This is a genomic window from Pseudoalteromonas sp. A41-2 (assembly GCF_015767615.1).
GTDB lineage: Bacteria > Pseudomonadota > Gammaproteobacteria > Enterobacterales > Alteromonadaceae > Pseudoalteromonas > Pseudoalteromonas lipolytica.
This window is the reverse complement of sequence record NZ_CP065231.1, coordinates 395172-452558: the sequence shown is the minus strand read 5'-3', so window position 1 is coordinate 452558 and position 57387 is coordinate 395172. Positions and strand designations below refer to the sequence as shown.

Sequence of the window (57387 nt, the reverse complement as noted above, 5' to 3'; positions counted from 1 at the left end):
ATTAGCTCTGATCGCCAAGAAGGTCAGCTAAAAAATGGCATTGGTATCTTCGAAGATAATGTCGAGATCATACATGGTAACCGTCGTATTACAGCGGATCGACTCGAAGCACATGCAGGTGAAGTTGAAGGCACGGTTGAATTAATTATTGCCACAGGAAAGCCCGCTTACTTTGAAGAAAAACAAGCTGACGGCACTATTATGAGCGCCAGTGCTGAAGAAGTTCGATACGATGTTGCTAAACGCTTATTAACACTCGTTGGCAATGCACAAGTGACTCAAGCAGGCCAAAAAGTCAGTGCCAAGAGCATTACATACGATATGGAACAGCAACTGATAAGTGCCGAGAAAGATGAAAACTCGACCGATCGTGTACACACTATTTTAGTGCCTGTTGATAACAAAAAGAACGATGAAGGCCAGCCATGAGCACACTAAAAGCAGAGCTATTAGCTAAAAGCTATAAGGGTCGCCAAGTTGTAAAAAATGTAGGCCTTGAGGTAGAAGCTGGCAGCATTGTCGGTTTACTTGGGCCAAATGGCGCAGGTAAAACAACCACCTTTTACATGATTGTGGGATTAGTGCCCAGTGACAAAGGTAAAATAAGCATTGATGATAACGACATCACCTTATTGCCAATGCACAGCCGCGCTCGCTTAGGTATTGGCTATTTGCCACAAGAATCATCGATTTTTAGAAAACTGACTGTTTATCAAAACTTAATGGCCATTTTAGAGACCCGTAAAGATCTCAATAAACAAGGCCGCGAAGAAACACTTAACAGTTTACTTGATGAATTTAGCATTCAACACATTCGTGACAGCCAAGGTATGGCATTGTCAGGGGGTGAACGCCGTCGTGTTGAAATAGCACGTGCACTGGCCGCTGACCCTAAATTTATTTTGCTCGATGAGCCTTTTGCTGGTGTTGATCCTATTTCAGTGTTAGATATAAAGAAAATTATTGAGCACTTAAAAAATCGTGGTATTGGTGTATTAATTACTGACCACAATGTGAGAGAAACCCTTGATGTTTGTGAAAAAGCCTACATTGTTTCTCATGGGGAGCTAATTGCATCAGGTACACCTGAACATGTGTTAGCCGACCAAACTGTACGCGATGTGTATCTAGGCGAGCAATTCAGGCTTTAAATACGCCACCGACTAGAGCATCTGCTAGACTTATAACAATGACAATAAATCAAATAAATAGTTAACGGCATCGTTCTATTGTTTGATAAGACTAAAAAGGATTGTTAGGGATACATGAGGCAATCATTACAGCTGCGCATGGGCCAGCAACTTACAATGACTCCACAACTGCAACAGGCTATCCGTTTGTTGCAGCTCAGTACATTGGATCTCCAGCAAGAAATTCAAGAAGCGTTAGACTCTAACCCTTTGCTTGAAGTTGAAGAAGCAGATTATGCAGAAGAGAGTATTGGCAAGAACGAGCAGAAAGCCGAATCTGACGATACCCAACTAAGCGCGTCGGCTGACGAAGCTGCGAGCGAGTACGAGCAAGAAAGCAGTGATGCCCTCAACAAAGACACCGTAAGTGACGACTTAGCAATGGATGTTACGTGGGATGAGTACATGAGTGCTGCCCCATCAAGTTCCTCAGGTCCAATGCCTGAAGATGAATCAATTTACCAAGGCGCATCAACCGAAACTCTCCACGAATACCTAATGTGGCAGTTACAACTGACTCCATTCAGCCCAACAGACGAAGCGATTGCCGTTGCGATTGTTGAGGCAATTGATGATTCGGGTATTTTAACCGTAAGCTGCGAAGACATTGTTGAAAGCTTCAATCAAAATAACGATGAAGAAGAAATCGAACTTGATGAAGTCGAAGCTGTCTTAAAAAGAATCCAATTATTCGATCCTGTCGGTATTGGCGCACGTAGTTTACAAGAATGTTTGTGTATTCAATTACGCCAATTCGATGCTGACACCCCCTATTTAGCTGAAACTAAAATGGTGTTATCAGAACATATTGAATTATTAGCGAGTCGTGACTATCGCACTTTGATGAAAAAGACTAAGCTTAAAGAAAGTGAGCTGAAAGAAGTCATGACATTGATCCACAGCTTAAATCCAAAGCCTGCGGATACCATTGTTAGAGAAGAATCTGAATACGTGATACCCGATGTATCCGTAAAAAAAATAAAAGGCCGTTGGGTAGTTGAACTAAACCCAGACTGCATGCCGAAAATCAGAGTGAATAGCCACTATGCGGCGATGTCACGTTCTGTAAAATCAAGCAGTGATAGCCAATTTATTCGCTCTCATTTACAAGAAGCAAAATGGTTTATTAAAAGCTTAGAAAGCCGTAATGACACGTTATTAAAAGTGACTAACTGTATTGTTCAACAACAACAGGCTTTCTTTGAACATGGTCCTGAGGCCATGAAACCCATGGTATTAAATGATGTCGCAGAAATGGTCGAAATGCATGAATCAACAATTTCGCGAGTAACAACACAAAAATACATGCATACCCCGCGGGGAATTTTTGAGTTGAAATATTTCTTCTCCAGCCATGTAAGCACTGAAAATGGGGGTGAGTGTTCATCTACGGCAATTCGCGCTTTAATCAAAAAGCTAATCGCCGCAGAAAACACAGCTAAACCATTGAGTGATAGCAAAATTGCAGATATATTGGCTGAGCAAGGAATTAAAGTAGCTAGACGGACAATAGCAAAATATCGAGAGTCTCTAGCAATACCTCCGTCGAATCAGCGTAAGAGTCTGATTTAGACGTTTTACATAGAAGGAAAATGCTTATGCAACTAAATTTAACTGGTCGTCATGTAGAAATCACAGATTCATTAAGAGACTATGTAAACACCAAGTTTGCGAAACTAGAAAGGCATTTTGACCACATTAATAATGTTCATGTCATTCTAGATGTAGAAAAACTAAGCCAAAAAGCAGAAGCAACTTTACATGTAAACGGAGGCGAGTTATTTGCCTCTACTGAACACCAAGATATGTATGCAGCCATCGACTCGTTAATCGATAAACTTGATCGTCAAGTAATTAAACACAAAGAGAAATTAGCTCGACACTAAATTATGAAACTTAGTTCACTTACTAACCAGGACTGCAGCAAAGCTGCGGTCCTTTTTAATAGCAAAAAAAGAATTCTCGAATTTATCAGCGAACTGGCTCATGAGCAGCTCCCTCATTTATCTCAGCAAGATATACTCAATGCCCTATTGAACAGAGAAAAATTGGGCAGCACAGGTATTGGCCGAGGTATTGCGATTCCACATGGTCGTATGAGCGGTGCAGATCAGCCACACGCATTTGTAATTGTGAGTGAGTCACCTATAAATTTTGACGCAATTGATAATCGTCCAGTGGATATTTTTGTCGCACTCATCGTACCAGATGGTGACTGTCAACTTCATCTAAAGACCTTATCAACAATTGCTGATAGACTTAAAGACAAAGAATTTTGTAAACAGCTACGCAGTGCTAAAACAGATAGTGATCTGTTTAAAGTCATTGCATCAGAGGCATAAATGGAATTAATTATTATCAGCGGTCGCTCTGGTTCAGGTAAATCGGTCGCTTTACGAGTACTTGAAGACTTAGGCTATTACTGCGTTGATAATATTCCTGTAAACCTACTTCCTTCGTTAGTACGCAGTGTGTCAGATAATTACGACAAAATTGCTGTAAGTATCGATGTGCGTAACCTGCCGAAAGAACAGCAAGAATTTAACGATATTCTTGAGTATTTACCGGGCTTTGCAAAACCCACGTTGTTTTATTTAGATAGTGATGATCAAACACTGATCAAACGGTTCTCTGAAACTCGCCGCTTACACCCATTATCGATTGACTCGCTGCCGCTTGATTTAGCGATTAAACAAGAAAAAGTATTACTGGATGTTTTGATCACCCGTGCCGATTTTATGATTGATACGACCGATCTCAGCGTACATCAGCTTGCCGAATCTATTCGCGAAAAAATACTGGGTAAAAAAGACAAAAAGCTCATTATTACTTTTATGTCGTTTGGCTTTAAGCACGGTATTCCAAAAGAAGCTGATTACGTATTTGATGCTCGCTTTTTACCGAATCCACACTGGGAACCGGATCTAAAACCACTGACAGGCTTAGACCAACCAGTAAAAGATTACCTTGCTAGTCACAGCATAGTGCAAAAGTTTACATGGCAAATTCAAACCTTTGTACAAACATGGCTTCCTCACTTAGAGCGAAATAATCGCAGTTATTTAACCATTGCGATTGGCTGCACAGGTGGACAACATCGCTCGGTTTACTTAGCGCAAACCATTGGTGAGAGCTTTTCGAAAAGTCACGCAAACGTGAAAATACGCCACCGCGAGCAAGATACCCAATAGGCAACGACGATGCATGCTGAAGACACTTTTTTAATCCAAAATAAGCTAGGTTTACATGCACGAGCAGCCACGGTTTTGGCACAACTTGCACTGCAATTCGATGCTAAAATAACGCTTTACCAAGACGATAAAGAAGCCGAAGGCGATAGTGTATTAGCCTTAATGTTACTCGAGAGCAGCCAAGGCAAAGAAGTCCGTGTGGTGTGTGAAGGCCCCGATGCTGACGCAGCACTCAATGCAATAGGCGAATTAATTGCACAACGCTTTCATGAACAAGAATAGCATTTGCTAAGCCTTGACTGTTTACGTTAAACTTGCATTGGGTATTTAAAATTCCTGTTAAATATCCTACTTTTATATCGCTCGCTTCTCTAAAATACATTTTTCTTAGTAAATTTATCTCAGTGCGGCGATATCCCTGCAAATACTAAATTTAGCAACTATGCTGTATTTGCTGAGTCAGATTTTAAGCTATTTTTTCAGTTGTAAGGACGCCAATGCCAGAAGCCTTTGAACAAGATTACCCGCTACAACAACTAAAACAGGTGACCAAGTCACTCAATAGTGGTCAATTTGTTCAAGTGCGCGGCATGTTAGCAAAAACAGCACCGTGTGATACCGCACTCCTTTTAGAATCATCCCCACATAAAATTCGCCGTATGCTTTGGCAGCTGGTTGACCCTGATGTGCGTGGTGACGTATTAGAAGAGCTCTCAGAAGATGTACGTTTAGGCATTATTGCCCAAATGGAACCTGAGCACATTGCTGCCGCAACCGAAGACATGGACGACGATGATTTAGGTGAGGTTCTTCGTAGCCTACCTGATACAGTCTACCAAGACGTTGTCGGCGCCATGGACTCGCAAGACAGAGAAAGAGCCACCCAAGCCCTGTCTTATCAAGAGCGCTCAGCTGGTGCCTTGATGAACAGCGATACGGTAACCATTCGCCCAGACGTCACACTAGATGTTGTTTTACGCTACCTGCGTTTACGCGGCGATTTACCTGAAGGCACCGATGATTTATACGTCGTTGATAAACATAATTGCTTTTTAGGGGCATTATCTTTAACGACGTTGTTGACCAATCCCTCAGATAAAGTGGTTCGCGACCTGATGGATGAAGACTGTGAATCTATCTTAATATCGATGGATGAAAGCGACGTGGCACAATTATTCGAACGCCATAACTGGATTTCAGCCCCCGTTGTAGATGATAACGCGCACCTACTAGGGCGTATTACCATCGATGATATCGTTGACGTTATCCGTGAAGATGCCGAACATAGCTTATTAAGCTTAGCGGGTCTTGATGATGAAGAAGATACTTTTGCTCCCGTATTGAAAAGCTCGCAGCGCCGCTCTATTTGGCTAGGAGTCAACTTATTAACCGCTTTACTCGCTGCAATAGTCGCTAGTTTTTTCGAGAATACATTAGCTATCTTACCTATTCTTGCTGTACTAAATGGTATTGTTCCCTCAATGGGAGGCGTAGCAGGCAGCCAAACGCTTACACTTGTTATTCGTGGTATTGCTGTTGGCCATATAAACCAAACCAACCAACGCTTTTTATTACTCAAAGAGCTCGCTATCGGCGCGCTAAACGGGGTAATTTGGTCTATTTTAATCGCGGGTGTTGTCGCGCTGTGGCAGTGGGACTTTAAACTCGGTGCGGTGCTTGCCTTTGCTATGTTCATGAACTTAGTGGCAGCCGGTATTGCAGGGGCCAGTATTCCGCTTATTTTAAAGAGAATGAAAATTGACCCTGCATTAGCAGGCAGCGTAGTGCTTACGACGGTGACAGATATAGTGGGTATTTTTGCCTTTTTAGGCACTGCGACTTGGTTACTTATTTAAACTAAAAACGGCCCTTGTGGGCCGTTTTGCTTTTTATAATCTATGTTGCTCGTTGCTTATTTTTACCAACACGCGGTTTGGTGTTCGCCTTCTTAAATTGGCTAAAACCTGTGTGGCGGGTTAGTGCAGCTCGGCCTGTGCGCCCTTTCCCTTTAGCAGCCTTTTCATTGCGCCCTTCCTCAGGAACTAAACAATGAGGGCCTTTACCAATGAGATTCGCTTTACCCATTTTTTTAAGAGCTTCACGGATCATCGGCCAACCAGCCGGATCATGGTAACGCAAAATTGCCTTATGCAGACGACGCTGACGTGCCCCTTTTGGAACAGGTACTTGCTCCGTGTTATTTTTAATATTACGCAACGAGTTCATCTCGGTATGATAAATTGTCGTCGCATTCGCCATGGGTGAAGGATAAAAGTTCTGAACTTGATCAAGCTTAAAGTCATTCGATTTTAACCACAGCGCCATATTCACCATGTCTTCATCTTTGGTGCCTGGGTGGGCTGAGATGAAATACGGGATCAAATACTGCTTTTTACCTGCCTCTTTCGAGTATTTATCAAACAACTCTTTAAACTTGTCGTAAGCGCCCATACCTGGCTTCATCATTTTCGATAACGGGCCATCTTCGGTGTGTTCCGGTGCGATTTTCAAGTAACCACCAACATGGTGAGTGACCAGCTCTTTAACATAGCGAGGGTCTTCAACGGCTAAATCGTAACGCACACCCGATGCAATTAAGATCTTTTTAATCCCTTTTACATCACGTGCTTTTTTGTATAACTCAATCGTCGGCGTGTGGTCGGTGTCCATATGTTTACAAATATCAGGGTAAACACACGATAAACGACGGCATGTACTTTCTGCTTTTTTACTCTTACAACGTAATTTATACATGTTCGCTGTTGGGCCGCCTAAGTCAGAGATAACCCCTGTAAACCCTGGCACCTTGTCACGAATTTGTTCAATTTCGTCAATGATAGATTGCTCTGAGCGACTTTGGATAATACGTCCTTCATGTTCAGTAATCGAACAAAATGAACACCCACCAAAACAGCCTCGCATGATATTCACGGACGTTTTGATCATCTCGTAAGCAGGAATTTTTTCATCACCATAACTTGGATGTGGAATACGTTGATATGGCAAACCAAAAACGCCATCCATCTCTTCTGTTTCAAGCGGAAAAGCCGGCGGATTAACCCAAATAGAACGATCGCCATGGCGCTGAAATAATGCACGTGCACATCCGGGATTTGTTTCTTGGTGTAAAATACGTGATGCATGCGCATACAAAGGCTTGTTTACACTTACTTGCTCATAAGCTGGCAACTTAACATAGGTTTTTTCCCAAGGCTTAGGACGCGCAGGCTGAATTGTTATCGGCTTTGCCGCCTCAGCACTTAAATCAATACCGGCTTGTTTAAATTCAGATTTACTGCAGCCAACATCATCCGCACCATACGGATTAGGGATCGGATCAATTTTGCCAATTTTATCGATGGCTGTTGAATCACTGCCGCGCCACCCTGGTAATGGCTCTTTACGAATAACCGCGGTACCACGAATGTCTTGAATTGAATCGACACTCTCACCGGCTGCAATACGATGAGCAACCTCGACCAATGGACGCTCAGCATTACCGTAGATCAAAATATCAGCTTTGGCGTCGAACAATATGCTTCGGCGCACTTTTTCTTGCCAGTAATCATAATGCGCAATACGGCGTAAACTCGCTTCAATACCACCAATCACTAATGGCACATCTTTATACGCTTCACGACAACGCTGACTATAAACAACAACTGCACGGTCAGGACGCTTTCCCCCAACATTACCAGGTGTGTAAGCATCGTCATGACGCATACGTTTTTCGGCAGTATAACGATTGATCATTGAGTCCATATTGCCCGCAGTCACCCCAAAAAAGAGGTTTGGTTTTCCAAGTGTCATAAAAGCATCTTTAGAATTCCAATCTGGCTGGGCAATAATACCAACGCGAAAACCTTGTGATTCAAGCATGCGCCCGATAACAGCCATTCCAAAGCTTGGGTGGTCTACATAGGCATCACCACTGACAATAATGACATCACAGCTGTCCCAGCCTAGCGCATCCATCTCTGCTCGGGTGGTTGGTAAAAATGGCGCTGTGCCATAGCATTCGGCCCAATATTTAGGGTAAGAAAACAGGCCACGCTCGGCTTTTAATGCGCTCATAAAATGTACTCTGCTACCAAAAAGGGGCGAATTATACCCCACTCTTAAGGATTATTATAGAAAACAAAACGCCCTTCAAATGGAAGGGCGCTTTTAAATCGTTGAGTTTTATCAAAGCCAATTAGTGCTTAGCTTGTAAATACGTAATTAACTCTTTCTCTGGCATAGGTTTAGCGTACATAAAGCCTTGCACTTCATCGCAACCAAGTTCACTTAAATAGTCTGCTTGGGCTTGTGTTTCAACTCCTTCGGCAATCGTTTTCAACCCTAATCTTGCGCCTAAAGAAATAATTAACGCCGCAATGGCTTCACAATCTTCACCGGGAAGGTCTTTGATAAATGCCCTGTCTATTTTTAGTCGATCGAGTGGTAAGCGTTGTAAATAGCTTAATGATGAGAAGCCTGTACCGAAGTCATCGATAGCAATTTCGATCCCAAAGTCTTTAAGCTCCTGCAACGTCGTAATAACATTACTAAGTTCGTCCATTACAACGCTCTCGGTTACTTCAAGCTCAATAAACTTTGGTTCAACTTGGTAATTAATTAAGGTGTCTTTTACACGCTGCGCATAACCTTTCACTTTAAATTGCGGCACCGAGACATTAACTGCAATGCTAATTGCAAAACCGAGTTGCTCCAAACGCTTTTGCTGCATGCATGCTTGCTCTAATACCCATTGACCTATTTCGACAATTAAACCCGCATCTTCAGCCATCGGCACAAATATGGCGGGTGAAATGTACTGGCCATTACCTGAGGGCCATCGCAATAAAGCTTCACATCCTATGATGTCTAATGTTTTCAAATCGAGTTGTGGCTGAAACCACACTTCGAGTTTACGCTGTTCAAAATCTTGGCGAAGCTGTCTGATAATGCCTAACCGCCATGCCATTTGCTCTTCCATGTCAGGCGTATAAGTAATAACAGCTTCCATCGACTGTTTTTTTGCTTGGTTTAATGCAATATAACCGAGCTTTAGGGTTTCGATACCTGATGGCTTGAAATCCCCTTGGCAGCACATACCAATTTTAAAATTGATCGGCAAAATGTGCTCACCCGCATTGAATGGCAAGCTTAAATGCTCACATAACATCTCAATGTCACATTGCTCTTTTGGCAGTAATAAGCCAAATACATCGGCACCAATTCGCGATATCAACTCAGCTTGAGGGTACTCTTGACGTAACCTATCAACGATAGCAACGAGTATTAAATTGCCAATTTCTTGGCCTAACCCATTGTTAATATCTGAAAACTGCGCAACGTCGATCAGTAAAAAAACATAATCATTTTTACCAGGATGATAAAAACGCTCAACCTTGTTCATAAAATCATTGCGATTAGAAAGGCCGGTTAACGTATCTTTATAAGCCGCATCACGTAAACGGTTAAACAAACGCACATTATCAAGTCCCACACTCACATTGGTGAGAAATATTTCTGCAAATTGTAACTGCGACTCACTCGGGATATGTGCGGTCTCTAAGTATATAGCGGCTTGGCGATTTTTACTTTTTAGTAGGTAAGTGCTATCAATTTCAGTGTGTTGATGTGTGCCCTGCTCTAAACAGTTTTTCACCTGTAAAATAATACGCCCATTGTCTAACTGCTCAACACCTTGGCCAATAAACTCGTTGTATTCGACACAACCACCAAGCACACAGACTTGGTTATCATCGTCTAATGATCCGCATAGCAACCCTTGTGGCTCACACTCTAAAATAAATGAAAGCTGTTTTATTACCGCCATGGTAAACGCTTTGATATCAGTGAAACCTAAAATAGCTTTTGAGGCATAGAGGATGTTATTGAGTGCTCGACTTTGAAACTCCAGCTGACAGACCTGCTCATAAGAACGAATCGCCGTCACGAGCGCAGTAATAAGCTTACTGCGGGTAAGCTCTGTTTTTGTTTTATAGTCGTTGATGTCGTATTCACGAATTACTTTTTCTTCTGGTGCGTAGCCTGGTTGACCCATGCGTAAAATAATGCGCACATTATGATTATTGAGGGACTCTCTAACTTGCTTCACAACTTGCAAGCCCGCATCATCAGATTCCATAACTACATCCAGTAATACAACGGAAATTGAATGATTATCTTTAAGCACAGAAAGTGCTTCTGCTCCGGAATACGCATGATGAAAACGCAGACCTTTATCCCAAAACTCAACGCCTGAGAGCGCCAATTTTGTTACTGAATGTATTTCTGGATCATCGTCAACAATTAAGACATCCCAAAACTCTGAGACTGTTTCGCTCAATAGCGGCTCATCATCTTGGTCACTAAACAAAAAGTCGTTAGATTCTGATGCCATTAATAATTCCTTAGACAAATCAGCGTAAAACAGTAACGATGGCTCAATTCCGGTTTACAGTGTTGCTTAAAATTCTATCACTTATTCGGCTATGATACATTAGTGATAACTTATACTGTGTAGATTATAGTCTATGATACGTATAATGTTATGAAAGCTATCAAATTATTGCCTGAGGTGGGATCATTAAATTATTCATTTTATGCCTAAAAACGCTGTTTATCAGTGCGCTAATCGCCTTGGTAATTGGCCTAATGCTGTCACAAAAATACACCGTTAATAAGTCGGTTAACGTCACAGCAGCGCCGGATGAAATAGCCAGCTTAGTGAGCGATTTCACACAATGGCCACGTTGGCAACCATGGCAAGCAGTTGATCCCAGTATTAAGTTTACTGTCGCTGAGCCAAGTAAAGGCGTTGGAGCTCATCAATTTTGGCAAAGTAAGTTTGGCTCAGGTGAAATGACAATCACCCAGTTAAGTTCAGATAAAATGACTTTCAATATTTTGTTTAATCAGGAACATATTGCCCAAGGTTCGATAAGCTATGTTGGTAAAGGCAGTGAAGTTGAGATTATCTGCACCCTACATGGTGAAGTAAATACCCCTATTATTGGCGGCTACCTCGCTTTGCTAAGCCAATATATTCTTAACAACACGGTTAAACTGGCGCTCAATAATATTAAGACCACTGCGCAGTTAGCTACTAACAACAAGGCCATTGCTCCCGATGACAGTCAAAGCGGCTCAGGCAAGAGTTAATCTTGCTAATATCATTGAAAACCAGCTTGGTTATCCCATTCATAAGTCATCGACTGTCAAAATCAACAGTCCCAGCGATGACAGCTACTCTTCACAAGGGCAGCAGCAGTTGGCGTATAAAATAAATGCAGAAGCCAGCTTACTGCAACGGGCGCAAACACGCCAAGAAATTCAATTTATTAAGCGCCAAGAGAATATTGAAACCATCATGGCAATGGCGATGGCATTTTGCCCAGATGTTACAGGTCAACAACAGCCTGATTCAGACTGGATAGAACGATTTATTAGCTTATGTGAAGACACCGCAAACATCTCGATGCAAAAACTATGGGCTAAAATACTGGCTGGTGAAACCGTCTCACCTGGCACATTTTCAATCAAGAGTTTGCAAACGCTTAAGTACATGACACAACGTGAAGCAGATGCACTGCAACGCAGCACGTCGCTATGTGGCTACAACGAAAAAGACAACAGTCACCTAATTTTGTTAGGCTTTTATAAAAAGCCATCCTTGTTTGATTTACTCAGAAAAGGTAACAAAGTCTCCCTTAATTTGGGTAAAACCCCTGTTAGTTTTCCTGACATTTTAACGTTGATGGATATTAACTTATTGTATCGTAAAGAAATAGAGTCAGCAGTATTGAAAGCTGGCCAAGAACTCTCACTAAGCTTTATGAATCAACGACTCATTTTAAAAGCAAAAAGTAATGACCTTGTATTGAGCTATTATAAGTTTACACAAACGGGGGATGAATTAAGAAAACTGATCGTCTCACCTATCAATAAGGCTTATAAGCAAATACTAACAACCTCATTAGACGATGAGTTTGAAATAAGCTGGCAAGCTACAAAATAACCTGCCAGCATACTCAATTAAAAGTGAATTTGGATACCCGCAAATGGGCCTGACGCATCTAAATCCGTATAGATATCATCAATATCATCCAATTCTAATGTCATTGAACGGTAGCCCGCTTTAACATCTAAATCGATAGCAAGATTATCAAGCAACGCATACGCAATACCGGCTTGGTAGTCTTGTACTTTGCTGTCATCAATCGCTAATAAGCTGCCTTCAAAGAAAACACTTAAACCTGTAAACGGTAAACCCACTTCTGCGCGGCCGTATACAAGAGGAACAAAACCAGAGAAATCAACACGTTCTGTTGTGTTTGGGCCACCGTCTTGCGAGGTGCCTGTCACGACAATATCACCGTCAAATTGCTTGGCGTTCACACCTAAATCAATCGACACTAAATCATTATCGAAAATTTCGTAGTAAAGAATGTAATCTACGTGAGAAAGGTCACTGACAGTGCCTACTTGTGTACCAACAACATAATCTGAACCACCAAAACTAAATGACTCATCCAACATGGTTGAACCATTCAGCTCAAGCTCTGTGTATTTTAATTTGATGTTAGGCACTAAAGGCACTGGGTGTTCTAGTGCTGCATAGTAGCTTGTGAAAGTCTCATCTTCAAAATTAAAACTTTGTAAATTACCGTCTTGAGCAAAGCTACCGCTATTATCTGATTGCCAGCCATCTACCCCAAGGTATAAACCTAATAGAGTGTCAGCTTGAGCTGTAGGAGCTAAACAGGCCATCGAAAGCGCGGCCGCTAAACAGTACTTTTTCATCATTTTATCCTTGCGCTAAAAGTTCGCTAAGTTCAATTAGAGCCGCATTGGCTCGAGAAATATAATTTGCCATTACCAGTGAATGATTGGCAACAAAACCAAAACCACTGCCATTTAAAATCATTGGGCTCCACACCGTTTCTTGTGTGGCTTCTAATTCACGAATAATTTGTTGTAGACTAACACGGGCATTTTTCTTTTCTAAGACATCTGCGAAATCGTATTCAACAGCCTGTAAAAAGTGTAACAGCGCCCACGTGGCTCCCCGTGATTCGTAAAATACATCATCAATTTCCCACCACGACGTTTTCACTTGGTTTTGCAATGGTGCATAAGTTGCTTGGTGGGCAGCCGTATCACCGGCCAAGTCAGTGTTTAGGCGTTCTTGACCAACACTTGCACTTAAACGCTGACTTAAACTGCCTAGGCGCTTTTCGGCTTCTTTTAGCCAACCACGTAAATTATCAGCGCGTGCATAAAATTGGCTGTCTCTGTCATTTTGGTCGGCAATTTGGCTGCGATAAACAACAAGTAAATCAATGCCTTTTTGATATTCAGCTTCAGCGCTTGGCCACGCCCATGCTTCGGAGCTGATGTTAAACTGCGGCTGCGCTTTTTTAAGTGCTTCATGCTCTGTTGATTGAGACTGAGAACGACTAAAGTCCTTACGCATTGATAATACAAGGTCACGCGTCATTTCAAGCGCCCCATATTCCCATGCAGGCATATTATCCATCATGACACTCGGTGGCATAATATCGTTAGACAAGTAACCACCGGGCTTATTCAATAATGTACTAGCTACATTAATTAACGTTGTCGTAGTGGTGTACCCCGTGACAAACTTTTCGCCACGCATTTGTGCTTCTTGCTTTGCCTTACCTACAACATCCATACGGTCAGGTTCACTACTCCAGTAAACCGAAACCGCGTAAAAAATAATTAAGATAATAAGTAATGCACTGGCTATTTTTCCTTTATGCTCAGACATGGTACCTCCTAGTGATGTGAGTGCTCTTTACTTTTTTGTGATGTCTCTTTAGACATATCATGTAAAGAGACAACTTTGGCTTGAGTAAATACTCGGTTGCCATCTTTAAAATATAGCGTGAGTTTTCGTTCTTGCCCTGCTTTTAACTCATCTTCAGGGTCAAACACCATCAAATGATAACCACCGGGTTTGAATTCAATGCTGCTGTGAGCATCTATCTCTAACGAAATAACCTGTTCCATTTTCATCATGCCATCAACATGGGTATGTTGATGAATTTCAACGCGCCCTAAACCATCCAGTGTTGCCTTTGTTAATGTTGTAGCCTGCTGACTCGGATTGGTAATCGTAAAATAAGCGACACTGGCCTTACTGGCAGGTAAAAATTCGCGAACTTGGGCATTGCTCACGGTTACTTCTGCAACATCGTTATGGTCATGACCGCTGTGGGCAGATGAAAAAGTACTATAAAATAAACTTGTGATAAGAAAAGGGAATGCGGGCAACAGTTTCATTATGCTTTAATCCTTGTTAAGACATCAACTTACCCGCTAAATTTAGCATACTTTATTTATTAAGGCAGTTTATTCGTACCTTAAGCTGGTGATTTCTTGTTATCAGCAATCAGCCAACACAAAGCTGCAATTAATAATAAGGGCCATGCAATCACCACAGAACCAAATAAAAACGCAAGCACTACCCCGACTAAAGCAACCACACCTGCACCAATTAAGCCTATGGTAAATAAAGCAACCCCAGCAACTAGAGCAATAACAGCGACAAGTGCACCAACCACCTCAAGCCCAGCCCAGCTCATATCGGCTATTGATAAAGGCAGCTGCCATGAATCAAAGGATACAAATGCAAATGTATCTGTGCACAGTAGTAAAATTGCTAAGACAATAATAGCTAACGTTTTCATGACCAGCTCCTAATAACCTTTTACTGGCAAGCTACAATGTGCAACAAGGTAACCCACCCCAACAATGAAAGGCATATGTAAAAACAGTATGATCATGAGCAAACGCGTTGACCATACAGGGAAGCCCAATCGAGCAGCTAAACCGCTGCACACTCCAGAGATTTTCTTATTAGTTAAATCTCTAAACCAACGTGATGATGTATGATAAGTATTCATCGTTTTCCTCCTAAGCCGACTGTTTCATAGTGGCTTTTAAATCGGCCAGCTCTTTGTCTATAGCATCATTTTTTTCTAACGCAGCAATTTGCGCCGCTGTCGAATTTGCAGCATCACTGTGTGTAAGCTCATAGGCTTCAACTTGCGACTCGATGTTTTCAACACGCTGCTCTAAATAATCAAATCGCGCTAACGCATCCGCAACTTTGTTACTATGAAGCTGCTCTTTGACTTTTAAGCGTGCCGTAACCACGCGCTCTTTTTGCATGTAAGTCAGTTGCTTTGCTTTGGCATCTGCAAGCTTATTTTGCAAACGCTGACAGTCGTCTGTTAACTTCGCTAATGAGTCAGCCACTTTATCCATTTCACGTTGCTGCGCTTCAATCTCTGCGTTTAAACGCTGTTTCTCAATTAATGCTGCTTTAGCAAGATCATCTCTGTCTTTACTAAGTGCTTTTTCAGCTTTCGCTTGCCAATCAGCTTGCTTTGCTTGTTTTGCTGCAATTTCACGCTTTATTTGCTTTTCTTGAGTTAAGAATGTTGCAGCGGTTGCACGACACTCATTAAGTGCATCCTGCATTTCTTGCACGAGTAAATTAAGCAGCTTTTCAGGATCTTCTGCTTTATCGAGTGCAGCGGATAAATTAGCCTGAATAATGTCGTTTACGCGATTTAATACACCCATGTGATTCTCCTGTTGATAATTGGGTTAATACACCAAGGAGATTCCAATTCTTATGCCAACTACAAAAAATTTTAAAATAACCATTAAAATACATAAGGTTAATTAGTTTTCACGTAACAAAACACTGACTTTAAGCTGAATGAGAAATAACTAATTTGACTAAAAAACTAACTTTTAAACCAAATTTTAGGATCAAAAAAAGCCACAAAAGAGTGGCTTTTTTTCTGTTCCAATTTGAACATTAAATTTCTGGTACAAAGCTCAATGCTTTATCCATAACACTTAAATCGGCCGTTTTGCCATGACCATTTTCTGAAAGGTGGCGTCTAAAGCCTCGCGCGCCCGGCTGGCCTTGGAAAATACCCAACATATGGCGAGCAATATGCCAAAAATTCGCGCCTTGGCTCATCTCATCTTCAATGTAATCATACATAGCTCGCACAACCTGATGACGATTAAGAGTAAACGGGGTATCACCGTAAATTTTTTCGTCAACGTCACTTAAAATGAATGGATTACTGTATGCCTCACGACCAATCATAATGCCATCAACATAATCAAGGTGCGTAATTGTATCAGCAATCGTTTTCACGCCACCATTTAGACTCAAGTGCAGTTGCGGATAGTCTTTTTTGAGTTGATAAACTCGCGGATAATCAAGCGGCGGAATTTCACGGTTTTCTTTCGGGCTTAACCCATTTAGCCATGCCTTACGGGCATGAATAATAAAGTCATCACAGCCTACATCGTGGCTTGCTTCAATCAGAGCACATAAAAACTCATACGAATCTTGCTCGTCAATTCCGATCCGTGTTTTAACGGTCACTGGAATCGATACTTCAGCCTTCATCGCCGCGACACACTCAGCAACAAGCTTTGGCTCAGCCATTAAACACGCACCAAAACGACCGTTTTGCACGCGATCAGATGGGCATCCTACATTAAGGTTAACCTCGTCATAACCGCGCTCTGCCGCTAACTTAGCACATTTAGCAAGTGCGTCAGGGTCAGACCCACCCAGCTGCAACGCAACAGGACCTTCATGTTGATTAAAGTGTAAGTAATCACCCTTACCAAATAAAATAGCACCTGTTGTCACCATTTCGGTGTAAAGCACAGCATGTTTTGTCATTTTACGATGGAATGTTCGACAATGACGATCAGTCCAATCGAGCATGGGTGCCACCGACAAACGGCGATTTAATGTCGTCGTGCTCATAGTATGGCCCCTTTAAATATCAATGCGTTCACTTGCAACTTGATTACCTAATACATTAACGCTTATTAAAGCAGTAACGGCTAAGATAATTAGCCATCACAATAAAAATAAAGTTTGCGTGATTATACCACTTAACAAAGCTGACGGCATGACTTAATCGTAGATCAGATAATGAAGAAGTGTGTAACTAACACACTTCATCTGGGAGGAAATAAAGTAATGACTAAATCTCTACTTTATTTAAGAGATTTTCTAAATTTTGGCCGGTAAGTTCAAATAGTGTAATTTCGAGTTCTTTATAATCTTCATTTTTTAGATTAACGAGCTTAGCACCCACTGCAATGCGTGCCACTTTCTCTACAGGATCGATTTCTACAATTTCAATTGATGCGTGCGTGTCATGATCTTTTGATTGCACATAATATTCACTGAAGAATGTACCATCAGCGCGCACATTCGGGTTACTGTCAGACACCGACTGCAACAGAGTGCCTTTTTTAAGATCGCTCTTGCGAAGTGAAAAGCTATATTCAGCTACATTGGCATGACCGATGATCAAGGTTACTGCACTTTCATCATTGATTTTAAAGTCATGATCTGTCACTTCGATCACTTTTAATTTGCCACTATCATAGGTCGGCTCCATGCAAGCAGCTAAACTAAAAAGCAGAAAAACAGATAAAACAACATGTTTGAGTCGCATTCTTTGTTCCTTAAATTATATTGCCTCCTTTTAAGTTAGATAATAGAAGGCAATAATTCAAAGTTTAAATGACTGAAAATGCGCTTTAATTTTTACTATACCGCAACCGTTAAGCCAAAATAATGAGCAATGCCACCCAGAATATTTGTTACCGCAACCGAAGATAAAATTAATCCCATCACACGGCTTATGATACTTGCACCACTATCACCGATGAGTTTATGTACATGCGTTGCAAGTAACAGTAAAACCAGCACTATAATCAACACCGATAACATCACTGATGACGTGATTAACTGCTCCAGCCATGTGTATTCATTGTTTCGAGTCATTAGTACTGCAGCAAGCATTGCTCCGGGGCTTGCTATTGACGGAATAGCGAGTGGAAAAATAGCCGTTTCGGTACTATTGCGGACACTTTTGATTTCACTTTCAGGCTTACTTTCACCAAAAATCATCGACAAGGCAAATATCAGTAACACAATTCCGCCGGCAATTTGAAAAGCAGACAAAGGAATCTTAATTGCGTTTAAAAGTAGTTCACCCGCGAGTACAAAAAACAATAAAACCAGTGCCGACACTCCCACCGCTTTTAATGCTACTTTACGTTTAAACTTAGCGTCTTCGCCTCGTGTAACCGCGATAAAGACAGGCACAGTACCAATTGGATCAATGACAGCAAAAAAGAAAATGAACGCAGCAAGCAATTCACTCATACCGAAAACTCCCAAGAAAACCTGCTAGCGAATAAAAACGCTGCAACTACAATACAGTATGATAGTATATCACGGTAGCGTAAGGATAAGAGAAGATGAATACAGAATCACTCGTCAGTAAAGCAAAACAAGTATGTGATAATCGTGGTGCACGTTTTACACCTATCCGTGAAAAAGTATTCCGCCTGCTAGCGAGCGCGCAAGGTGGTGTTGGTGCTTATGACTTATTAGAACAACTCAAATTAACTGAGTCAGGAGCAAAACCAGCAACAATTTATCGCGCCTTAGACTTTTTGTCGGAACTGGGCTTTATTCACAAAATAGAAAGCACAAACTCATTTATGTTGTGCCATCATTTTGATCACATTCATCCAGTACAATTATTAATTTGTGATAGCTGCGGTTATGTAAAAGAGCTGCATTCTACTGTTATTTCGCACGAGCTTAATAACTTAGCAGCTGAAAGCGGCTTTATTGTCTCAGGACAAACAATTGAAGCACACGGAAAATGTGAAAATTGCAAAGATTAAGTGCACTGTTTTATACAGCCACTACAATTAAAGTTAGAACAGCAGCCTCGCTGCAATAACCTAAGGGAAAATAAACAATGAATGTGGAGTTCATCAACCCTTTTTTATCGTCTTTACTCAATGTATTGAGCACCATGGCTCAAACAGAATTAAAACCCGGTAAACCTAGCCTCAAAAAAGATGAGATTGCGCGCGGTGATGTCTCTGGTTTAATCGGTATGGTTGGCCCACAAACTAAAGGTTCACTTTCAATCACCTTTGATGAAAGTTTGGCCTTAACTATTATGGAAAGAATGCTGGGAGAGCGACCAGATTCAGTTAACGAAGAAGTGACTGATATGGTAGGCGAAATAACCAACATGGTCACCGGGGGCGCTAAAAACCTTCTGGGCGAAAAGGGCTATGAATTTGATATGGCAACACCGATTGTTGTATCAGGTAAAGGACACACCATTACACATAAGTGTGAAGGCGCTAAAGTACTCATTCCGTTCACCTCAGAGGACGGGAATGCCAATATAGAAGTTAGTTTTGATAAGCTATGAGTTGGCAACAAAAAACCATTCAGCTAAAGCCTCGCACACGAGGCTTTCACATCATTGATGACGAGTTACTTCGTCAACTACCTGAAATCAGCCAGTATAAAGTCGGTTTATTGCATTTGTTTATTCAGCACACTTCTGCCAGTTTAACTATTAACGAGAATGCAGATCCGACAGTGCGTATGGACATGGAAAGCCACTTCAACCACTTTGTCCCAGAAAGGCAGAGTTATTATCGCCACGATTATGAAGGTGACGATGACATGCCTGCACACATAAAAAGCAGTACATTAGGCTGCGAACTGACAATTCCAATCCATCAAGGACGCCTTCAACTCGGTACTTGGCAAGGTATTTATTTAGGTGAGCATCGCGACCAGGGCGGTTCAAGACGCATTGTTGCCACAATCCAAGGTCAACTATAAAAAAAATAAATAAACAGGCGTGACGTAGCTGAAATGTTTTTTAACTGGGAATTATTTATAAAGGATAGTTTAGAATTTGGAGCGGCACACGAGGCTCGAACTCGTGACCTCAACCTTGGCAAGGTTGCGCTCTACCAACTGAGCTAGTGCCGCATTTCATTCAAAGTGTTCAGTGATTTGTCCGTTGGTGCACAACCTAAAGGTTGCGGTGAAACGTTCTGGCAACTGAGCTAGTGCCGTATAATTTGAATTTTTTATAACAATTTCTTTTGCTGAGAAATTGGAGCGGCACACGAGGCTCGAACTCGTGACCTCAACCTTGGCAAGGTTGCGCTCTACCAACTGAGCTAGTGCCGCATTCAAATAGTCAGTAATTTGTCCGTTGCTGCACAACCTAAAGGTTGCGGTGAAACGTTCTGGCAACTGAGCTAGTGCCGTATAATTTGAATTTTTTATAACAATTTCTTTTGGTGAGAAATTGGAGCGGCACACGAGGCTCGAACTCGTGACCTCAACCTTGGCAAGGTTGCGCTCTACCAACTGAGCTAGTGCCGCATTCAAATAGTCAGTAATTTGTCCATTGGTGCACAACCTAAAGGTTGCGGTAAAACGTTCTGGCAACTGAGCTAGTGCCGTATAATTTGAATTTTTTATAACAATTTCTTTTGGTGAGAAATTGGAGCGGCACACGAGGCTCGAACTCGTGACCTCAACCTTGGCAAGGTTGCGCTCTACCAACTGAGCTAGTGCCGCATTCAAAGAGTCAGTAATTTGTCCGTTGGTGCACAACCTAAAGGTTGCGGTAAAACGTTCTGGCAACTGAGCTAGTGCCGCATTCAAATAGTCAGTAATTTGTCCGTTGGTGCACAACCTAAAGGTTGCGGTAAAACGTTCTGGCAACTGAGCTAGTGCCACAAATTTCAACTATAAAGTTTAGCTAAAGACACACTAACCCCGCGAGGGTTAACGTCTTAAGCGGGGCAGGATTCTACAATAATCCGATGTGTTTGCAAATGTTTTTTACAAATTAAAGAATTTTTCTTGGTAAACCTTTAATTCCATAATTGAATCTTTTATATCATCAAGGGCAAGGTGTGAACCTTTTTTATTCACTTGAGCAAGAACCTCAGGCTTCCAGCGGCGCGCAAGCTCTTTAATAGTGCTTACATCAAGGTTGCGATAATGAAAATAGTCTTCCAATTCCGGCATGTACTTATTCATGAATCGACGGTCTTGGCCGATTGAATTTCCGCACATAGGCGATGCGCCAGCAGGTACCCACTGTTTCAAAAACGCCAATGTTTGCTCAATGGCATCTTGCTCAGTGAAAGAACTTGCTTTGCAGCGGGCTGTTAAACCTGATTGACCATGTTGGGTCGTACACCACTCGTCCATGCCATCAAGTAATTCATCGCTTTGATGAATAGCAATAACAGGGCCTTCAGCCAAGATGTTTAACTCACTGTCGGTGACAACAGTGGCAATTTCGAGTATTTTATCTGTTGCTGGTTCGAGGCCAGTCATTTCCAGGTCGAGCCAGATAAGATTTGATTTATGAAAAGACATAGTTACCTTAGCGGTGCTTTCCTTTAGATCCAACGCATTTAGATATATCATATTAGTATCATCAGTCGACCTAAAGCTTTTTTTTCAAAAAGCCCGACATTTAATCAAGTTATAGGCCAAAAGTGGCAAAACAAAAGAAATTAAGTAAAGGCCAGTCTCGTCGGATTAAGGCCAATCATCAAAAACGTTTGTCTAATGCTGATAAAAAGCAAGACAAGAGCGCAGCCGTGCAATGGCAAAACGACAATTTAGGCCCTGCTGAAAATGCCGTTGTATTAAGCCGTTTTGGACAACATGCAGATATCGAAACGGACTCTGGTGATGTGCTGCGCTGTAACATTCGTCGCACTGTATCAAGCCTTGTTTGCGGGGATGAAGTGATATTTCGTCGCGCCAAAGTGAGTGAGGGTGACTTAGCCGGTGTCATCGAAGCAACTCACGAACGTCGCTCGCAGCTTACACGTCCAGATTTTTATGACGGAGTGAAAGTCGTTGCAGCTAATATCGACCAAATTTTAATGGTGTCTGCGGTATTACCTGAGTTTACTCCTAACATTATCGACCGTTATTTAGTTGCCTGTGAAGACATGGGCATAGAGCCGATTTTAGTACTCAACAAAATCGATTTAATTGACGATGAAGGACTCGCCTATATTAATGAAATTCTCGATATTTATCGTGAGCTAGGCTATCAAGTATTACTCGTCAGTAATAAAACGGGCCAAGGTATTGATGAGCTTAAACAAACGTTAATAGATAAAAACAGCATCTTTGTGGGTCAAAGTGGTGTGGGTAAATCAACGTTAGTTAATACTGTTTTACCCGACGCTGCAATTTTAACTCAGGAAGTCTCTGAAAATAGTGGTCTTGGGCAACACACAACAACCGTTTCACGTTTACATCACTTACCCTCTGGCGGTAACCTTATTGATTCACCTGGGATCCGTGAGTTTGGCCTATGGCATTTAGATGTTGAACGCGTAACTTGGTGCTTTAAAGAGTTCCGTGACTTTATTGGCGGCTGTCGTTTTCGTGACTGTAAACATCTAAATGATCCGGGCTGTATCATTCGCCAAGCGGTTGATGATGGAGATATTTCAGAACTTCGTTTTGACAGTTACCACCGAATTTTAGAAACTATGGCCGATGGCCGTGCGGGTGCACGCGCTCCTCGCGTATAACTATTTAGGAAATAACAAGTGAGTTTAGATAAATTCAAAATTGCCATGCAGTATGCCATGCCAAAACATTTCATTTCGCGCATGGTCGGCAAGTTAGCAGCAGCGAAAGCGGGTGGCTTAACCACGGCGTTAATCAAGCTATTCATCAAACAATATAAAATTGATATGAGTGAGGCTAAATACCCCGATCCAGCTCATTACAAAACCTTTAATGAATTTTTTACTCGCCCTTTAAAGGAAGGTATTCGCCCACTTGCAGAAGAAAAAGACATTATTGCTCACCCAGTTGATGGTGCGATTAGCCAATTAGGTGACGTTGTAGATGGTCAAATAATTCAAGCTAAAGGGCACGACTACAGCTTACAGGCATTACTAGGTGGTAACGAAGACGATACTGTGCCATTTTTGGGTGGTAAGTTCGCAACAATCTATTTAGCACCGAAAGACTATCACCGTATTCACATGCCGATTGATGGTACGCTGAGTAAAATGATTTATGTACCAGGTGATTTATTCTCAGTGAATCCGCTTACGGCGCAAAACGTCCCTAACTTATTTGCGCGTAATGAACGTGTGGTTGCAATTTTCGAAACTGACATAGGCCCACTTGCTATGGTACTGGTAGGTGCAACGATTGTAGCCAGCATCGAAACCATATGGGCAGGTACCGTTACACCACCTGCCGGTAAAGATGTATTCAGCTGGAACTACCCTACCAAAGGTGATAACGCAATCACTTTGAAAAAAGGCGAAGAAATGGGTCGCTTTAAGTTAGGGTCTACCGTGATTTTAGCCTGGGGTGCAAACCAAGCTGAGTTTTTATCTGACCAGCACCCAGAAACAGTCACTCGCATGGGCACACCATTTGCGACAATCAAAGACTAACCATCTTAGTTATACAAAAATTAAAAAGCAGGCTTCAAGCCTGCTTTTTGCATTCTGCGCATTCGCTATCTTTGTGAGGTGTAAAACGTAGCTGCTGTAAAGTCAGCCCATCAAATTGAATAAACTCGCTGCCTGTTTTATGGCCTAACAGTATATTAACCGCCAGTAAGCTTTGCATACTGCCCATAACTCCCAGTAATGGGCTTATTACACCCGCGTTATCACAATTTAATACTGGTTGATCATCAGTTTGCGGGAATACGCAGCCATAACAGGGGCTGTCGGAATTGCGAAAGTCAAAGCACATTAGTTGCCCTTGTGTGGCAATCGCAGCAGCTGAAATGAGCGGGATTGTGTGCGCTAAACAATAGCGATTAATTAAGTAACGAGTGGCAAAGTTATCACTGCAATCGAGTACGATGTCGGCCCCTTGTAAAACGTCTGCAAGGTTTTTTTCATCAAGTCTTTGGCAAATGGGCTCAATACTAATTTGGTTATTTAAGCTTGCTAACACTTTCGAGGCTGCCTGTGTTTTTGCTTGCCCTAAGTGATTAACTTTATACAAAATTTGTCGCTGTAAATTTGAAAGCTCGACATTGTCGTTATCAACCAACGTGAGCTTACCCACCCCAGCCGCAGCTAAATAAAGTAGCGCAGGTGAGCCAAGCCCACCAGCACCTACTACCGCAATATGTGCGGCCTTTAATATTTGCTGCCCCTCCAATCCCACTTCTTTAAGCATTAAGTGGCGGCTGTAACGTATGCGCTCTTTATCGCTTAACGCACTCATGCTTCTGAGTCGCCTTCAACACATTGTTTGAGTTTAGCAATCGCTGCGGGGTAATCTTCAGCTTCGGTAATTGCTCGCACCACAGCCACACTGCCTACCCCGGTATTTGCCACTTGCTCTGCACGTGACACATCAATGCCACCAATCGCAACTGTTGGGTAGTCGGCCATTAATGGGACAAATTTTTCAAGCTTTTCTAGGCCTTGAATTTGCCCTGTCATGTCTTTTGTGGTGGTTGGGTAAATTGCACCAAATGCCATGTAGCTCGGGCGATAATTATGGGCGCGCAGCATTTCATAAAAACCATGGGTCGAGACGCCTAAACGCAAGCCAGCCTCTTTTATAGCAATTAAATTAGCCGTTTGTAGGTCTTCTTGGCCTAAATGAACTCCATAAGCACCGTGCTTAATCGCCAGTTGCCAATAGTCATTAATATACACCTGCGCATCGTATTTTTGACCAAGCATAACAGCACTGGCAATGGCCTCATCTAGCGTTGCATCATCTGTATTTTTGATTCGTAGCTGTACGGTTTTAACGCCTTCAGCTAAACACTTTTCTAACCAATCAACACTGTCGACCACTGCATATAAGCCGAGCTTTTTAGACTGACACTCAGCAAAACCAGCCGCCATAGTAAAATTGCTAGGGTGATCAAAGTCGAGTTCATCACCAAGCCAACTCCCCGCTTCAATCACTTGTGGGTAATCTGCTAAATTAACCGGAAAATGAGTGTGTGCAACAGGGCCAATTCCTTCACCGTAACGCACTGCCGCTTTTAAACCTTGGTTTATATACGCTTTTGCGAGAATAAATGCGTCTTTCAGTGGATAACGCTTTGCTAGGCAAGCAGCAATCACTGAGGCCATACTACACCCGGTGCCATGGCTATGCGGTGTTTGAATTTTTTCATTTCCAAGCCAGTATTCGTGTGTATCTTGCAGGCAGTAATCGATGCAATAACCACTTGGGTAGTCCCAATGACCACCTTTGATGATGACCGATTTTGCGCCATAACTTTGCAGCTTTTGCGCAGCTTCTTTTACTGCACTTGGGCCAATTAAATACACTCCGGTCAGTAACTGCGTTTCGTGAGTATTGGGTGTAACAACATCTACCCACGGTAATAAACACTCTTTAATTGCACTCACGGTATCTTCTTCTGTGAGTAAATCGCCACTGGAAGCTATCGCCACAGGGTCATAGACAACCAAAGGCGGCACTTCCCAGGTGTTTTTATAATGTTTTAAATGTTCACTTATTAACTGAATTTGCTGCACATTCGCCAACATGCCGATTTTTATCACTGTGGCGGGCATATCGGTTACTAAAGCTTGTAATTGAGATTCAATCACCTCCGTTGAAATGGGATTTAAGGCCTCAACACCTAAACTATTTTGTGCTGTTAAAGCTGTGATCACGGTGCAGCAATGCACTGAAAAGCTTTGCATCGCTTTAATATCAGCTTGAATTCCAGCCCCGCCGCCGGAATCAGATCCCGCTATGCTCCATACAACCTGATTCATGTTTTCCTCTTCTTTAATTTTGATGCCAAAATGGCATGCCCATAGTAGGTGTTGATGGGCTGGCTACGTCTTTTTCGGGCATCGCTTTGGCTAAATAGCTGTATCTGCCTGCCTCAACGGCACTGCGAAATGCATGGCTCATTGTAACTGGGCACCCAGCTCCAGCGATTGCCGAATTTAATAATACCGCATCATACCCTAATTCAAGGGCTTGGCAGGCATGCGAAGGTAACCCTAATCCAGCATCAACGATTAAGGTATGACTAGGTAAACGCTCTCGGATCATTCTTAGGTTATAGGGGTTCAGTAACCCTTTACCTGTTCCAATAGGCGCACCCCAAGGCATCAGCACTTCACAGCCTAAATCAGCAAGACGCTGGCATAACACTAAGTCATCGGTGCAGTAAGGCAGTACTTTAAAGCCCTCATCTAATAGTATTTTTGTTGCTTCGAGTAACGCAAAAGGATCGGGCTGCAAATTATATTCATCACCAATCAGCTCAAGCTTGATCCAATCAGTGGCAAAAACCTCACGGCACATTTGAGCCAGAGTAACTGCCTCTTTCACACTGTGACACCCTGCTGTATTTGGGAGCACTTTAAGCCCGGTGTTTTTTATTAACTGCCAAAAATCATCGCCGGCTTGCGCACTTTGTTGACGCCTTAATGACACGGTAACAATGTCAGCCCCAGAGGCCACAATTGATTCTGTCATTATACTGGGCGAAGGATACAATGCAGAACCAATGAGTAAGCGGCTGCGTATTTGTTCACCATAAATAGTAAAACTATCCATGCTAACCTCCTTGAATGGGTGACAAAAGCTCAATGCTGTCACCCTCGTTAAGAGTTTTTATTTCGCATTGGCTGCGTGGTACAAAGTCGCCGTTTACAGCCACAGCAAATGGCGGCCTAGCCCCATAGTTTGCCAACGCCTCGCTAAGCGATATTTGCTCAGCCACAACAGCTGATTGGCCATTTATTACTATTTTCATTATGACCCCCTAAGTCATTAAGCTAATTGCTTCATCGACAACATAAGGCGCTAACAAATAACCATGACGATACAAGCCATTAAGGCTTATAACTCTCCCTTCTCGGGTCACCTGTGGACGGTTATCTGCAAATGCAGGACGAAGCCCTGATTGCAAACTTTCAATACGCGCTTCAGCAAAACCACTGTGAACCGTATAAGCCGCCGACAATAACTCAAGTGCTGAGCGCACGGTGACTTTACCTGTGTCGTGCGATTCAATTTCAGTCGCGCCAATCACAAACTGATGATTCAGTTTAGGTGCAATATAAATGGGGTAGCGCGGATGCATAAGGCGTACTGGCCGAGACAGGTTTACTTCTGGTGCATATAAGCGTGCCACTTCCCCCCTCACACCACGAAGGCTAGGTAAAGCTGTTTTTGCCCCTAATCCCCGACAATCAAAAACAAAGTCATAACTTTGTCCATTCACCTTATGACCTGTTAAAGTAATGTGTGAGTGCCAATTAAAGCTGACTTGACGAGCAACTAATTGGTTATAGCTCGCAGCATAGAAGGCTTGGTTATCGAGCTGGCCTTCGCAAGGTAAATACACCCCTTGGTGAAAGCGTCCAGCAAGCTCAGGCTCAAGATCTGCTATTTGCGCGCTGCTCACTGTGTCAGCTGTATGCTCGGCTAATGGTTTTAAGCGGCTAATAAAACTGTGTAAATCGCCTTTATCTTGCTGATGAGCAACCACCAAACTGCCCGCTTGCTGAAAATACACAGACTCATCCAGTTCACTAATAATCTGCTGCCAGCGTTGAATGCTCGCCAGCCCCTGCAGCGCTATATCTTGCTCACATAATACCGACTCAGCCAGCGGTGCGAGCATAGCCGCCGCAACATTTCCGGCACTGTTTGCTGCGTGTTGATCATCTTGCTCATACACGCTGACTTGATGCACTTTAGAGAGTGCTAAAGCAGTAAGTCGTCCTGTTAAACCAAATCCCAAAATTGCTATTTTTAAAGACATAAACGTTCTAGGTGCTAGATAATTCGCGCGAGATAATCATTCTAGCGCCTCGTTTTCTAGCACCTAGCTCCTTGGTTAAATTGCTTTATGATAAATTTCAGAACCCGTTTTTTTGAACTCGTCGGATTTCGCTTTCATCTCTGCTTCAACATCGACCATCTTAATTTCGATAGCATCGCCTACATTGTTAGGGTCGATACCTCGCGCTTCTAGATCTTTCGCGTAATCACGTACTTCTTGGGTTATTTTCATCGAGCAGAATTTAGGACCGCACATAGAGCAAAAATGGGCTATTTTGCCAGACTCTTGTGGCAGAGTTTCATCATGATACTCACGGGCACGTTCAGGGTCTAAACCTAGGTTAAATTGGTCGTGCCAACGGAACTCGAAGCGCGCCTTCGATAACGCGTTATCACGCTCTTGTGCCCCTGGATGACCTTTGGCTAAATCGGCTGCGTGTGCGGCAATTTTGTAGGTGATGAGACCTTCCTTTACATCTTCTTTATTCGGTAAGCCTAAGTGCTCTTTAGGGGTGACATAACACAACATGGCACAGCCATACCACGCAATTTGTGCAGCCCCAATACCCGAGGTGAAATGGTCGTAACCCGGTGCAATATCAGTCGTTAATGGGCCAAGCGTATAAAAAGGTGCTTCTTCACAATGCTTTAGTTGCTCTTCCATGTTTTCTTTAATCATATGCATTGGCACATGACCTGGGCCTTCAATAAACACTTGTACATCATGCTTCCATGCAAGCTTAGTCAGCTCACCTAGTGTACGTAATTCGCTAAACTGTGCTTCGTCGTTGGCATCGGCAATTGAACCTGGACGCAAACCATCGCCCAATGAAAAACACACATCATATTGTTTTAAAATTTCACAAATTTCTTCAAAGTGCGTGTATAAGAAGTTTTCTTTGTGATGTGCTAAACACCACTTTGCCATGATTGAGCCGCCGCGCGATACAATACCCGTGACACGCTTTGCAGTCATTGGCACATAACGAAGTAACACACCAGCATGGATAGTAAAATAGTCGACACCTTGCTCCGCTTGTTCAATCAAAGTATCGCGGAAAATCTCCCAAGTGAGGTCTTCGGCAACCCCATTTACTTTTTCAAGTGCTTGATAGATTGGTACGGTACCAATTGGCACGGGTGAATTACGTACGACCCATTCACGGGTTTCATGAATATAACGACCCGTTGATAAGTCCATCACCGTATCTGCGCCCCAACGAGTCGACCAAACCATTTTTTCGACCTCTTCTTCAATAGACGAAGTGACCGATGAATTACCAATATTCGCGTTCACTTTTACAAGGAAATTACGGCCAATGATCATTGGTTCGGTTTCAGGGTGGTTAATATTGTTAGGTAACACGGCTCTGCCACGGGCAATTTCATCGCGCACAAATTCAGGGGTTATAAAATCGGGGATACTGGCTCCGAATGACTCTCCCTTATGCTGTGCAGCAAGGAGCTCTTCACGAATTTTTGCACGGCCCATATTTTCACGAATAGCCACGTATTCCATTTCAGGCGTTACAATGCCTTGGCGTGCATAATGCATTTGCGTCACATTTTTACCTGCTTTCGCACGGCGTATTTTTGGGAGGTGCTCAAAGCGAATATGGTCTAAACCTTCGTCAGCCATTCGTTGCTGCGAAAACTGCGAGGTAACTGAATCAAGAATTTCCGTGTCACCACGTTTTTCTATCCACTGTTCGCGGTACTTTTCTAGCCCTTTGCGCACGTCGAGTTTAAAATCAGGATCGGTATATGGACCCGATGTATCATACACACGAATTGGCGCATTCGGCTCGAACACGGGGTTTTCTTCGGTTCCACCTATAAAGGTATCACTGAGGGTTATTTCGCGCATTCCGACACGCACGTTTTCTTGCGTGCCTTCAACATATACTTTGTGCGAATTAGGGAAAGGTTGCCCTGTTAAGTTATAAATATAATCAGATGCAGCCGCACGAATTTCGCGGCGAGACGGTTTAGTTGTAGTGTTTGACATGACTTACCTCATTGCTTTAAGGATTGTCTTGTCAGATATTGCAGGTGCAATAGAGAGTGGCAAACGCCATTGGATCGTTAGTAAGTTATTTCACTTACAATTGCAGCCTAAGCTTAGCAACTTATGCCCCATTTTTTGGCGCACAAGCGCCCTATGAGGCAGCTTGTTCCCTACGCAGGTGTTAGCCTGATCAGGTTCACGGATCCCGCTTTCGCGATCTCAGCCTTATTAAAGGCACTCCGACAAGTATAAATTCGTTGTTTTATAAAAACGTAATCAGTGTACGTTAGTTAAAAATTCGCTGCAAGCGCTTTAGTTTTAATACTAATTCGCCTTATTAGGGAGCCGTATTAATGAAAGTAAAATGGTGCGCCCCTTGCAAAGTAAGCTGCTCGCCATTTAGCGAAATGACCGCGCCTTGTTTTAGCGTCGACAGCAGTTTCTTTTCAAGTTCATCAAGTTGATCACCGCACGATTTACGTGTCATACCTAGCTTTTTCACTGTTAAGGTATCTTCAACAAGCTGACCTTCACCAAAAAACTTGTTACATCCAGCAAACCCATTAACTTGCATCGCTTCAATAAAACGCATTGACGCTTTTTGCGATACGCTAATGGCTAACCCGTTAACTTTTGATAATTGCCACTGTGTATATTTTAATTGCTCACTGGTGACCTTCCCTGTCGATGAGCAGCCCATGCAAAATAGTACAAAAAGAATAGGCAAGGCTACTAACTTCATATTTTTTTACGACCAAAATTTCAATGCGATAATAATAACAACATTTAACGACTTTGATCGTTAAAAAAACATGTTTTATCTGTAAAAAAATGTTCTAAGCTAGCTCTTAATAGAACAACGGGCGTTATTTAAATAAGTTATCGACTTCTTCTGGTAAAAAAGGACGCCCTTTTTCATTGACAGAGGTGCCGATTACTAAGGCGCTTAGCATCACTTTATCATCATGTTTACGGTAAACGGTCTGCTTAAAAGCAAACTTTAAACGACTCACTCTCTGCGGCTCAACGGCCACATAAAACTCATCGCCCGGCACTAAAGATGCTTTGTAATCCATTTCACTGCGAAGCACCACTAGGTTAATTTTTTCTCGCGCAAGCTTTGCAAAGTCGACCCCTTTAGCATGTAGGAACTCATGGCGGGCATGCTCTAAGTAATTAAAGTAAACACTGTTATTAACAATTCCTTGCAGATCGCATTCATAGTCTCGCACTTTAAAGTCAACTTTAAAGGTCATAGTCGTATTCCTAATCAATTTACGTATAATTGCCTGCGTTTATATCATAAATACCTAAACAAGCTAAAGATTCACTTTTTTTAGGTATAAATACTCATTTGGCCAGTAGGCTTGCTAGAATAGCAGTCCCTAAAATGGAGTTAAGAACCGCATGAAACGACGTTTATCATTATTATCAGCTGCTATTTTGCCATTATTTGCAGCTTCATCGATTGCTTACGCTGAAGACACAGAGCTTGAAACTATTTTAGTTACGGGCGATTTCAAAAAAGAAAGTATTCAAACGTTAAGTGCCAGCGCAAGCCTTTTTTCAGACCATGAAATTAATCAGCGTGGAGCGAAATTTTTAGATGAAATGCTAGCCAGTGCAGCCAATGTAAACTTTACATCGGGTGCATCACGCGGTCGTTTTGTGCAAATTCGTGGTGTGGGTTTACGCTCACAATTTGTTGATCCCATTAATCCATCTGTTGGCTTAGTGATTGACGGCATAAACTACTCTGGTCTAGGGGGAAGCTCACTGTTATTTGATATAGACCAAGTAGAAATATACCGTGGCCCACAGGGGACACGTTTTGGTGCAGATGCATTAGCAGGCATGATTCAAATGGAATCAGCTGCGCCAACGCTCAATCCGAGTGTAAAAGTGCAACTCGGTGCAGGTAATTATAATAGCTACGAAGCAGGCATCGCAGCAGGTACAGGTATTACTGACGATACAAGCGTACGCGCAAGTCTTTATCAACGCGAGTCTGATGGCTATGTTGAAAATATATATTTAAATAAAGATACGCAACAGCAAGATGAACTTGTTTCTCGCTTTAAACTGCACAGCCAACTTACAAATAACTTACGCACAGAACTAAGTGTGCATTATATCGATATTAATAATGGCTATGATGCTTTCACCCTTGATAACAGCCGCTACAGTGTAGCTGATGAGCCTGGTGAAGATAATCAAGAAAGCATTGCGGTGGGTCTGGCAAATATTTATACCGGTTTTGATTGGTTTGATGTCAGTCTGAACGTATCTGGCATCGACAGCGAACTGTTATACAGCTATGACGAAGACTGGGTTTGTAACGATGAAACACAGCCACAATTGTGTGCAGCTGGCTTACATGAATGGGGCTACAGCTCAACAGACGCCTATTTACGAGACCGTAAAGACCATGCAGCAGAACTCCAATTTAACGGTAAATCTGGCGACTGGGTGGCGGGTATTTATTACCAAGGACGCGAAGTTGACTTAGAACGCCAATATACATGGTTGGCACACCCTTTTGCATCAAATTATGAAACAACTAACCTTGCAGCATATGGCCAGCTAACAACGCCTATTGGCCCTAAAACAACCTTAATCACAGGATTGCGTGTAGAACAATATAAAGGTGATTACATTGACAACAATGGTTTTATTGAAGAAACCGATGATGTGATGGTCGGTGGTAAACTTGCTCTTGAATATCAAGTCATTGACCGCACTATGATTTACACCAGTATAACTCGTGGCTACAAAGCTGGCGGTATTAACTCTGAGGCGTTAGCAAAAGCGAAAGATGAAGGCTTAAATCTTGACGCTGACTTTTTTGCTAACCACACCTCATTTGCCCCTGAATACCTTTGGAGTGGTGAGTTTGGTGTGAAAGGCAGCTCACTTGACGATAAATTCGTACTGCGCTTGGCAGCATTTTACATGTACCGTGAAGATATGCAGTTGAAATCATGGCAAGTCGAAGGGCAAAAGTTCACGGGTTATATTGATAACGCAAGCTCTGGTGAAAACTACGGGTTAGAAATAGAAGGCAGCTACCAAGCAACCGAGAATTTATTACTTACTGGGAGTGCGGGCTATTTAAATACTGAAATTAATGACTTTGTAGCCCAATCAGGCCTTGATCAAGATGGCCGCGACCAAGCACAAGCACCGAAGTATCAATATGCATTTACGGCACGCTATAACTTTACCCCTGCACTATATGCATCGATTGGTGTTGAAGGCAAAGATGATTATTACTTCTCAGATAGCCATAACTCAAAAGCACCGAGCTCTAACTTAGTGAACGCATCGTTAGGTTATGAAAGTGAAAACTGGAGCATCAATGCCTGGGCACGAAACTTATTTGATGAAGATGTACCAACCCGTGGTTTTGAGTTTGGTAACGACCCACTGGATGGTTACACCACTCACACATACACACAATTGGGTGAACCGATGGTGGCCGGTGTGACATTTATTTACGAACTGTAAGTCGTGAAGGCGCTGGTTTTAACCAGCGCTTATTATCACCTGATTTTCGCGGATGAATCTGCTTCTACATAATCATGTAACAAGGGGTTCAACCGCGAATATCACGACTCAATGAATTATTCGGTGTGAGTTAAAGGTTCCTGCATTTAAGCTCGTTCCACATCAAAGGTGATCACGTCTTTAATCTTTTGCTTGTTCGTTGCAAGCATAATTAAACGGTCAACCCCCAGCGCCACACCTGCACATTGTGGTAAGCCATGCTCAAGCGCTGCAATCAAGCGCGTATCCATCGGTACCTGTTTTAAACCATTTGCTTGGCGATATTGATTATCTTCATTAAAACGCGCGGCTTGCTCTTTTCCATCGGTAAGTTCATTGAAACCGTTAGCCAACTCCATATTTTTGAAATACAGCTCAAAACGCCCAGCAACGCGATTGTCATGCTGACAAATTTGCGCAAGTGCCGCTTGCGAAGCTGGAAAATGGTAAACAAAACATGGCTTTTCTTGGCCGATAGTTGGCTCAACCTTCATGCAAAATAACAGCTGCAACAACGTATCGCGATGCGTTTCATGCGCGGCAATATCAGCAAACCCTTGTTCGCTTGCTACGTGCTGTAACGTACTCATGTCAGCAGTTAATGGATCTATACCTAATGCATTTATAAACGCATGTTGGTAAGTTAAACGCTCAGCCGCGTCAACACCCAGTACAAGCTGCATAAGCTCGTCCATTTCATCCATAAGCGCAAATTCGTCGAAACCTGGGCGATACCATTCAAGCATGGTAAATTCAGGGTTATGATGACTACCCGCTTCTTCGTTGCGATACGCTTTACACAATTGAAAGATAGCACCCGATCCTGCCGCCAATAATCGTTTCATCGCAAACTCAGGCGAGGTTTGTAAATATAACGGCAAACCACCTGCATGACCTGGGCCCACAAACTCGGTACTAAAACTGGCTAGGTGTACATCGGTAACACTGGCCGCACTAAGAGTCGGTGTTTCAACTTCCATCACCTCACGCTCATAGAAAAATTCGCGAATACGGCGAATGATCGCAGCTCGCTCGCGTAAAGTAGCAATATCAGCGCTTGGTTGCCAAACAGCAGTGGACATACAGTCTCCAAAAAAAATCCCAGCAGAAGCTGGGATTTTATCAATTAAACTTTTTAAAGCCTATTACTTAACGCGGCTTACGTACTCACCGCTGCGAGTATCAACTTTGATCACTTCGCCAATTTGTACAAATAGAGGAACGCGTACAACCGCACCCGTGCTTAATGTTGCTGGTTTACCGCCCGTACCGGCTGTGTCACCTTTAAGACCTGGATCCGTTTCTGTGATTTCTAGTTCAACAAAGTTCGGTGGAGTAACAGCAATTGGGTTACCGTTCCAAAGCGTGATAGTACATACATCGTTTTCAACTAACCATTTAGCATTGTCGCCTAGTGCTTTTTCGTCAGCAGCGATTTGCTCAAATGTTTCGTTGTTCATGAAATGCCAGAATTCACCGTCAGTGTATAGATACGCTAGATCGGTATCCATTACGTCAGCACCTTCTACCGTTTCACCCGACTTAAATGTTTTTTCTAGTACTTTACCTGTGATAAGTTTACGAATACGAACACGGTTAAACGCCTGACCTTTACCTGGCTTTACCATTTCATTTTCTAGGATGCTACAAGGCTCGCCGTCTAACATAATTTTTAGGCCGCCCTTGAACTCATTGGTGCTATAATTCGCCATCGTTTCCTCTGTCTAAATAATTTCGAGTAATCTACGTGTCAATGATACAAAGAAATGAAGTAAATTTGCATAAAAACTGGCAAAAAGAATTAGCAAATGTTGTCACCTGCCCTGAACGTTTGCTAGAAATGCTAGGTTTATCAAGTGTAGTAGACGAAAAAGACCTCCAAGCTCGTAGTCTTTTTCCTGTACGTGTGCCTCTGCCTTTTATCAAAAAAATGCGTTTTGGTGATATAAACGATCCACTTTTGCTACAAGTGATGCCACGTCACCAAGAATTTTTAGCGCAAACAGGCTACGATAAAGACCCGTTAAAAGAGCAAGATAATAACCAGCCGGGGTTATTACATAAGTACCGCTCTCGTGTTTTGGTCATGTTTAAAACCGGCTGTGCCGTGAATTGCCGCTATTGTTTTAGACGCCATTTTCCGTATCAAGAAAACCAATTAAATAAACGCAGCTTAATTGACGCTTTAGCCTACATAAAAGCCGATAAAAATATCAATGAGGTCATTTTAAGTGGTGGCGACCCATTAATGGCCAAAGATGATGCTGTTAACTGGTTTATGGATGAACTTGAACAATTACCACAAATAAAACGTTTGCGTATTCATAGTCGTTTGCCAGTGGTGATCCCAGCAAGAATTACCGATGAGCTGTGCGCACGATTTGCAAGTTCGCCTTTAAAAGTGGTGTTAGTGAATCACATTAATCACGCGAACGAAATTGATGCTGACTTTAAAGCTGCGATGCAAAAATTAAAAGCCGCTAACGTCACGTTATTAAACCAAGCTGTATTATTAAAGGATGTTAACGACTCGAGCCATGCTCAAATAGCCTTGAGTGAAGCATTGTTCGAGGCTGATATCTTACCCTACTACCTACATTTACTTGATAAAGTAGAAGGTGCGAGCCATTTTGATATTACTGAGCAGCGCGCACGCGAAATAGTGGCACACATGCTCGAAGCATTGCCAGGGTTTTTAGTACCCAAACTAGTTCGTGAGATCGGCGGCGAGAAAAGTAAAACGCCTATCGATCTCAACCTGGTTTAATGCTTAAACGTAAACGTTTACGTTATTACCGAGTGTCGCAGTCACCGATTTAGCGGGTGTCTGTGCAGCGCTTGTGTTCATCGCTGCGCCTTCGATAAGTGCAAGTGCCGCAGCACCATCAGCTTTTTGCTGTTTTTTAGCAAGTGATGCGCTGTAAACTTCAGCGCTTTCGCCGCCGCCACTCATCGCCGGTAAGCTTGATCCTGATATATTCATAGTTCACTACCTGACTTTTTATTACAATCCACGTACTATATCGGCATTGCAGTCTAAAGCTTTAGGAAAAAAATGGATTCAATCATTGAACAGCTCAATGCTAACTTAAAAATCGTTTACCGTCAGGCACTTGATGCTGATAAAAAATTAGATGACTTACAGCAGCAAGGGCATGGCAAGTTCAAAGCCTTATTTGCAAAAGATGCCGGCTTTGATTTTGAAGCAAAACGCTTTAAGCCATATGTACTCGACGTTGCAGCCGATGTTGAGAGCCTAAGTAATGATGGCTTAGATGAAGAAAAGCTGAAAAAAACCGTTATTAAACTTCAACAGTTATTACAGCTGTTAGCGACGTTTAAGTAAGCAAATAATTGTAATCGATTAGTTTTAGCTATTTAGCCCTAAAGAGTTATAACTTTTTAGGGCTGTCTATCATCCTAAACATTTTTAAATCTGGTGCAAAAAGCAAGCATTCATAAACACAGTTATAGCGTATTTAACCACACTTTAGACTTATTCACTTAGATTCAAATTAGGCTGTAAATCATCTTCAAACCAGTCTGTAATTAAGCGCTTATCATAATAATAAGCTTCATCACGACCCATTTTGATACGATCCATAAACCGCATATCTTTTAATTTTACATCGTTAGCTTCACTAATAATGTTGCCAGCTTTGTCAGAAACGAAATAATTAAAATCTATGCGTGGAAAATAAATTGATTTAAGTACACGAAACTCATTCACTGTACCTAAATGAACATTACCAGCCAAGTCTAGCTCTGTTACTTCAACATTAAGAATATAGTCTTTAGGAAGTTCTTCCGCTAATTTATTAAAGTGTTTCTCAAAATGCGCAGCAACATCTTGATAATACTGTTCTTTAGGTAACTTATTTCCTGGGCGAACGTCACTATACTTATCGAAGCTATGCCATTTTACTTGCGCCTCACCTGAATAAGCGAACATAGGTAGAAACAAACCCATGGCTAAAAATATTTTATTTATCTTATACATCCTGTTTTCCTTTTGTATTTTATTTTCATCAATGAACACAACTGTGCAGTTATGAAACAGCACTTCCATTAAACTAGTATTTCAATTAATACAACGATAAATATGGTTTAAAAAAACAAACAAAATCAAGACTAAACGCTTTCCATCGTTATTCACTTTTCTGTATCAGTTAAAATTTGCAGGTATAATAAAACCTAAGCAGATAGCTAGAGCTGGGCTAACACAAAACTCGTATTACAATTAAATGTCTTGATTTAAAAAAAGCGCTTCAAAAAAGCGCTTTTTTATATACTCATGTTTACTCTGATAAATTTAGTGTAGGTACTAACTCATTTTCAAACCAATCAGTGATTAATCGCTTATCATGATAATACGCTTCATCGCGACCCATTTTAATGCGATCCATAAAGCCCATATCTTTGAGTTTTACATCACTCGCTTCGCTAACCACCTTGCCGTCTTTATCTGTAACTGAGTAATTAAAATCAATACGCGGAAAATAAATAGGTTTAATGATTCGAAGTTCATTGATACCACCAAACTGGACATCTCCCGCTAAATCAAGGTCAGTTACCTCAACATTAAAAGTGTATCCTTCAGGAAGCTGCTCAGCTAATTTATTAAAATGTTTCTCAAAGTTTTTCGCTACATTTTTATGAAACGCCCCTTTCGGTGAGTTATTTCCTGGGCGCACATCTCTGTAGTCATTAAAATCATGCCACTTTACTTTTGCTTCACCTGCATGAGCAAAAGCAGGTAGAACAACAACCATAGCCAAGGCAATTTTTTTTACTGTATTCATCTTTCTCTCCACGTTACAGGTTGAGCCAATAATTAAAAAACTAGCAGTAGAGAATTAACTATAGCTTAATACTCCCTCACTTTCGTGTTACTAATATGGTACAAAATGTAACCAAAAACAAGCTACCCCGCTTTTGCTTAATTTCCAAAAATAACAATTTATTTATGAAATTTTGCACGGAATATGATGAAATAAGACTAATTCAACCTGGTATTAGTTCATGGAAAATTTATGACCATTTTAGTCACCGGCGGAGCCGGATACATCGGTTCTCACACCGTTTTAGAGTTATTACAGCAAGGCACAGAAGTTGTTGTGCTTGATAACTTAAGCAATTCATCAAATGAGTCGTTGACTCGCGTAAAGCAAATCACAGGTAAAGACGTTACTTTTTATGAAGGCGATATTCTTGATAGAGATTGCCTAGATAACATTTTCCGTGAACATACGATCGATAGCGTCATTCACTTTGCAGGCTTAAAAGCGGTTGGTGAATCGGTTATTAAACCTATTGAGTACTACCAAAACAACGTACAAGGCACGTTAACACTCGTTGATGCAATGCGCGATGCAGGTGTTTTCAAGTTAGTATTTAGCTCGTCTGCTACAGTGTATGGTGACCCAGCCAGCTTGCCTATTCGCGAAGACTTCCCCGTTGGTGGCACAACGAACCCTTATGGCACCTCTAAATTAATGGTAGAGATGATGCTGCAAGATATCGCCAAATCAGACGAGCGCTTTGCATTTGTTATTTTACGTTACTTTAACCCTGTAGGGGCTCACGAATCAGGCTTAATTGGCGAAGACCCGAATGGTATTCCAAATAACTTACTGCCTTATATTTCACAAGTAGCCGTTGGTAAGTTAGAAAAGCTGGGGGTTTTTGGTGATGACTACGACACTGTTGATGGCACAGGTGTGCGCGATTACATCCACGTTGTCGATTTAGCACTTGGCCATTTAAAAGCACTCAACCGCATTAAAAACGATACTGGTGCTCATGTATTTAACCTTGGCACAGGGAATGGTTATTCAGTGCTGCAAATGGTCACAGCCTTTGAAAAAGCCAGTGGTCAGGCTGTGCCCTATCAAATCTCACCTCGTCGAGCAGGTGACATTGCAGCGTGTTACGCAGCGCCAGAGAAAGCGCTTAACGAATTAGGTTGGCGAGCCGAGCGTGGCATCGATGAAATGATGCAAGATACGTGGCGCTGGCAAAGCAACAACCCTAATGGTTACAAATAAGTGAAGTGACTTAATCATACATGTTCAAAAAGCCGATGTTACACATCGGCTTTTTGTATCCACACGCTTAATTAAATAATCTATTTTGAGGCAAGGAAGATACATCAATAACAAGGCTGTATTTTATTTAGTTCAGTTAGGTCATTTTTCCTTTATCACTCACGTTCCGAATCCATGCACTCGTAAATGAGAAACTTCTAACACCCTCAAGGTCGGGGTTAGTCCTTAAAATTAACTAGGTATTATTGCGAGTAGGTGTTAGCTCAATAAGTCATTGTATCTATTAGTTTATATTATAAAAACAATGACGACACTTTCCCAAGAGAGTATGTAAATTATTATTTTTTAATTGAAGAAAAATTTGATGTATCAAAATAAGAGTGGAACAGCTTCGTATAGAATAGCTATCACGCATTGATTTTAAATAACTTGAAAAAGAAAATGGTGGCCCCTCCCAGACTTGAACTGGGGACCTAACGATTATGAGTCGTGTGCTCTAACCAACTGAGCTAAGGGGCCATTGTATTAGCCGAAGCTAATTTATTGTGATGCGTTTAGGATGTTAAGTCTCTAAAGCGGGTTGCAGTATAAAAACTTTTTTTAACCTTGTCACTAGCAAAACTCTTTATTTTAACAATCAGTAAACTAACTGCTCAAATAGTAAACTTTTCGGTTTTTCAGTTACCTTAAAGCATGCTACTTAGTTTGTAGCCTCCGACATTGTTCTAGATCAAATAGCAAAATGCCTAAACTCGCTAAAATGGCCTCTTAATCAATTGCGGAGTGCTGACTGTGATAAATTTACCTAGCTGGGATCAATCTCTGATCAACAAGTACAATATTTCTGGACCACGATATACCTCTTACCCGACGGCATTGTCTCTTGTTGATGGTTACAACCAACAAAGTATGATTGACGCGATTACGGCATCTAAAAGCCGCTCTTTGTCGCTGTATATCCATATCCCTTTTTGCAGCCAGCTTTGTTATTACTGTGGCTGTAATAAGGTTATTACACGTCACCAATCAAAAGCGGATATCTATTTAGATAACTTGGCAATTGAAATTGCTGAACAAGCCACCTTATTTGCTGATTACCATGTTGAACAACTTCATTTAGGCGGCGGAACCCCTACCTTTTTATCTGCGCAGCAAATGAGCCGTTTAATGGCTTTAGTTGAACAACATTTTAATTTTGCCGATGACGCTGAGCGCGGTATCGAAATTGATCCACGTTCGCTGGCGGATGGCATGCTTCCGCACTTGCGCCAACTTGGTTTTAATCGCGTATCGTTTGGTATCCAAGATTTTAACGACGAAGTGCAGCTTGCGGTTAATCGCCCGCAGAGTGTGGACTCTGTAAAAGGTTTAATTAGTGAAGCGCGTGAGCTTGGCTTTAAATCAATAAACGCCGACATGATTTATGGCTTACCGCTACAAACGCCTGAGAGCTTTAAAGAAACGATTGATCAACTTATAGCATTGAATCCTGACCGCGTATCGGTATTTAATTACGCACACTTACCAGAACGATTTGCGGCTCAGCGGAAAATTAAGGATGCGGATTTACCTTCTGCGGGCGATAAGCTCACGATGTTTAAAAATACGCTCGAACAAATGTTAGCGGCTGGCTATCAATTTATTGGTATGGACCACTTTGCTCGTAAGGATAATGAACTCGCTATTGCGCAAAATGAGGGCAAATTACATCGCAATTTTCAAGGCTATACCACGCATGGTCAATGTGATTTACTTGGTTTAGGCGTGTCGTCTATTTCGCAGATTGGTAATGCTATTTTGCAGAATGAAAAAGAACTGAAGCATTATTACAAAGCAGTTCAAGAAAACGCTGGTAGTGCGTTGTGTAAAGGCATTATGCTCACCGATGATGACATTTTACGTGCCGCGGTTATTAAACAGTTAATTTGTCAGTTTGAACTTGATATGACGGCTGTTGAACAGCAATTTAATATCGACTTTAACGAGTATTTTAGTGATGCATTACGTGCACTTGCTCCCCTACTTGCTGATGGCTTAATAAAAGTAAGCGACAATAAAATTACGGTTACAGCGAGAGGCAATTTGTTTATTCGTATTATTTGTATGTGCTTTGATGCGCACTTACAACAACAAATCAAACAAACACGTTTTTCGCGGGTTATTTGATATATCAATCATGCTCATACAAAAAAGCAGAGCTTCAAGGCTCTGCTTTTTTATGTTGAAAGCTAGTTAAATACGACGTTTTCACTGCCTGGTGCGGCTTTAAACTCGTCTATTAACTTAACACAGTCAGCTTTAATTTCATCGCTGTGTTGCTCTTCAGCACGCCAACGCGTGGAATCCATCTTGAAGACCTCTTTTTTTGAGTACTTCTTACGTGCATCATGCGTTGGCATGTCTTTTACGACATTGTACATTTTATAAATGCCAGGATAGCGTTCGCGTAAATCAAACTCTTCTGCGAAACTGTATTGAGAAATAAGAACCCAAATACGTAAGCAACCTTCTGAAAATTCACACTGCTCTTCATTCATTGCACGCGCAATTAAATGAATGCTGTCCGCTAACTTAGCATTTCGAGTCGCTTTTGACGCGGCAAGCTTTTGCTCATGCTCAGCTTGTTTTTTTGCGATAAGCTTATTTTGAGCATTTACCTTGTATAGTAATTGCCCTGCATAAAAAGCCAGTCCTGCGATAATTGCCGCCCCAATAACAATGGCAATAATCAAGGTTGTGCTCATCTATCATCCTCATCTTCGTCATCGTACCATTCATTTGCTAAGTCATCAGATAGGTACTTATCGAAATCAGAGCCGCCTTCAACATCAAAGTCATCTTCAAAGTCGTCTTCGTAGTCATCATCTTCGTCTTCGATTCCTAGCAGCTCACACAATGCTTGGTGACGAGCGATACGGCTATTGAAGTACTTCGCATCTTTGCCAGTCAATAACTCGCCACGCTCATGGCGTTCAACCAACTTTAATAAACGCTCATCATTTTCTAACGCTTCAAGCTCTTGCTCTGGTGTTAGCTCTGGCTCTGACACTTTTTTCAATTCAACCATTGGTTGTAAATTACGTTTCATTTCGACTTTAGGATCAGCCTTGACCGCCACTAATGAAACCGGTTTTTTACTACCAACACGCTTATCTTGCGATTGATTGTTTGTAGCAGCTTTATCACCCTTTTGAGCATCTGGCGCATTACGTGAACCAGGCTTAGCCCCTTTGGTTTTCTTAACTCGCTGCTCTTTTAGTGCGCGCATCTCTCTAAGCTTTTCCTTACTTAGACGTACTGGACCATTTGATGGAATTTTACGCGACTTTTTCTTTCTACTCATATATTGATCATCTCACTTAAGAGGTTGTGCACAACACCTGAATGGCATTGTAATGCTGGCATAACCAGAAGAATTCGGTGTGCGGATGAGGTTGGTCAACTTGACGAACTGCGCACTTTTCATACTTATAGTACAAACGGTGGCTATTGTAACAGGACAAATAAAAAGGCGGTAGAGAAAACATCTCTACCGCCTACTAATCTGAGCGCCAATTAACTGGACACTTCTCCCTTCGACTTTTTAGTCTTTATTATTTTTATTATTATTGTTTTTCCATTTTGTTGTTATTTTTACCTTCCATGTAGCATTCCATTTTGTTTTTATTATTAAACTTCCATGAGCTTTTATTATTCTCGGTCAATCCTGACACTTTTTTGTTATTTCCTTTAGGACACTAATCAGTGTCTTCCCCTAAAGATTTGCCGCAGTCACTTTCCTTATTACATTGTCCATGTTGTTTTGCTGTCTCAGCGACAGTGGTTAATTTACCCATTAATAATTTTGTTACAACTAATTTATATAATTTTTCTTACAACGAAGAGTTTGTAACAATATCATCTTAAATAATAACAGTGACTTACATAAAATGAAGAAATAAAAATAAGACTTAGCTTACAGTTGGATATGGTCAATGTCTCACAAGAAAGTAGGAAATTACGGCATGCTGCAAATGTAAAAAAAGCAGCTTGCGCTGCTTTTTTGTAAACTGTCTAAATTATAATGCTAGTAATTTAAGCTAGCAATCAGACTTTAGTGTAAGCCACCTAAGTATTTTGAAAGTACTTCGATGTCTTTGTCTGTTAGCTTTTTAGCAATGTCTTGCATCATGCCATTTAAGTCGTTATTGCGCGTACCATCACGGAACTTTTCAAGTTGCGACTTAATGTATTCAGGATGCTGAAACGAAACTTTAGGGAATTTAGCAAGCGATGTGCCGTTACCACGCGGACCGTGACACGCTGCACAAGCTGGGATTCCACGCTCTGCATCACCGGCTTTATAAAGCTGTTGACCAACTTCAACAACATCTTTAGGTGTTACACCCTCAGACATGTTTAATGAAGAGAAGTAAGCTGCTAGGTCTTTCATATCTTGATCGCTAAGCGGCATAGCCATACCACTCATTACAGGGTCCATACGGCCCTCTTTGCCACCCGATGTCATACCTAGTTTAAACTCTTGTAGTTGTTTATAGATATAATCTGCGTGTTGACCTGCAATCTTAGGGTAGATATTAACCGGCGCATTACCGTCTGGGCCGTGACAGGCCGCACACGTTGCCGATTTTTCTTTACCTGCGTTTACATCGCCATCAAATGCTGTTGCGTTGCTTGCTGACAACGCACCAAGCAATATAGTTAAAGATAGTGCTATTTTTTTCATGGTGAATTCTCTGTTTCCGACCCTGTATCATCTACAATATGGATGTTGTGATTTCTATATTCTACACGATAATAAATTCTCTGGCACGTTTTCTGCCCACATTAAGCTTATAATTTATAGGGATTTGACTTAGATTAAGTTTCTACCTAGCAATTTTCCTTGTTCAAAGCCAAGTTAGCACGCTTAAATACGCTTTTGAATGCTGCTTTAATAGTATAAAATACGTGCCTTGAGTGGTTTTCGACCACTGACTGTTATTATTTATAAAAGATTAGGAGAGCCTGTGCTCAAATCTCGTATCAAATACAATACTGCGTCCTTTGTTACCAGCGCACCTGATATCTCTCGTTTACCTGCTGATACGGGGATTGAAGTCGCGTTCGCCGGTCGTTCAAACGCCGGTAAATCAAGTGCTCTTAACACCTTAACAGACCAAAAGTTAGCACGTACCTCAAAAACACCTGGTCGTACGCAACTTATAAACACCTTTGAGCTCGATGCCGACAAGCGCCTAATCGATTTACCGGGATACGGTTTTGCGAAAGTCCCCATTGAAATGAAAAAGAAATGGCAAAAATCATTAGGTGAATATTTACAAAAACGCCAAAGCCTTAAAGGCATTGTTGTGTTAATGGATATTCGTCACCCACTTAAAGATTTAGACCGCGACTTAATCGACTGGGCGGTCGGGAGTGAAATTCCGGTTCTTGCGTTACTCACTAAAGCCGACAAACTAAAGCAAGGTGCACGCAAAGCGCAAGTTTTACAAGTTCGTCGTGAACTAAGCAGCTTAGAGGGCGATATTACAGTTCATGCCTTTTCATCATTGAAAGGGACAGGCTTACCTGAAGTTGCTAAAAAGCTAGACGAATGGTTCTTAGGGCCTATTGAAATGCAAGAAGCAGAGTCTGAATCAGAATCGGATCAACAACCAGACGCTTAAGTTATTAAGCCAAGTAGTAGTGCTTGGACAATGACTCAATGAAATAGCCATCCTCATCAGAGCTGGCTATTTCAGCCCACTGATAATACACATTCCTCGATACTCTGGCAGCCAGTCCATGCGGCAATTTAAGGTATGGTACCGTCACGTTTTCAAATTCACGCAGTTGCAGTGGCTGACACGCAGTGACTAACCAAGTGCGCTGTAAATTATCAATACAACACAACGCGTTTCCTTGCTCTGTTTCTTCAAAGCGCCAATCTACGATAATAAAAGGCACATCGGCCACGGTGATAGCCATTTTCTCGACAGGCGTTTTTAGATAATAGCTGTCTGCTTCTTTGCAAAGAACAGAGGCAAACAGCTTAACCATCGCTTCTCGTTTTATTTCACTGCCCGCGAAGAACCACACGCCATGCACATCAATGCTAATTGGCAACTGACCACAATGGGTCGGTTGCCACTTATCAAATGGTTTGTCTGGCTGTGCAAGTGCGGTTTCTAGCTCAGCAAGTGACTGCATTACTTTTCTTTATCAAGAGTCAGTGAAAATGTAACCGGAACGGCAGTGGCAATTGACGGTAAACCAGCCAGTTTTTGTAATTCAGCAATACCTTCAGTCACTTTAAAATCAGCAGCATTAATAATCACGGGCGTAAACGATGACACAGTTACATCACCCGTTGGCGACATATTAGCAAGTACATCAAGTGTTAGTTCTTTCTTATTACCATGAAAATCAAGTTCAGCTTTAAGACCTTTTAATACATGCTGCCCAGGCACGAGCTTTGATAAAGCTTGGCTTAAATCAGCTGTTAATACGGCATTAGGAAACTGGGCTGTTTCAAACAGTAGCTTAGTCATGCGCTCGTTACGGATGGGGATCAGCGTTTCAACAGACGTCAGGTCGATCACTAACTTAAATTGACCTTGCTCGTTTAAGGTTCCTGATACGTTTTTAAAATGATGAGCTTCAGCGATTGCGTTTTTCTTTATTGAAACAAAGCTTACATTGCTTTGTTCATTATTAACTTGCCAATTAGCACTCGCCAATGGGGCAACAAATAAACTTGATAATGATAAGGCTGTAATAGCCAAAGATTTAAACATAACGCATTCCTTCGAAAGTAATTAAGAATCACTTTGATGGTATCACCTGCGCTAATTTGTGCAATGAATTGTATGATAAGAACAAGAAAAAACGGCTCACTCAATAAAGAGTGAGCCGGTATAGCAAACTGGGGAGAAGCTATCAATACGTTGCATCTTTTCAGATGCATCATCAACAGGATGTCCTACAGGATGAGGACGGCGCGGACTTTAGCAAATACCCACCTAAAAATAAATTAAATATGCAGCAAAAGACCATTAATTGATAAACATATAACGAAACTCTAAAACCGTCTTTTCTTGTTAACCATAAGTTTACAAAACAAGTGCTCGTTCAACTGGCATAAGAGGTCATTTTTAATGGATCACACGCTCACTTTGTATGATCAAAATAACTGTGTGGTGAAGATTCAAAGTGCTCGTTTTACGTTTTGGCGGGTTAAAACATGGGCGGTATTAATGTGCAGGTTATCCTCATTGCCGAATACCCAGCATTAAGCAAGATATTCGGCATAAAATCAGCAAAACTAGTGAGCTTGCTGCCAGTTATCCCCACTGTCTGCTTCAACAATAAGGGGGACATCAAGGGTCGCAGCTTCTGACATCAGCTTACAGATTTCAGCTTTGAACTCATCAACACACTCTTCTTTAATTTCAAACACTAATTCATCGTGTACTTGCATAAGTAGCTTCACTGCGCCTTCGGCTTGGGCATTTACCCACTGATGCACTTTAAGCATTGCTTTTTTAATAATATCGGCGGCAGTGCCTTGCATTGGCGCGTTAATAGCAGCACGTTCTGCCGCTTTACGTCGTGCGCCATTACGCGCATTGATCTCAGGTAAATGTAAGCGTCGACCAAAAATGGTTTCTACATACCCTTTATCCGCCGCTTTTTGACGCGTCGTTTCCATGTATTCAAGTACACCTGGGAAACGCTCAAAGTACTTATCAATATAGTGCTGTGCTTCGTGGCGAGGCACATCTAATTGACGAGATAAACCAAATGCCGACATACCGTAAATTAAGCCAAAATTGACAGCTTTCGCTTTACGACGCATATCGCTGGTGACGTCCTCAAGACTAACACCAAAGACCTCTGCCGCTGTTGCACTGTGTACGTCTAAGCCATTGGCAAAGGCGGTCAGTAAGCCTTTATCTTGCGATAAATGCGCCATAATACGTAATTCAATTTGGCTGTAATCGGCAGCCACAATTTTATGGCCCGCAGCCGCAATAAATGCTTCACGGATACGACGCCCTTCTTCCGAGCGGATCGGAATATTTTGTAAGTTAGGATCTGTTGAACTTAAACGCCCTGTTGCCGTTACCGCTTGATGATACGAGGTATGTACGCGTTTGGTACGCTCATTCACCATTAATGGCAGCTTATCTGTGTAAGTTGATTTCAACTTTGATAAACCACGATGCTCAATGATTACTTTAGGCAAAGGATAATCATGCGCCAGCTCTTGCAATACTTCTTCAGCTGTAGATGGCGCCCCTTTTGGCGTTTTTTTAATTACTGGCAGTTCAAGCTTCTCAAATAAAATTGCTTGTAGTTGTTTAGGTGAGCCTAAGTTAAACTTTTCACCCGCCATGTCATATGCTTCTTGTTCAAGCTCGAGTAAACGTTCACCCAATCGCTGGCTATGGGCAGCTAACATGGTACTGTCAATCGCGACACCAGTACGCTCAATATCTGAAAGTACAGAGACAAGCGGTAACTCAATCTCTTCAAATACTGATTTAAGTTGGCTATCAGCTTCAATCTTCGGCCACAACACCTCGTGTAAGCGTAATGTAATATCAGCGTCTTCAGCAGCATATGGCGCTGCTTTTTCAAGTTCAATTTGATTAAAAGTCAGCTGCTTTTTGCCTTTTCCAGCAATCTCTTCAAAACTGATATTTTTATGCCCTAGGTATTTAAGTGCTAACGAGTCCATATCATGACGACTGCCCACACTATTAAATACATACGACTCCAACATCGTGTCGTATTTTATACCGTTTAATTCAAACCCAGCATTAGCCAGTACACTTTTATCGTATTTTAGGTTTTGCCCCACTTTCGCTTTGCGCTCGTCGGCTAAAATTGGGCCAATTTTTGCCATTACCGTGTCGAGTGTTAATTGTTCTGGCGCATCGGGATAATCGTGAGCAACCGGAATATACGCCGCTTCGCCGGCCTTAACCGCAAAGCTCATACCAACTAATTGTGCCTGCATGTAATCAAGGCTGGTTGTTTCGGTATCAAAGGCAAATAACTCAGCCTCATTTAACTGCTTAACTAGCGTATCAAGTTGTTGCTCAGTAAGAATGGTTTCGTAATGAGCATCACTCACTTGGGGCAATTCATTTTCTTCGGTTGGTACATCTAAATGTGTATCTGCGTCTTTCGGGTTATCGAGTAATTCAGCTAACCAGCGACGGAACTCGCACTCACCGTATAAAGCAATTAACTCATCTCGATTAGGCTCTTGTAACTTGAAGCTTTCTAGGTCAGATTCAACCTCTACATCACATTTTATCGTTGCCAGTTCGTAACTCAGTGGTAAATGTTCAAGCGCAGCTGCCAGCTTTTCGCCTATTTTGCCTTTGATCTCACCGGCATGATCGATTACACCTTGTAACGAGCCATACTTTTGTAACCATTTCACCGCAGTTTTAGGGCCGCAACCATCAACGCCAGGAATGTTATCAACCTTGTCGCCCATCAGCGCTAAGTAGTCGATGATCAATTCAGGGCCTACACCAAACTTTTCAACCACCGTATCAGGGTCTGAAATACTATCGGTCATGGTGTTAATAAGTGTGACGTGCTCATTCACAAGCTGCGCCATATCTTTATCACCTGTAGAGATCAACACATGGCGTTGTTGCTCAGAAGCAATGCGTGCAAATGTACCAATAACATCGTCAGCCTCGACCCCTTCAATACTAATAAGCGGAAAACCCATCGCCTTAATAATATTGTGAAGTGGTGCTATTTGTGTGCGTAAGTCATCCGGCATAGGTGGACGATTCGCTTTATATTCACTGTACATGTCATTTCTAAAGGTTTTACCTTTGGCATCAAACACCACCACCATATGCGACGGATCATATTGTCTGATTAGACTCTTAAGCATATTAACGACGCCATAAATAGCCCCTGTAGCCTCTCCTTTCGAGTTTGTTAGGTGAGGAGGTGAATGATATGCGCGGAATAAATAGGAAGAACCATCAACAAGAATAAGTGGATTTTCAGGGATCTGAGCCATGGTGAAATTGGATCCTAAATGAATAACAATAAATTGATTGTAAGCATGCCATAAGGCTATGAAGAAAACGACTGTGAATTATTGAGCAGTAACACATTCATAAATAGCAAGCTGTGGATAACTTTGTAGATAAAACCCACGAGCAATTCTCCCAAAATGTAAAAACATTTAGGAATTTTCTGTAAGCACATGTTTTGATTTAAAAAAGATAATACGAGGTTCTTTTTTTATTATTTTTATCCGATGTGGAAAACGGTTTTAGCTACTCATGTCCATTGCTTGCTTAACGATGAATAAATATCCCTTTTCATAACCGGAGGAGTATTCTAGCACAATGGATCAAAGATCATAGCGATCCTTTATACTTTTTTGTACGTTTGTATTTTATAAAAAGGCATAAACAGCAATTTACCAAGCGTCTCGAGCAGTCGACCCAGAAAACTTTTTTATTTTGTCGACTGACACGCATAATTGATACACTAACCAAAGTTGCATTAAGGAGGAATATCTAATGAAAAAAGTGGCTGTAATTTTAGCGGGTTGCGGTGTTTACGATGGCGCAGAAATCAATGAAGCAGTATTAACTTTGCTACACATAGCCAAAGCAGGTGCACGCTATCAATGTTTTGCTCCTGACATTGAGCAACTGCATACCATTAACCACTTAACCGGTGAAGAGATGACGCCAAATCGTAATGTTTTAGTGGAAGCAGCACGTATTGCGCGTGGCGAAATAAAAGCTATCACAGAACTAAACGTGAATGAATTTGACGCACTCATCATACCCGGCGGCTTTGGTGCGGCAAAAAACTTATCTGACTTTGCTGTAAAAGGCGCAGATGCTCAAGTACAAGATGATGTACTCCATGCGTGTACTGCGTTTGTTAAAGCAAATAAAGCAGCGGGATATATGTGTATTGCACCTGCCATGCTGCCACTTATTTATGGCCAAGGCGTAAAAACAACCATTGGTAACGACCAAGATACCGCAGCGGCTATTCAACAATTAGGCGGCGATCACCAATACTGTGCCGTTGACGACATTGTTGTAGATGAACAACATAAAGTGGTTACAACCCCTGCATATATGCTTGCGCAAAGCATTTTAGAGGCTGATGCTGGGATTGAAAAATTAGTCAGTAAAGTATTAGAACTGGCATAATAACACTGTAGCGATTCAGCACATAAAGCTGATTTTTATTGCGCTGGAGCAAAAAATGGCTTTTTTTATCAAGAAAAAGCCTTTCAGATCATTTTATAAATTGTGGCTTAGCGTTATAATCGTTCTAATTTCCGTCAGATATCGTGATTGATCACGTTCAAATCGAAGTGAGCAAGGCAAAATGAAAAAACTATCAGCTGCATTATTACTGCTAGCAACAACGGCATACGCACAAGCGTATGACAACTCTTTGACTGAAGACGCAATTAAGAAGCGTCTAGCGCCAATTGGTTCTGTATATCTAGAAGGTGATAAAGCTGCTGCGGCTGCTGAACCTACTGGTCCTCGTTCTGGCGAGCAGGTGTATCAAGCATCATGTTTCGCTTGTCACGGTACTGGCGCATTAGGCGCACCTAAATCAGCTGATGATTGGGCTCCTCGTATCGCTAAAGGCAAAGACACTTTACTTAATCACGCCTTAAATGGTTTCAATGCAATGCCTCCTAAAGGTACGTGTATGGACTGTTCTGATGAAGAAATCAGTGCTGCTATCGACTTTATGACAAGCAAATAACAGTTATAAACATAATACGAAGGGCTTAATTTATTAGGCCCTTTTTTTTATGCCTGAAATACGCACAAAAATAATAATTTAGTACTAGCAACCTTGTCTGTATAACCCCTTAATTAGCCTATCTGCTACTTGACGATCTACGAAAAAAGTGGAACTATAAAGAACAATATTTAAACAATAATAAAAACTGGTTCTAAATCATTGGAAGATTCAGCAACACACATTGATAAGCTAGTCCGTAGAAATGCTCGCTTAAAATCGCTTATACAAAAATATAAGCAATCTCATCACTTGCAACATGCTCTATTACAGTTATCAGAGCAAGCAAGCACGGTTGCCGAATTAACCCTTCTTTACCCCGCTATTCACGATATATTGCAAAGCTTTATCCCAAGTAAAAGCTTTTACGTTGTGCTGCACAACCCTGTGAACGATCTTTTAGAACTGTCGTATTTTGCAGACGAAAAAGATGGCCTTTCTGTGCCCTTAAAATACGATCAACACTTCAAAGAGGGGTTAACTGGTCATGTATTCAAACATGGTAAAACCAGCTACTTTACTAAAGAACAAACCCAACAAGCTGTTGAAAAGGGTCAATTTAAAGCTTTAGGGACCCCCGCAGAGCACTGGGTTGGCGTACCGGTCTATCGTGACAAAACCATCATTGGCGTGATGGTGGCGCAGAGCTACGATAAAGCGCAAAGCTATTCTGAGCAGCAAATTGAACTGTTAGAAGTGATGTCACTTTACCTTGCAACTGCTATAGAACGCGTTAAAAAGCGCGAACTTCTTGAGTCCGAAGTCAAAATTCGCACCCGCGCACTGACGCAAAGTAACCAGGCACTCAATGAAGAAATATTACACCGAAAAAAAGCATTAGAACGACAGCAAATACTGTTTAAGATCTCTGAGCTTGCAACACTGAGTGAAAATCTAGAAGACGTATATCAGCATGTACACAAAATAATAAAAACCATTACGTACGCAGATAACTTATATATTGCGCTGTATGACCAACAATCTCACTGGCTAAGCTTTCCTTACTGCGTTGATGAATACAGCGATAATGCCGAACCTCGGCCATTTGCTAAAGGTTACAGTGAGTTGGTACTGAGTACCGAAAAATGCCAAGTGATTGATGCAAAGCGCGCGAAAAGCCTCATAAAACAGGGTGTCATAGAAAGGCCTAGAGATATTCCGCCCGAAGAATCTGCCACCAGCTGGTTAGGAGCGCCACTAAAGACATCACAAGGGGTAATTGGCTTAATTGTTTGCCAAGCATATAACAATAAACATGAATTTAGCCAAGATGATTGTGAACTCATCACCTTCGTTTCACACCAAATCGCCAATGTAATCCAAGCCCATTTAGCTAACCAAGAACTTAAGCAAAGCCACCAAAAGCTTGAACATCGCGTTGCTGAAAAGACCAAAGAATTGCGCCAAGCCAATATGCACTTACAAATGCAAATGGAAGAGCGTAAAAAAATTGAACAACAGTTATATCACGATGCACATCATGACTCGCTCACCAGCTTACCGAATCGAAGCTTGTTCTTAACACAGCTTGAAAAAACGCTGCAGCATTATCAACGCTATCCAGAGCAACAATTTGCAGTGCTGTTTATCGACTTAGATAAATTTAAAGATATTAACGATCAATTAGGTCACCAAGCTGGGGATCAGTTTTTAATTAGTGTCGCAGAATCATTTTCTCACTGTATTCGAGAACATGATTTACTTGCACGATTAGGCGGCGATGAGTTTGTTGTTTTGCTCACCCATTTAACAGAGCCGCAGCAAGCAGAAGATGTTGCAAAACGCATTATTGAAATCATGAAGAAACCTTTCTGCATGAAAGGTCAATGTATTCAAAGCGGTGCAAGTATAGGGATTACCTACTCAAAAACGAGTTACAAGCACACCGATGAGATTATTCGTGATGCTGATGCGGCCATGTATTATGCTAAAAACGCAGGGCGCAACCGCTTTGAGTGTTTTCATCCTTTACTCAATGCGACGACCTCACAGCATGAAGCTGAAAATATGCATCACCTTGATGATTTACCAATGCATTTTAGAAGCTCAGAAATCATTACGCTTGACGAGTCAGCACATGCTGAGTCGCTATTAGAGGCGTTTGGAGAACACCCTGTACTTGGCAGTACCAGCTTTGAAGTACTCAAGAAGTTTGCCACTGATCGTATTCAGCATTTCGAAGTTGAGCTGAGTTTACTCAAACAAGCTTTTTCATTAGCCGTCCAAACAAAGTTACAAAAGGTGTTATTTCCATGCTCAGGATTAGTGCTTGAACGCATTAACTTTAAAGCGCTATGTCACCTTCTCAAAGCGCATGATGCTAAAAAGATATGTTTATTATTTAATGAACAAGAAATTCGTTATGCATCGGCTGTACAAATAGAAAACCTAAAAAGTCTTGTGGCACAAGGGTTCTCGATAGGTTTGAATGAATTTGCAAAAGATCGCTGTGAATTGAACTTACTGACCGAATTTAAGTTCGATTACTTATTATTAAGCTCAACTTTCAGTAAGCGTGTGCTACAACAAGAAAACTATCATTTACAGCTTCAAGGTGTACTGGCTATTACCCATATTCAAAATATCCAAGTCATAGCCAAAGGCCCATCGATTTTTAACTACCGTACCCTGTTAGATAAACACGGCTTATCGCTGTTTATTGGCAAACAGCATGCACTTGCGCCCTTCAATAAAGAGACGACAAGCACACACTCGACAATACCGCTTGATTTAAATATTTAAACATGTGCATTGAGCATAACGGCGTTACTTTTTAAGCATGGCACGCAAGTTAGCAACACGTGCTTGACCTTTTTCCATTCGCTCTGCTTGAGAAGAAGGCGGTTTCTTTGCTTCAAAGGCCAAATCATCCTGTGGTAACTCCTGCACAAAACGACTCAGTTCTGTATCCGATGTTTCACCAAACTGACGGCGCAGCTTAGCGTATGTCATAACCAACTCTTGCTGGGCTCGTGTGATACCTACGTAAGCAAGACGACGTTCTTCTTCAACGTTATCTTCGTCGATGCTCACTTGATGAGGTAATAATCCTTCTTCCATTCCCACCATAAATACATACGGGTATTCCAAGCCTTTTGAAGCATGCAAAGTCAAAAGCTGTACCGCATCAGATTCATCTTCTTCTTCATTGCGCTCAAGCATATCGCGCAGCGTTAACTTGCTCACCACTTCTGCTAAATTCAACGGGGGGTTATCGGCATCACCGGTCAGCATATCGGTGATCCAACGATATAACTCCGACACATTCTTCATACGCATTTCTGCGGCTTTTGCGCTAGGCGATGACTCGTAAAGATACGCTTCGTAATTAATTTGCCTGACCAGCTCTTTTACCGCTTCGAGCGTGTCACCCCGCACTGCATTATCAGACAGTTCAACCACCCAACGAGCAAACCCTGCTAACGCATTAAAGCCCCGCCCTTTTAAACGATGCGCAAGCTCAGGCTCAAAGCAGGCAGCAAATAAACTAATGTGCTTTTCGTTGGCAAGTGTGCCTAATTTTTCGAGAGTGACGGTACCTATTTCTCGTCGTGGGGTATTCACGATACGTAAAAATGCATTGTCGTCGTCTTGATTAACCAACAAGCGTAAATACGCCATGATATCTTTAATTTCTGAACGTGAGAAAAACGACATTCCGCCACTAATTTTATATGGAATACGGTTACTCATCAGCGCTTTTTCGAATACGCGCGCTTGGTGATTCCCCCGATATAAAATGGCGTAATCTTTATAGCTGGTCCGCTTCATGAACTTATGCGAAATGATCTCTGCAACAACGCGTTCAGATTCATGCTCTTCGTCACGACAGCCAATGACTTTAATCGGTTCACCATAACCTAGTTCACTGAACAGTTTTTTATCAAACTCATGCGGATTATTAGCAATAAGAATATTGGCTGCTTTAAGAATACGCCCTGCACTTCGGTAGTTTTGTTCAAGTTTAATTAAACGCAAACCCGGAAAGTCTTTACTCAATAACACCAGATTTTGTGGTTTAGCACCACGCCACGAATAAATTGATTGGTCATCATCTCCCACCACCGTAAAGCGAGCACGTTCACCCACTAATAACTTAACCAATTGATACTGGCTCGTATTGGTATCTTGATACTCATCCACCAGCAAATAACGAAAACGCTGTTGCCAACGCTCACGTGCTGTCGCATTTTGTCCCAGTAGCAAGGTGGGGATCATGATCAGATCATCAAAATCGAGGGCATTATAAGCTCGTAGTTGATTTTGATAGCGGGCATACAACTGGGCAAACAGTGCTTTTTGTGGCTCACGCGCTTCACGAATCGCCCGTTCGGGTAAAATAAGCTCGTTCTTCCAACTGCCTATCTGCATTTTTAACAGGTTTAATAAGTCTTTGTCTTTTTTTAGTTCGTCTTCTGTAAGCTCGGTTAATAATTGATTGGTATCTTGATCATCAAACAATGAGAATCCTGGCTTAAAGCCTAATGTGGTTAATTCTTTTTTGATGATCTCAAGACCTAAGGTATGAAATGTCGAAACCCATAACCCTTTAGACTCTTGCTTACCAAGCGTTTGTGCAACACGCTCGCGCATCTCTTTTGCCGCTTTATTAGTAAAGGTAACGGCTGCTATGTTACGTGCTTGATACTCACACTTTTGCACCAAGTAAGCGATTTTGTTGGTAATTACACGCGTTTTACCTGAGCCTGCGCCGGCTAATACCAAACACGGTCCACTGATATACTTTACCGCTTCATCTTGTTTTGGGTTGAGTTTCATAAGCCCCTAAGAAATTATCCAAAGACAGAACCGGCAATTTTACCGTAATCACTACACTACGCCTAGCCAATAAGGTAAGATTGTTTTTTTACGTGACTCAAGGGACGAAGATGATCAACCCAGCAAAACTTGAAGAAATCGCAAAGCAAATCACTGATAACATGCCACAAGGCGTGAAAAACCTTGCCGACACCATTGAAGGTAAAACGAAGCAAGCTATTCAAAACAAACTTGCTGAGATGGACTTTGTAAGCCGTGATGAGTTTGATATTCAAAGCCAAGTACTTATTCGAACTCGTGAAAAACTCACGGAGCTAGAAGAAAAGGTTGCCTTACTTGAACAACAACTTGCTAGCAAACAAGACGAACAATAAAAAAAGGTGAGCTACTTAGCTCACCTTTTTTCTATCCAGTTAAGTCTTAACTTTTCTCTGCAATACGTTCGAAAACACGTTTTACCGCAGTACCGTATGTCTCTGTGGCTTCTTCTGCACAGGTCACCACGGATTCAAGGTCATTTAAATGACCATTTGCTAAACCATACACCCAACCATGAATCGTAAGTTCTTGGCCTTTCGCCCACGCATCTTGCACGATATTAGTACGACACACGTTACGTACTTGCTCAATTACATTGAGTTCAATCAGGCTGTTTAAACGTTCTTTTTCTGGTAATGCGTTTAACTGTTCGATGTGTTTTTCTTTTACATCACCAACATGACGTAGCCAGTTATCAATTAAGCCAAAGCGTGCTTCATTTAAAACCGCTTGAACACCCCCACAGCCATAGTGTCCAACGACCATAATGTGCTTAACTTTAAGTACTTCAACCGCGTACTGCATGACTGATAAACAGTTATGGTCAGTATGCACAACCACATTTGCAACGTTACGGTGTACAAATAACTCACCCGGTAATAAATCAACTATCTCATTAGCGGGTACACGTGAGTCCGAACAGCCAATCCACAAGTACTCGGGATTTTGTTGCATTGATAGAATTTTAAAAAACTCAGGATCACTTTCACTCGTACGCGCAGCCCAACGTCTATTATTTTCGAATAAATTTTTTAACTTTCTCATTGCGCCT

Annotated in this window: 58 protein-coding genes, 5 tRNA genes and 1 riboswitch (1 of these 64 cut by a window edge); of the genes, 25 read left to right on the top strand and 38 right to left on the bottom strand. The window is 41.8% G+C overall.

Annotation, left to right across the window (positions count from 1 at the left end):
- The 8 genes from lptA to mgtE form a co-directional block, all read left to right on the top strand.
- Positions 1-429, top strand: partial view of a lipopolysaccharide transport periplasmic protein LptA gene (gene lptA / locus IT970_RS02185; protein ID WP_036971315.1) — the 3' portion only. The gene continues 93 nt to the left of window position 1, outside the view; 429 of the gene's 522 nt are visible here — the last part of the coding sequence; its start codon lies beyond the left edge, outside the window; it ends in the stop codon at positions 427-429.
- The gene (gene lptB, locus IT970_RS02180) at positions 426-1151 is read left to right on the top strand and encodes an LPS export ABC transporter ATP-binding protein (protein ID WP_036971319.1); all 726 of its coding nucleotides are present in this window, start codon (positions 426-428) and stop codon (positions 1149-1151) included. The genes lptA and lptB overlap by 4 nt, the downstream gene beginning before the upstream one ends.
- Before the next feature lie 114 nt (positions 1152-1265).
- A complete protein-coding gene (locus IT970_RS02175) occupies positions 1266-2762 on the top strand; it encodes an RNA polymerase factor sigma-54 (protein WP_036971323.1) in 1497 nt (498 codons plus the stop codon).
- A 26-nt stretch (positions 2763-2788) separates the two neighbouring features.
- Entirely contained in the window at positions 2789-3076 is a 288-nt protein-coding gene (hpf, locus tag IT970_RS02170; protein ID WP_036971325.1) for a ribosome hibernation promoting factor, read from the top strand.
- A 3-nt stretch (positions 3077-3079) separates the two neighbouring features.
- On the top strand, positions 3080-3532 hold the full coding sequence (gene ptsN, locus IT970_RS02165) for a PTS IIA-like nitrogen regulatory protein PtsN (protein WP_036971327.1): 453 nt from the start codon (positions 3080-3082) through the stop codon (positions 3530-3532).
- Entirely contained in the window at positions 3533-4381 is an 849-nt protein-coding gene (gene rapZ, locus IT970_RS02160; protein ID WP_036971328.1) for an RNase adapter RapZ, read from the top strand. It abuts the gene before it with no gap.
- A 9-nt stretch (positions 4382-4390) separates the two neighbouring features.
- Positions 4391-4663: an HPr family phosphocarrier protein gene (locus IT970_RS02155; protein ID WP_036971331.1), complete on the top strand. Its 273-nt coding sequence runs from the start codon at positions 4391-4393 to the stop codon at positions 4661-4663.
- 215 nt (positions 4664-4878) lie between these two features.
- Positions 4879-6237 carry a magnesium transporter gene (mgtE, locus tag IT970_RS02150; protein ID WP_036971332.1) on the top strand — a complete coding sequence of 453 codons (1359 nt, stop codon included), beginning with the start codon at positions 4879-4881 and terminating at the stop codon, positions 6235-6237.
- Positions 6238-6277: 40 nt separating this feature from the next.
- Here mgtE and IT970_RS02145 read toward each other — a convergent pair whose 3' ends face one another.
- Positions 6278-8455 (bottom strand): YgiQ family radical SAM protein, encoded by a 2178-nt coding sequence (locus IT970_RS02145; RefSeq protein WP_065978184.1) that lies wholly within the window; start codon positions 8453-8455, stop codon positions 6278-6280.
- A gap of 121 nt (positions 8456-8576) precedes the next feature.
- Positions 8577-10772, bottom strand: a complete 2196-nt coding sequence (locus IT970_RS02140; protein ID WP_196857568.1) for a bifunctional diguanylate cyclase/phosphodiesterase — start codon at positions 10770-10772, stop codon at positions 8577-8579.
- A gap of 254 nt (positions 10773-11026) precedes the next feature.
- Here IT970_RS02140 and IT970_RS02135 point away from each other — a divergent pair, with 254 nt between their 5' ends.
- Both IT970_RS02135 and IT970_RS02130 read left to right on the top strand, forming a co-directional pair.
- Entirely contained in the window at positions 11027-11533 is a 507-nt protein-coding gene (locus IT970_RS02135; RefSeq protein ID WP_196857567.1) for an SRPBCC family protein, read from the top strand.
- Positions 11502-12389 (top strand): TIGR03899 family protein, encoded by an 888-nt coding sequence (locus tag IT970_RS02130; RefSeq protein WP_065978187.1) that lies wholly within the window; start codon positions 11502-11504, stop codon positions 12387-12389. Before IT970_RS02135 ends, IT970_RS02130 begins: the two co-directional genes overlap by 32 nt.
- 17 nt (positions 12390-12406) lie before the next feature.
- Here IT970_RS02130 and IT970_RS02125 read toward each other — a convergent pair whose 3' ends face one another.
- From IT970_RS02125 to IT970_RS02085, 9 genes are all read right to left on the bottom strand, one after another.
- On the bottom strand, positions 12407-13174 hold the full coding sequence (locus IT970_RS02125; protein ID WP_065978188.1) for a TIGR04219 family outer membrane beta-barrel protein: 768 nt from the start codon (positions 13172-13174) through the stop codon (positions 12407-12409).
- A 4-nt stretch (positions 13175-13178) separates the two neighbouring features.
- Entirely contained in the window at positions 13179-14165 is a 987-nt protein-coding gene (locus tag IT970_RS02120; RefSeq protein WP_065978189.1) for a DUF2333 family protein, read from the bottom strand.
- An 8-nt stretch (positions 14166-14173) separates the two neighbouring features.
- Positions 14174-14680, bottom strand: coding sequence for a copper chaperone PCu(A)C (locus tag IT970_RS02115; RefSeq protein WP_036971352.1), 507 nt, complete (start codon positions 14678-14680; stop codon positions 14174-14176).
- Positions 14681-14760: 80 nt separating this feature from the next.
- The gene (locus tag IT970_RS02110) at positions 14761-15087 is read right to left on the bottom strand and encodes a hypothetical protein (RefSeq protein ID WP_036971355.1); all 327 of its coding nucleotides are present in this window, start codon (positions 15085-15087) and stop codon (positions 14761-14763) included.
- Positions 15088-15096: 9 nt separating this feature from the next.
- Positions 15097-15303 (bottom strand): PspC domain-containing protein, encoded by a 207-nt coding sequence (locus tag IT970_RS02105; RefSeq protein ID WP_036971358.1) that lies wholly within the window; start codon positions 15301-15303, stop codon positions 15097-15099.
- A gap of 10 nt (positions 15304-15313) precedes the next feature.
- The gene (locus IT970_RS02100) at positions 15314-15988 is read right to left on the bottom strand and encodes a PspA/IM30 family protein (RefSeq protein WP_036971361.1); all 675 of its coding nucleotides are present in this window, start codon (positions 15986-15988) and stop codon (positions 15314-15316) included.
- 241 nt (positions 15989-16229) lie between these two features.
- The gene (gene dusA / locus IT970_RS02095; protein ID WP_075594343.1) at positions 16230-17207 is read right to left on the bottom strand and encodes a tRNA dihydrouridine(20/20a) synthase DusA; all 978 of its coding nucleotides are present in this window, start codon (positions 17205-17207) and stop codon (positions 16230-16232) included.
- 223 nt (positions 17208-17430) lie between these two features.
- The gene (locus IT970_RS02090; protein ID WP_075594342.1) at positions 17431-17910 is read right to left on the bottom strand and encodes a hypothetical protein; all 480 of its coding nucleotides are present in this window, start codon (positions 17908-17910) and stop codon (positions 17431-17433) included.
- Positions 17911-18005: 95 nt separating this feature from the next.
- On the bottom strand, positions 18006-18626 hold the full coding sequence (locus IT970_RS02085; protein WP_036971394.1) for a MarC family protein: 621 nt from the start codon (positions 18624-18626) through the stop codon (positions 18006-18008).
- A gap of 95 nt (positions 18627-18721) precedes the next feature.
- On the opposite strand from IT970_RS02085, the gene IT970_RS02080 reads away from it, so the two are divergent.
- The 3 genes from IT970_RS02080 (at position 18722) to IT970_RS02070 (ending at position 20123) form a co-directional block, all read left to right on the top strand.
- A complete protein-coding gene (locus IT970_RS02080; RefSeq protein WP_036971396.1) occupies positions 18722-19156 on the top strand; it encodes a transcriptional repressor in 435 nt (144 codons plus the stop codon).
- A 77-nt stretch (positions 19157-19233) separates the two neighbouring features.
- Complete coding sequence (locus IT970_RS02075; RefSeq protein WP_065978232.1) at positions 19234-19701, top strand: chemotaxis protein CheX; 468 nt, start codon at positions 19234-19236, stop codon at positions 19699-19701.
- Positions 19698-20123, top strand: a complete 426-nt coding sequence (locus IT970_RS02070) for a secondary thiamine-phosphate synthase enzyme YjbQ (RefSeq protein WP_036971402.1) — start codon at positions 19698-19700, stop codon at positions 20121-20123. The genes IT970_RS02075 and IT970_RS02070 overlap by 4 nt, the downstream gene beginning before the upstream one ends.
- Before the next feature lie 77 nt (positions 20124-20200).
- On the opposite strand, the gene IT970_RS02065 is transcribed toward IT970_RS02070, so the two are convergent.
- The 5 genes from IT970_RS02065 to orn all read right to left on the bottom strand — a co-directional run bounded on the left by IT970_RS02065 (position 20201) and on the right by orn (position 21689).
- Positions 20201-20276: transfer RNA gene (locus IT970_RS02065), tRNA-Gly, on the bottom strand.
- 128 nt (positions 20277-20404) lie between these two features.
- A tRNA-Gly gene (locus IT970_RS02060) sits at positions 20405-20480 on the bottom strand.
- A gap of 122 nt (positions 20481-20602) precedes the next feature.
- Positions 20603-20678: transfer RNA gene (locus IT970_RS02055), tRNA-Gly, on the bottom strand.
- 122 nt (positions 20679-20800) lie between these two features.
- A tRNA-Gly gene (locus tag IT970_RS02050) sits at positions 20801-20876 on the bottom strand.
- Between the two features lie 267 nt (positions 20877-21143).
- Positions 21144-21689 (bottom strand): oligoribonuclease, encoded by a 546-nt coding sequence (gene orn / locus IT970_RS02045; protein ID WP_036971404.1) that lies wholly within the window; start codon positions 21687-21689, stop codon positions 21144-21146.
- A 122-nt stretch (positions 21690-21811) separates the two neighbouring features.
- Here orn and rsgA point away from each other — a divergent pair, with 122 nt between their 5' ends.
- Positions 21812-22870 carry a small ribosomal subunit biogenesis GTPase RsgA gene (gene rsgA, locus IT970_RS02040; RefSeq protein ID WP_196857566.1) on the top strand — a complete coding sequence of 353 codons (1059 nt, stop codon included), beginning with the start codon at positions 21812-21814 and terminating at the stop codon, positions 22868-22870.
- 18 nt (positions 22871-22888) lie between these two features.
- Positions 22889-23755: an archaetidylserine decarboxylase gene (gene asd, locus IT970_RS02035; RefSeq protein ID WP_182396094.1), complete on the top strand. Its 867-nt coding sequence runs from the start codon at positions 22889-22891 to the stop codon at positions 23753-23755.
- Between the two features lie 34 nt (positions 23756-23789).
- On the opposite strand, the gene IT970_RS02030 is transcribed toward asd, so the two are convergent.
- From IT970_RS02030 to IT970_RS01995, 8 genes are all read right to left on the bottom strand, one after another.
- Positions 23790-24545 (bottom strand): HesA/MoeB/ThiF family protein, encoded by a 756-nt coding sequence (locus IT970_RS02030; protein WP_196857565.1) that lies wholly within the window; start codon positions 24543-24545, stop codon positions 23790-23792.
- On the bottom strand, positions 24542-26071 hold the full coding sequence (gene thiE / locus IT970_RS02025) for a thiamine phosphate synthase (protein ID WP_075594337.1): 1530 nt from the start codon (positions 26069-26071) through the stop codon (positions 24542-24544). Before thiE ends, IT970_RS02030 begins: the two co-directional genes overlap by 4 nt.
- 13 nt (positions 26072-26084) lie before the next feature.
- Entirely contained in the window at positions 26085-26867 is a 783-nt protein-coding gene (locus IT970_RS02020) for a thiazole synthase (protein ID WP_075594336.1), read from the bottom strand.
- Between the two features lies 1 nt (position 26868).
- Positions 26869-27066, bottom strand: coding sequence for a sulfur carrier protein ThiS (gene thiS, locus IT970_RS02015; protein ID WP_036971421.1), 198 nt, complete (start codon positions 27064-27066; stop codon positions 26869-26871).
- Positions 27067-27075: 9 nt separating this feature from the next.
- The gene (locus IT970_RS02010; protein WP_180311337.1) at positions 27076-28080 is read right to left on the bottom strand and encodes an FAD-dependent oxidoreductase; all 1005 of its coding nucleotides are present in this window, start codon (positions 28078-28080) and stop codon (positions 27076-27078) included.
- 75 nt (positions 28081-28155) lie between these two features.
- Complete coding sequence (gene thiC, locus IT970_RS02005) at positions 28156-30108, bottom strand: phosphomethylpyrimidine synthase ThiC (RefSeq protein WP_036971427.1); 1953 nt, start codon at positions 30106-30108, stop codon at positions 28156-28158.
- Positions 30109-30258: 150 nt separating this feature from the next.
- A riboswitch (TPP riboswitch) is annotated at positions 30259-30360 on the bottom strand.
- Positions 30361-30445: 85 nt separating this feature from the next.
- Entirely contained in the window at positions 30446-30850 is a 405-nt protein-coding gene (locus IT970_RS02000; RefSeq protein WP_075594334.1) for an META domain-containing protein, read from the bottom strand.
- A gap of 124 nt (positions 30851-30974) precedes the next feature.
- Positions 30975-31364, bottom strand: a complete 390-nt coding sequence (locus IT970_RS01995; protein WP_036971432.1) for an acyl-CoA thioesterase — start codon at positions 31362-31364, stop codon at positions 30975-30977.
- 151 nt (positions 31365-31515) lie between these two features.
- On the opposite strand from IT970_RS01995, the gene IT970_RS01990 reads away from it, so the two are divergent.
- Entirely contained in the window at positions 31516-33615 is a 2100-nt protein-coding gene (locus IT970_RS01990) for a TonB-dependent receptor (protein WP_036971435.1), read from the top strand.
- 146 nt (positions 33616-33761) lie between these two features.
- On the opposite strand, the gene epmA is transcribed toward IT970_RS01990, so the two are convergent.
- Together epmA and efp are read right to left on the bottom strand one after the other, a co-directional pair.
- Positions 33762-34736, bottom strand: coding sequence for an elongation factor P--(R)-beta-lysine ligase (gene epmA / locus IT970_RS01985; RefSeq protein ID WP_036971439.1), 975 nt, complete (start codon positions 34734-34736; stop codon positions 33762-33764).
- 63 nt (positions 34737-34799) lie between these two features.
- Entirely contained in the window at positions 34800-35366 is a 567-nt protein-coding gene (gene efp, locus IT970_RS01980; RefSeq protein ID WP_036971443.1) for an elongation factor P, read from the bottom strand.
- Positions 35367-35407: 41 nt separating this feature from the next.
- Here efp and epmB point away from each other — a divergent pair, with 41 nt between their 5' ends.
- Complete coding sequence (epmB, locus tag IT970_RS01975; protein ID WP_036971447.1) at positions 35408-36421, top strand: EF-P beta-lysylation protein EpmB; 1014 nt, start codon at positions 35408-35410, stop codon at positions 36419-36421.
- A gap of 3 nt (positions 36422-36424) precedes the next feature.
- On the opposite strand, the gene IT970_RS01970 is transcribed toward epmB, so the two are convergent.
- Positions 36425-36637 carry a hypothetical protein gene (locus IT970_RS01970; RefSeq protein ID WP_054554124.1) on the bottom strand — a complete coding sequence of 71 codons (213 nt, stop codon included), beginning with the start codon at positions 36635-36637 and terminating at the stop codon, positions 36425-36427.
- Positions 36638-36709: 72 nt separating this feature from the next.
- Between IT970_RS01970 and IT970_RS01965 the strand changes: the two genes are divergently transcribed.
- Positions 36710-37000 carry a prephenate dehydrogenase gene (locus IT970_RS01965; RefSeq protein ID WP_065978238.1) on the top strand — a complete coding sequence of 97 codons (291 nt, stop codon included), beginning with the start codon at positions 36710-36712 and terminating at the stop codon, positions 36998-37000.
- 150 nt (positions 37001-37150) lie between these two features.
- Here the strand turns inward: IT970_RS01965 and IT970_RS01960 are convergent, their stop codons facing one another.
- Positions 37151-37654 (bottom strand): DUF3016 domain-containing protein, encoded by a 504-nt coding sequence (locus tag IT970_RS01960; protein WP_036971457.1) that lies wholly within the window; start codon positions 37652-37654, stop codon positions 37151-37153.
- Between the two features lie 298 nt (positions 37655-37952).
- Entirely contained in the window at positions 37953-38456 is a 504-nt protein-coding gene (locus tag IT970_RS01955; protein ID WP_036971460.1) for a DUF3016 domain-containing protein, read from the bottom strand.
- 231 nt (positions 38457-38687) lie between these two features.
- Between IT970_RS01955 and galE the strand changes: the two genes are divergently transcribed.
- The gene (galE, locus tag IT970_RS01950; RefSeq protein ID WP_036971461.1) at positions 38688-39701 is read left to right on the top strand and encodes a UDP-glucose 4-epimerase GalE; all 1014 of its coding nucleotides are present in this window, start codon (positions 38688-38690) and stop codon (positions 39699-39701) included.
- Positions 39702-40143: 442 nt separating this feature from the next.
- Here the strand turns inward: galE and IT970_RS01945 are convergent.
- A tRNA-Ile gene (locus IT970_RS01945) sits at positions 40144-40220 on the bottom strand.
- 273 nt (positions 40221-40493) lie between these two features.
- On the opposite strand from IT970_RS01945, the gene hemN reads away from it, so the two are divergent.
- Complete coding sequence (hemN, locus tag IT970_RS01940; protein ID WP_065978239.1) at positions 40494-41867, top strand: oxygen-independent coproporphyrinogen III oxidase; 1374 nt, start codon at positions 40494-40496, stop codon at positions 41865-41867.
- Positions 41868-41929: 62 nt separating this feature from the next.
- Here the strand turns inward: hemN and IT970_RS01935 are convergent, their stop codons facing one another.
- From IT970_RS01935 to IT970_RS01925, 3 genes are all read right to left on the bottom strand, one after another.
- On the bottom strand, positions 41930-42445 hold the full coding sequence (locus IT970_RS01935; RefSeq protein WP_036971469.1) for a DUF2489 domain-containing protein: 516 nt from the start codon (positions 42443-42445) through the stop codon (positions 41930-41932).
- Positions 42442-43044, bottom strand: coding sequence for a Der GTPase-activating protein YihI (gene yihI, locus IT970_RS01930; RefSeq protein ID WP_036971473.1), 603 nt, complete (start codon positions 43042-43044; stop codon positions 42442-42444). The genes IT970_RS01935 and yihI overlap by 4 nt, the downstream gene beginning before the upstream one ends.
- Positions 43045-43794: 750 nt before the next feature.
- Positions 43795-44427 carry a c-type cytochrome gene (locus IT970_RS01925; protein ID WP_036971475.1) on the bottom strand — a complete coding sequence of 211 codons (633 nt, stop codon included), beginning with the start codon at positions 44425-44427 and terminating at the stop codon, positions 43795-43797.
- Positions 44428-44710: 283 nt separating this feature from the next.
- Between IT970_RS01925 and yihA the strand changes: the two genes are divergently transcribed.
- The gene (yihA, locus tag IT970_RS01920; protein ID WP_065978240.1) at positions 44711-45370 is read left to right on the top strand and encodes a ribosome biogenesis GTP-binding protein YihA/YsxC; all 660 of its coding nucleotides are present in this window, start codon (positions 44711-44713) and stop codon (positions 45368-45370) included.
- 4 nt (positions 45371-45374) lie between these two features.
- On the opposite strand, the gene IT970_RS01915 is transcribed toward yihA, so the two are convergent.
- From IT970_RS01915 to polA, 3 genes are all read right to left on the bottom strand, one after another.
- The gene (locus IT970_RS01915) at positions 45375-45893 is read right to left on the bottom strand and encodes a DUF1285 domain-containing protein (RefSeq protein ID WP_065978241.1); all 519 of its coding nucleotides are present in this window, start codon (positions 45891-45893) and stop codon (positions 45375-45377) included.
- Entirely contained in the window at positions 45893-46480 is a 588-nt protein-coding gene (locus tag IT970_RS01910) for a YceI family protein (protein ID WP_036971482.1), read from the bottom strand. The genes IT970_RS01915 and IT970_RS01910 overlap by 1 nt, the downstream gene beginning before the upstream one ends.
- A 527-nt stretch (positions 46481-47007) precedes the next feature.
- Entirely contained in the window at positions 47008-49743 is a 2736-nt protein-coding gene (polA, locus tag IT970_RS01905) for a DNA polymerase I (protein ID WP_065978243.1), read from the bottom strand.
- A gap of 511 nt (positions 49744-50254) precedes the next feature.
- Here polA and elbB point away from each other — a divergent pair.
- From elbB to IT970_RS01890, 3 genes are all read left to right on the top strand, one after another.
- On the top strand, positions 50255-50905 hold the full coding sequence (elbB, locus tag IT970_RS01900; RefSeq protein ID WP_036971490.1) for an isoprenoid biosynthesis glyoxalase ElbB: 651 nt from the start codon (positions 50255-50257) through the stop codon (positions 50903-50905).
- Between the two features lie 181 nt (positions 50906-51086).
- Positions 51087-51479: a c-type cytochrome gene (locus IT970_RS01895; protein WP_065978244.1), complete on the top strand. Its 393-nt coding sequence runs from the start codon at positions 51087-51089 to the stop codon at positions 51477-51479.
- A 201-nt stretch (positions 51480-51680) separates the two neighbouring features.
- A complete protein-coding gene (locus IT970_RS01890) occupies positions 51681-54260 on the top strand; it encodes a bifunctional diguanylate cyclase/phosphodiesterase (RefSeq protein ID WP_196857564.1) in 2580 nt (859 codons plus the stop codon).
- Positions 54261-54284: 24 nt separating this feature from the next.
- Here the strand turns inward: IT970_RS01890 and rep are convergent, their stop codons facing one another.
- A complete protein-coding gene (rep, locus tag IT970_RS01885; protein WP_036971502.1) occupies positions 54285-56297 on the bottom strand; it encodes a DNA helicase Rep in 2013 nt (670 codons plus the stop codon).
- Between the two features lie 110 nt (positions 56298-56407).
- On the opposite strand from rep, the gene ubiK reads away from it, so the two are divergent.
- Complete coding sequence (ubiK, locus tag IT970_RS01880; RefSeq protein ID WP_036971505.1) at positions 56408-56671, top strand: ubiquinone biosynthesis accessory factor UbiK; 264 nt, start codon at positions 56408-56410, stop codon at positions 56669-56671.
- 46 nt (positions 56672-56717) lie between these two features.
- Here ubiK and can read toward each other — a convergent pair whose 3' ends face one another.
- The gene (gene can, locus IT970_RS01875; RefSeq protein WP_036971509.1) at positions 56718-57380 is read right to left on the bottom strand and encodes a carbonate dehydratase; all 663 of its coding nucleotides are present in this window, start codon (positions 57378-57380) and stop codon (positions 56718-56720) included.
- Positions 57381-57387 lie beyond the last annotated feature (7 nt).

Coding starts and splice junctions, on each gene's coding strand:
- lptB (WP_036971319.1), top strand. CDS start 426: ATGAGCACACTAAAAGCAGAGCTATTAGCTAAAAGCTATAAGGGTCGC.
- IT970_RS02175 (WP_036971323.1), top strand. CDS start 1,266: ATGAGGCAATCATTACAGCTGCGCATGGGCCAGCAACTTACAATGACT.
- hpf (WP_036971325.1), top strand. CDS start 2,789: ATGCAACTAAATTTAACTGGTCGTCATGTAGAAATCACAGATTCATTA.
- ptsN (WP_036971327.1), top strand. CDS start 3,080: ATGAAACTTAGTTCACTTACTAACCAGGACTGCAGCAAAGCTGCGGTC.
- rapZ (WP_036971328.1), top strand. CDS start 3,533: ATGGAATTAATTATTATCAGCGGTCGCTCTGGTTCAGGTAAATCGGTC.
- IT970_RS02155 (WP_036971331.1), top strand. CDS start 4,391: ATGCATGCTGAAGACACTTTTTTAATCCAAAATAAGCTAGGTTTACAT.
- mgtE (WP_036971332.1), top strand. CDS start 4,879: ATGCCAGAAGCCTTTGAACAAGATTACCCGCTACAACAACTAAAACAG.
- IT970_RS02145 (WP_065978184.1), bottom strand. CDS start 8,455: ATGAGCGCATTAAAAGCCGAGCGTGGCCTGTTTTCTTACCCTAAATAT.
- IT970_RS02140 (WP_196857568.1), bottom strand. CDS start 10,772: ATGGCATCAGAATCTAACGACTTTTTGTTTAGTGACCAAGATGATGAG.
- IT970_RS02135 (WP_196857567.1), top strand. CDS start 11,027: ATGCTGTCACAAAAATACACCGTTAATAAGTCGGTTAACGTCACAGCA.
- IT970_RS02130 (WP_065978187.1), top strand. CDS start 11,502: ATGACAGTCAAAGCGGCTCAGGCAAGAGTTAATCTTGCTAATATCATT.
- IT970_RS02125 (WP_065978188.1), bottom strand. CDS start 13,174: ATGAAAAAGTACTGTTTAGCGGCCGCGCTTTCGATGGCCTGTTTAGCT.
- IT970_RS02120 (WP_065978189.1), bottom strand. CDS start 14,165: ATGTCTGAGCATAAAGGAAAAATAGCCAGTGCATTACTTATTATCTTA.
- IT970_RS02115 (WP_036971352.1), bottom strand. CDS start 14,680: ATGAAACTGTTGCCCGCATTCCCTTTTCTTATCACAAGTTTATTTTAT.
- IT970_RS02110 (WP_036971355.1), bottom strand. CDS start 15,087: ATGAAAACGTTAGCTATTATTGTCTTAGCAATTTTACTACTGTGCACA.
- IT970_RS02105 (WP_036971358.1), bottom strand. CDS start 15,303: ATGAATACTTATCATACATCATCACGTTGGTTTAGAGATTTAACTAAT.
- IT970_RS02100 (WP_036971361.1), bottom strand. CDS start 15,988: ATGGGTGTATTAAATCGCGTAAACGACATTATTCAGGCTAATTTATCC.
- dusA (WP_075594343.1), bottom strand. CDS start 17,207: ATGAGCACGACGACATTAAATCGCCGTTTGTCGGTGGCACCCATGCTC.
- IT970_RS02090 (WP_075594342.1), bottom strand. CDS start 17,910: ATGCGACTCAAACATGTTGTTTTATCTGTTTTTCTGCTTTTTAGTTTA.
- IT970_RS02085 (WP_036971394.1), bottom strand. CDS start 18,626: ATGAGTGAATTGCTTGCTGCGTTCATTTTCTTTTTTGCTGTCATTGAT.
- IT970_RS02080 (WP_036971396.1), top strand. CDS start 18,722: ATGAATACAGAATCACTCGTCAGTAAAGCAAAACAAGTATGTGATAAT.
- IT970_RS02075 (WP_065978232.1), top strand. CDS start 19,234: ATGAATGTGGAGTTCATCAACCCTTTTTTATCGTCTTTACTCAATGTA.
- IT970_RS02070 (WP_036971402.1), top strand. CDS start 19,698: ATGAGTTGGCAACAAAAAACCATTCAGCTAAAGCCTCGCACACGAGGC.
- orn (WP_036971404.1), bottom strand. CDS start 21,689: ATGTCTTTTCATAAATCAAATCTTATCTGGCTCGACCTGGAAATGACT.
- IT970_RS02030 (WP_196857565.1), bottom strand. CDS start 24,545: ATGAGTGCGTTAAGCGATAAAGAGCGCATACGTTACAGCCGCCACTTA.
- thiE (WP_075594337.1), bottom strand. CDS start 26,071: ATGAATCAGGTTGTATGGAGCATAGCGGGATCTGATTCCGGCGGCGGG.
- IT970_RS02020 (WP_075594336.1), bottom strand. CDS start 26,867: ATGGATAGTTTTACTATTTATGGTGAACAAATACGCAGCCGCTTACTC.
- thiS (WP_036971421.1), bottom strand. CDS start 27,066: ATGAAAATAGTAATAAATGGCCAATCAGCTGTTGTGGCTGAGCAAATA.
- IT970_RS02010 (WP_180311337.1), bottom strand. CDS start 28,080: ATGTCTTTAAAAATAGCAATTTTGGGATTTGGTTTAACAGGACGACTT.
- thiC (WP_036971427.1), bottom strand. CDS start 30,108: ATGTCAAACACTACAACTAAACCGTCTCGCCGCGAAATTCGTGCGGCT.
- IT970_RS02000 (WP_075594334.1), bottom strand. CDS start 30,850: ATGAAGTTAGTAGCCTTGCCTATTCTTTTTGTACTATTTTGCATGGGC.
- IT970_RS01995 (WP_036971432.1), bottom strand. CDS start 31,364: ATGACCTTTAAAGTTGACTTTAAAGTGCGAGACTATGAATGCGATCTG.
- IT970_RS01990 (WP_036971435.1), top strand. CDS start 31,516: ATGAAACGACGTTTATCATTATTATCAGCTGCTATTTTGCCATTATTT.
- epmA (WP_036971439.1), bottom strand. CDS start 34,736: ATGTCCACTGCTGTTTGGCAACCAAGCGCTGATATTGCTACTTTACGC.
- efp (WP_036971443.1), bottom strand. CDS start 35,366: ATGGCGAATTATAGCACCAATGAGTTCAAGGGCGGCCTAAAAATTATG.
- epmB (WP_036971447.1), top strand. CDS start 35,408: ATGATACAAAGAAATGAAGTAAATTTGCATAAAAACTGGCAAAAAGAA.
- IT970_RS01970 (WP_054554124.1), bottom strand. CDS start 36,637: ATGAATATATCAGGATCAAGCTTACCGGCGATGAGTGGCGGCGGCGAA.
- IT970_RS01965 (WP_065978238.1), top strand. CDS start 36,710: ATGGATTCAATCATTGAACAGCTCAATGCTAACTTAAAAATCGTTTAC.
- IT970_RS01960 (WP_036971457.1), bottom strand. CDS start 37,654: ATGTATAAGATAAATAAAATATTTTTAGCCATGGGTTTGTTTCTACCT.
- IT970_RS01955 (WP_036971460.1), bottom strand. CDS start 38,456: ATGAATACAGTAAAAAAAATTGCCTTGGCTATGGTTGTTGTTCTACCT.
- galE (WP_036971461.1), top strand. CDS start 38,688: ATGACCATTTTAGTCACCGGCGGAGCCGGATACATCGGTTCTCACACC.
- IT970_RS01935 (WP_036971469.1), bottom strand. CDS start 42,445: ATGAGCACAACCTTGATTATTGCCATTGTTATTGGGGCGGCAATTATC.
- yihI (WP_036971473.1), bottom strand. CDS start 43,044: ATGAGTAGAAAGAAAAAGTCGCGTAAAATTCCATCAAATGGTCCAGTA.
- IT970_RS01925 (WP_036971475.1), bottom strand. CDS start 44,427: ATGAAAAAAATAGCACTATCTTTAACTATATTGCTTGGTGCGTTGTCA.
- IT970_RS01915 (WP_065978241.1), bottom strand. CDS start 45,893: ATGCAGTCACTTGCTGAGCTAGAAACCGCACTTGCACAGCCAGACAAA.
- IT970_RS01910 (WP_036971482.1), bottom strand. CDS start 46,480: ATGTTTAAATCTTTGGCTATTACAGCCTTATCATTATCAAGTTTATTT.
- polA (WP_065978243.1), bottom strand. CDS start 49,743: ATGGCTCAGATCCCTGAAAATCCACTTATTCTTGTTGATGGTTCTTCC.
- elbB (WP_036971490.1), top strand. CDS start 50,255: ATGAAAAAAGTGGCTGTAATTTTAGCGGGTTGCGGTGTTTACGATGGC.
- IT970_RS01895 (WP_065978244.1), top strand. CDS start 51,087: ATGAAAAAACTATCAGCTGCATTATTACTGCTAGCAACAACGGCATAC.
- rep (WP_036971502.1), bottom strand. CDS start 56,297: ATGAAACTCAACCCAAAACAAGATGAAGCGGTAAAGTATATCAGTGGA.
- ubiK (WP_036971505.1), top strand. CDS start 56,408: ATGATCAACCCAGCAAAACTTGAAGAAATCGCAAAGCAAATCACTGAT.
- can (WP_036971509.1), bottom strand. CDS start 57,380: ATGAGAAAGTTAAAAAATTTATTCGAAAATAATAGACGTTGGGCTGCG.